Origin of the sequence: Pandoraea morbifera, from assembly GCF_902459575.1 — a bacterium.
GTDB lineage: Bacteria > Pseudomonadota > Gammaproteobacteria > Burkholderiales > Burkholderiaceae > Pandoraea > Pandoraea morbifera.
Genome location: NZ_CABPSD010000001.1, coordinates 343,491 through 401,161, shown reverse-complemented (window position 1 = coordinate 401,161; position 57,671 = coordinate 343,491). Strand labels below are relative to the sequence as shown.

52 protein-coding genes and 1 pseudogene (1 of these 53 only partly in view) are annotated in these 57,671 nt (G+C 64.9%); 39 read left to right on the top strand and 14 right to left on the bottom strand.

The window, feature by feature from the left end:
* The first annotated feature begins 106 nt into the window (after positions 1 to 106).
* Positions 107 to 850: an acetoacetyl-CoA reductase gene (gene phbB, locus PMO31116_RS01740; protein WP_150565181.1), complete on the top strand. Its 744-nt coding sequence runs from the start codon at positions 107 to 109 to the stop codon at positions 848 to 850.
* Between the two features lie 43 nt (positions 851 to 893).
* Entirely contained in the window at positions 894 to 1,484 is a 591-nt protein-coding gene (locus tag PMO31116_RS01735) for a phasin family protein (protein ID WP_150565180.1), read from the top strand.
* Here PMO31116_RS01735 and PMO31116_RS01730 read toward each other — a convergent pair.
* Positions 1,466 to 3,220, bottom strand: coding sequence for a PHA/PHB synthase family protein (locus tag PMO31116_RS01730; protein WP_281350087.1), 1,755 nt, complete (start codon positions 3,218 to 3,220; stop codon positions 1,466 to 1,468). The genes PMO31116_RS01735 and PMO31116_RS01730 overlap by 19 nt on opposite strands.
* A 426-nt stretch (positions 3,221 to 3,646) precedes the next feature.
* Positions 3,647 to 4,345 carry a phosphatase PAP2 family protein gene (locus tag PMO31116_RS01725; RefSeq protein ID WP_174970730.1) on the bottom strand — a complete coding sequence of 233 codons (699 nt, stop codon included), beginning with the start codon at positions 4,343 to 4,345 and terminating at the stop codon, positions 3,647 to 3,649.
* Between the two features lie 368 nt (positions 4,346 to 4,713).
* On the opposite strand from PMO31116_RS01725, the gene PMO31116_RS01720 reads away from it, so the two are divergent.
* The 8 genes from PMO31116_RS01720 to PMO31116_RS24220 all read left to right on the top strand — a co-directional run bounded on the left by PMO31116_RS01720 (position 4,714) and on the right by PMO31116_RS24220 (position 12,764).
* A complete protein-coding gene (locus PMO31116_RS01720; protein WP_150565177.1) occupies positions 4,714 to 5,724 on the top strand; it encodes a M23 family metallopeptidase in 1,011 nt (336 codons plus the stop codon).
* A 233-nt stretch (positions 5,725 to 5,957) separates the two neighbouring features.
* Complete coding sequence (locus PMO31116_RS01715) at positions 5,958 to 6,857, top strand: metallophosphoesterase family protein (protein ID WP_246185127.1); 900 nt, start codon at positions 5,958 to 5,960, stop codon at positions 6,855 to 6,857.
* Positions 6,858 to 6,881: 24 nt separating this feature from the next.
* Positions 6,882 to 7,253: a cupredoxin domain-containing protein gene (locus tag PMO31116_RS01710; protein WP_150565175.1), complete on the top strand. Its 372-nt coding sequence runs from the start codon at positions 6,882 to 6,884 to the stop codon at positions 7,251 to 7,253.
* Between the two features lie 105 nt (positions 7,254 to 7,358).
* Complete coding sequence (locus PMO31116_RS01705) at positions 7,359 to 8,051, top strand: RNA polymerase sigma factor (RefSeq protein ID WP_150565174.1); 693 nt, start codon at positions 7,359 to 7,361, stop codon at positions 8,049 to 8,051.
* Positions 8,038 to 8,994: an anti-sigma factor family protein gene (locus PMO31116_RS23575; protein WP_174970727.1), complete on the top strand. Its 957-nt coding sequence runs from the start codon at positions 8,038 to 8,040 to the stop codon at positions 8,992 to 8,994. Before PMO31116_RS01705 ends, PMO31116_RS23575 begins: the two co-directional genes overlap by 14 nt.
* 38 nt (positions 8,995 to 9,032) lie before the next feature.
* A complete protein-coding gene (tam, locus tag PMO31116_RS01695; RefSeq protein ID WP_150565173.1) occupies positions 9,033 to 9,866 on the top strand; it encodes a trans-aconitate 2-methyltransferase in 834 nt (277 codons plus the stop codon).
* An 82-nt stretch (positions 9,867 to 9,948) separates the two neighbouring features.
* On the top strand, positions 9,949 to 10,821 hold the full coding sequence (locus tag PMO31116_RS01690; protein WP_150565172.1) for a helix-turn-helix transcriptional regulator: 873 nt from the start codon (positions 9,949 to 9,951) through the stop codon (positions 10,819 to 10,821).
* A 305-nt stretch (positions 10,822 to 11,126) separates the two neighbouring features.
* Entirely contained in the window at positions 11,127 to 12,764 is a 1,638-nt protein-coding gene (locus PMO31116_RS24220) for a methyl-accepting chemotaxis protein (RefSeq protein ID WP_150565171.1), read from the top strand.
* 16 nt (positions 12,765 to 12,780) lie between these two features.
* Here PMO31116_RS24220 and dapA read toward each other — a convergent pair whose 3' ends face one another.
* Both dapA and PMO31116_RS01675 read right to left on the bottom strand, forming a co-directional pair.
* Positions 12,781 to 13,743: a 4-hydroxy-tetrahydrodipicolinate synthase gene (gene dapA, locus PMO31116_RS01680; protein WP_150565170.1), complete on the bottom strand. Its 963-nt coding sequence runs from the start codon at positions 13,741 to 13,743 to the stop codon at positions 12,781 to 12,783.
* Positions 13,744 to 14,125: 382 nt separating this feature from the next.
* Entirely contained in the window at positions 14,126 to 14,596 is a 471-nt protein-coding gene (locus PMO31116_RS01675; RefSeq protein ID WP_150565169.1) for a VOC family protein, read from the bottom strand.
* 636 nt (positions 14,597 to 15,232) lie between these two features.
* Here PMO31116_RS01675 and PMO31116_RS01670 point away from each other — a divergent pair.
* Positions 15,233 to 16,597 carry a sensor domain-containing diguanylate cyclase gene (locus tag PMO31116_RS01670; protein WP_174970724.1) on the top strand — a complete coding sequence of 455 codons (1,365 nt, stop codon included), beginning with the start codon at positions 15,233 to 15,235 and terminating at the stop codon, positions 16,595 to 16,597.
* Between the two features lie 46 nt (positions 16,598 to 16,643).
* On the opposite strand, the gene PMO31116_RS01665 is transcribed toward PMO31116_RS01670, so the two are convergent.
* Together PMO31116_RS01665 and PMO31116_RS01660 are read right to left on the bottom strand one after the other, a co-directional pair.
* The gene (locus PMO31116_RS01665; protein ID WP_246185099.1) at positions 16,644 to 17,483 is read right to left on the bottom strand and encodes an FRG domain-containing protein; all 840 of its coding nucleotides are present in this window, start codon (positions 17,481 to 17,483) and stop codon (positions 16,644 to 16,646) included.
* A 126-nt stretch (positions 17,484 to 17,609) separates the two neighbouring features.
* A complete protein-coding gene (locus PMO31116_RS01660; protein ID WP_246185098.1) occupies positions 17,610 to 18,527 on the bottom strand; it encodes a helix-turn-helix transcriptional regulator in 918 nt (305 codons plus the stop codon).
* A 219-nt stretch (positions 18,528 to 18,746) separates the two neighbouring features.
* Between PMO31116_RS01660 and PMO31116_RS01655 the strand changes: the two genes are divergently transcribed.
* From PMO31116_RS01655 to PMO31116_RS01635, 5 genes are all read left to right on the top strand, one after another.
* Positions 18,747 to 19,505, top strand: a complete 759-nt coding sequence (locus PMO31116_RS01655) for a crotonase/enoyl-CoA hydratase family protein (protein ID WP_150565167.1) — start codon at positions 18,747 to 18,749, stop codon at positions 19,503 to 19,505.
* Positions 19,506 to 19,531: 26 nt separating this feature from the next.
* On the top strand, positions 19,532 to 20,458 hold the full coding sequence (locus PMO31116_RS01650) for a 3-hydroxyacyl-CoA dehydrogenase NAD-binding domain-containing protein (protein WP_150565166.1): 927 nt from the start codon (positions 19,532 to 19,534) through the stop codon (positions 20,456 to 20,458).
* 82 nt (positions 20,459 to 20,540) lie between these two features.
* The gene (locus tag PMO31116_RS01645) at positions 20,541 to 21,461 is read left to right on the top strand and encodes a beta-keto acid cleavage family enzyme (RefSeq protein ID WP_150565165.1); all 921 of its coding nucleotides are present in this window, start codon (positions 20,541 to 20,543) and stop codon (positions 21,459 to 21,461) included.
* Positions 21,462 to 21,523: 62 nt separating this feature from the next.
* Positions 21,524 to 22,696, top strand: coding sequence for an ABC transporter substrate-binding protein (locus PMO31116_RS01640; RefSeq protein WP_150565164.1), 1,173 nt, complete (start codon positions 21,524 to 21,526; stop codon positions 22,694 to 22,696).
* Positions 22,681 to 24,552, top strand: a complete 1,872-nt coding sequence (locus tag PMO31116_RS01635) for a feruloyl-CoA synthase (protein ID WP_150565163.1) — start codon at positions 22,681 to 22,683, stop codon at positions 24,550 to 24,552. The genes PMO31116_RS01640 and PMO31116_RS01635 overlap by 16 nt, the downstream gene beginning before the upstream one ends.
* A 109-nt stretch (positions 24,553 to 24,661) precedes the next feature.
* Here PMO31116_RS01635 and PMO31116_RS01630 read toward each other — a convergent pair whose 3' ends face one another.
* Entirely contained in the window at positions 24,662 to 25,924 is a 1,263-nt protein-coding gene (locus tag PMO31116_RS01630; protein ID WP_150565162.1) for an MFS transporter, read from the bottom strand.
* Between the two features lie 213 nt (positions 25,925 to 26,137).
* Between PMO31116_RS01630 and PMO31116_RS01625 the strand changes: the two genes are divergently transcribed.
* From PMO31116_RS01625 to PMO31116_RS01575, 11 genes and pseudogenes are all read left to right on the top strand, one after another.
* On the top strand, positions 26,138 to 26,815 hold the full coding sequence (locus PMO31116_RS01625) for a cupin domain-containing protein (RefSeq protein ID WP_150565161.1): 678 nt from the start codon (positions 26,138 to 26,140) through the stop codon (positions 26,813 to 26,815).
* A gap of 33 nt (positions 26,816 to 26,848) precedes the next feature.
* On the top strand, positions 26,849 to 27,715 hold the full coding sequence (locus tag PMO31116_RS01620) for an IclR family transcriptional regulator (protein WP_150565160.1): 867 nt from the start codon (positions 26,849 to 26,851) through the stop codon (positions 27,713 to 27,715).
* Positions 27,716 to 27,766: 51 nt separating this feature from the next.
* Positions 27,767 to 28,070: pseudogene (locus tag PMO31116_RS23970) on the top strand (LysR substrate-binding domain-containing protein); the annotation flags it as partial.
* Between the two features lie 98 nt (positions 28,071 to 28,168).
* Positions 28,169 to 28,906, top strand: coding sequence for an alpha/beta hydrolase (locus PMO31116_RS01610; RefSeq protein WP_150565159.1), 738 nt, complete (start codon positions 28,169 to 28,171; stop codon positions 28,904 to 28,906).
* 62 nt (positions 28,907 to 28,968) lie between these two features.
* Positions 28,969 to 30,594, top strand: a complete 1,626-nt coding sequence (locus PMO31116_RS01605) for an AAA family ATPase (RefSeq protein WP_150565158.1) — start codon at positions 28,969 to 28,971, stop codon at positions 30,592 to 30,594.
* A 224-nt stretch (positions 30,595 to 30,818) separates the two neighbouring features.
* Entirely contained in the window at positions 30,819 to 31,940 is a 1,122-nt protein-coding gene (locus PMO31116_RS01600) for a PAS domain-containing sensor histidine kinase (RefSeq protein ID WP_150565157.1), read from the top strand.
* Positions 31,931 to 32,575, top strand: a complete 645-nt coding sequence (locus tag PMO31116_RS01595; protein WP_150565156.1) for a response regulator — start codon at positions 31,931 to 31,933, stop codon at positions 32,573 to 32,575. The genes PMO31116_RS01600 and PMO31116_RS01595 overlap by 10 nt, the downstream gene beginning before the upstream one ends.
* A 258-nt stretch (positions 32,576 to 32,833) precedes the next feature.
* On the top strand, positions 32,834 to 34,105 hold the full coding sequence (locus PMO31116_RS01590) for an amidohydrolase family protein (RefSeq protein WP_150565155.1): 1,272 nt from the start codon (positions 32,834 to 32,836) through the stop codon (positions 34,103 to 34,105).
* A 28-nt stretch (positions 34,106 to 34,133) separates the two neighbouring features.
* Positions 34,134 to 34,670, top strand: a complete 537-nt coding sequence (locus PMO31116_RS01585) for a DUF1097 domain-containing protein (RefSeq protein WP_150565154.1) — start codon at positions 34,134 to 34,136, stop codon at positions 34,668 to 34,670.
* 237 nt (positions 34,671 to 34,907) lie between these two features.
* Entirely contained in the window at positions 34,908 to 36,467 is a 1,560-nt protein-coding gene (gene ggt, locus PMO31116_RS01580) for a gamma-glutamyltransferase (protein ID WP_425494756.1), read from the top strand.
* Positions 36,468 to 36,592: 125 nt separating this feature from the next.
* Positions 36,593 to 37,483: a LysR substrate-binding domain-containing protein gene (locus tag PMO31116_RS01575; protein ID WP_150565153.1), complete on the top strand. Its 891-nt coding sequence runs from the start codon at positions 36,593 to 36,595 to the stop codon at positions 37,481 to 37,483.
* A gap of 51 nt (positions 37,484 to 37,534) precedes the next feature.
* Here the strand turns inward: PMO31116_RS01575 and PMO31116_RS01570 are convergent, their stop codons facing one another.
* The 5 genes from PMO31116_RS01570 to PMO31116_RS01550 form a co-directional block, all read right to left on the bottom strand.
* Positions 37,535 to 38,374, bottom strand: coding sequence for a bifunctional allantoicase/(S)-ureidoglycine aminohydrolase (locus PMO31116_RS01570; RefSeq protein ID WP_150565152.1), 840 nt, complete (start codon positions 38,372 to 38,374; stop codon positions 37,535 to 37,537).
* A gap of 161 nt (positions 38,375 to 38,535) precedes the next feature.
* Positions 38,536 to 39,762: an amidohydrolase family protein gene (locus PMO31116_RS01565; RefSeq protein ID WP_150565151.1), complete on the bottom strand. Its 1,227-nt coding sequence runs from the start codon at positions 39,760 to 39,762 to the stop codon at positions 38,536 to 38,538.
* 233 nt (positions 39,763 to 39,995) lie between these two features.
* Positions 39,996 to 40,508 carry an AidA/PixA family protein gene (locus tag PMO31116_RS01560; RefSeq protein WP_150565150.1) on the bottom strand — a complete coding sequence of 171 codons (513 nt, stop codon included), beginning with the start codon at positions 40,506 to 40,508 and terminating at the stop codon, positions 39,996 to 39,998.
* A gap of 79 nt (positions 40,509 to 40,587) precedes the next feature.
* Positions 40,588 to 41,091 (bottom strand): inclusion body family protein, encoded by a 504-nt coding sequence (locus PMO31116_RS01555; protein ID WP_023595879.1) that lies wholly within the window; start codon positions 41,089 to 41,091, stop codon positions 40,588 to 40,590.
* A 321-nt stretch (positions 41,092 to 41,412) separates the two neighbouring features.
* On the bottom strand, positions 41,413 to 42,066 hold the full coding sequence (locus tag PMO31116_RS01550) for a GntR family transcriptional regulator (RefSeq protein WP_150565149.1): 654 nt from the start codon (positions 42,064 to 42,066) through the stop codon (positions 41,413 to 41,415).
* Positions 42,067 to 42,319: 253 nt separating this feature from the next.
* Between PMO31116_RS01550 and PMO31116_RS01545 the strand changes: the two genes are divergently transcribed.
* From PMO31116_RS01545 to PMO31116_RS01535, 3 genes are all read left to right on the top strand, one after another.
* Positions 42,320 to 42,787 (top strand): VOC family protein, encoded by a 468-nt coding sequence (locus PMO31116_RS01545; RefSeq protein WP_150565148.1) that lies wholly within the window; start codon positions 42,320 to 42,322, stop codon positions 42,785 to 42,787.
* 261 nt (positions 42,788 to 43,048) lie between these two features.
* Positions 43,049 to 44,098 carry a porin gene (locus PMO31116_RS01540; protein WP_150565147.1) on the top strand — a complete coding sequence of 350 codons (1,050 nt, stop codon included), beginning with the start codon at positions 43,049 to 43,051 and terminating at the stop codon, positions 44,096 to 44,098.
* A gap of 81 nt (positions 44,099 to 44,179) precedes the next feature.
* A complete protein-coding gene (locus tag PMO31116_RS01535) occupies positions 44,180 to 45,976 on the top strand; it encodes an LVIVD repeat-containing protein (protein ID WP_150565146.1) in 1,797 nt (598 codons plus the stop codon).
* 121 nt (positions 45,977 to 46,097) lie between these two features.
* On the opposite strand, the gene PMO31116_RS01530 is transcribed toward PMO31116_RS01535, so the two are convergent.
* Complete coding sequence (locus PMO31116_RS01530) at positions 46,098 to 47,066, bottom strand: 2-hydroxyacid dehydrogenase (protein ID WP_174970718.1); 969 nt, start codon at positions 47,064 to 47,066, stop codon at positions 46,098 to 46,100.
* Positions 47,067 to 47,225: 159 nt separating this feature from the next.
* Between PMO31116_RS01530 and PMO31116_RS01525 the strand changes: the two genes are divergently transcribed.
* The 9 genes from PMO31116_RS01525 (at position 47,226) to PMO31116_RS01485 (ending at position 56,187) form a co-directional block, all read left to right on the top strand.
* Positions 47,226 to 48,176 (top strand): fumarylacetoacetate hydrolase family protein, encoded by a 951-nt coding sequence (locus tag PMO31116_RS01525; protein WP_150565145.1) that lies wholly within the window; start codon positions 47,226 to 47,228, stop codon positions 48,174 to 48,176.
* Positions 48,177 to 48,213: 37 nt separating this feature from the next.
* Positions 48,214 to 49,239: an ABC transporter substrate-binding protein gene (locus PMO31116_RS01520; RefSeq protein ID WP_150565144.1), complete on the top strand. Its 1,026-nt coding sequence runs from the start codon at positions 48,214 to 48,216 to the stop codon at positions 49,237 to 49,239.
* A gap of 32 nt (positions 49,240 to 49,271) precedes the next feature.
* Positions 49,272 to 49,829: a VOC family protein gene (locus PMO31116_RS01515; RefSeq protein WP_150565143.1), complete on the top strand. Its 558-nt coding sequence runs from the start codon at positions 49,272 to 49,274 to the stop codon at positions 49,827 to 49,829.
* Between the two features lie 28 nt (positions 49,830 to 49,857).
* On the top strand, positions 49,858 to 50,601 hold the full coding sequence (locus tag PMO31116_RS01510; RefSeq protein ID WP_150565142.1) for an ABC transporter permease: 744 nt from the start codon (positions 49,858 to 49,860) through the stop codon (positions 50,599 to 50,601).
* Complete coding sequence (locus PMO31116_RS01505; protein WP_246185096.1) at positions 50,598 to 51,482, top strand: ABC transporter ATP-binding protein; 885 nt, start codon at positions 50,598 to 50,600, stop codon at positions 51,480 to 51,482. Before PMO31116_RS01510 ends, PMO31116_RS01505 begins: the two co-directional genes overlap by 4 nt.
* Positions 51,483 to 51,514: 32 nt before the next feature.
* On the top strand, positions 51,515 to 52,402 hold the full coding sequence (locus tag PMO31116_RS01500; RefSeq protein ID WP_246185095.1) for an alpha/beta hydrolase: 888 nt from the start codon (positions 51,515 to 51,517) through the stop codon (positions 52,400 to 52,402).
* Positions 52,403 to 52,497: 95 nt separating this feature from the next.
* Entirely contained in the window at positions 52,498 to 53,403 is a 906-nt protein-coding gene (locus PMO31116_RS01495; RefSeq protein ID WP_150565140.1) for a dihydrodipicolinate synthase family protein, read from the top strand.
* A 6-nt stretch (positions 53,404 to 53,409) separates the two neighbouring features.
* Complete coding sequence (locus tag PMO31116_RS01490; RefSeq protein WP_150565139.1) at positions 53,410 to 54,747, top strand: porin; 1,338 nt, start codon at positions 53,410 to 53,412, stop codon at positions 54,745 to 54,747.
* A 30-nt stretch (positions 54,748 to 54,777) separates the two neighbouring features.
* The gene (locus PMO31116_RS01485) at positions 54,778 to 56,187 is read left to right on the top strand and encodes an amino acid permease (protein ID WP_150565138.1); all 1,410 of its coding nucleotides are present in this window, start codon (positions 54,778 to 54,780) and stop codon (positions 56,185 to 56,187) included.
* 13 nt (positions 56,188 to 56,200) lie between these two features.
* On the opposite strand, the gene PMO31116_RS01480 is transcribed toward PMO31116_RS01485, so the two are convergent.
* Positions 56,201 to 57,671 carry the 3' portion of an MFS transporter gene (locus PMO31116_RS01480; RefSeq protein WP_150565137.1) on the bottom strand. 20 nt of this gene lie beyond the right edge of the window, so 1,471 of the gene's 1,491 nt are visible here — the last part of the coding sequence; the start codon falls outside the window, past its right edge; the stop codon is at positions 56,201 to 56,203.

Below are 57,671 nucleotides of genomic sequence, written 5' to 3'. Positions count from 1 at the left end.
GAAGGGCATGCCAGGGTGCCGAATGCGGCGGCAAGCCGAAGGTTCGCGACTATGCTGGAGGTATCTGAAGTTCAACGATCCACTTCAAGACGAGAGACGGGTAGCCATGACAACACGAATCGCTTTGGTAACAGGTGGCATGGGTGGCTTGGGCGAGGCCATCAGCGTGCGTCTTGCCGATGCCGGATACCGCGTCGCGGTGACTTGCTCCCCCACGAATCATGATTGCGAGGGTTGGGTCTCGCGCATGCGCGAGACCGGGCGTGAATTCGCTGCCTATCGTGTCGATGTTGCCGACTTCGCGTCATGCGAGACGTGTGCGAAGGCAGTCGAATCCGACACGGGTCCGGTGGACATTCTCATCAACAATGCGGGAATCACGCGCGATGCCACGATGCGCAAGATGTCGGCCGAGGACTGGCAGTCGGTATTGCGTACGAATCTGGATAGCGTTTTCAACATGACTCGCCCGCTCTTCGGCGGCATGGTGGCGCGTGGTTGGGGACGTATCGTCAACATCGCGTCGGTCAACGGCAGCCGCGGCGCCTTCGGGCAGGCGAACTACGCGGCGTCGAAGGCGGGCATGCACGGATTCACCAAATCGCTTGCCCTGGAAGTCGCCAAATCGGGGGTCACCGTCAACACCCTTTCGCCGGGGTACCTCGCGACGAAGATGGTCACGGCGGTGCCGAAGGAAGTGCTCGAATCGCGCATTCTTCCGCAAATTCCGGTCGGTCGCCTCGGACGGCCCGACGAGGTGGCGGCGCTCGTCGCTTTCCTCGTGTCGGACGACGCCGGCTTCATCACCGGAAGCAATCTCGCCATCAACGGCGGCATGCACATGGAATAACGGGTCATGTGGCATGACTCACTACTGACTTAGGAGATTCAAGATGTCTAAGGAAACGAATCCTGCGCTGGCAATGGTAAAACTTGGCACGGCGAGTGCGCTGGGCGCCTACGGCATCGTGCTGGAGGCCGCGCAGCGCATGCACCAGTTGCAGTCCGCGCGGGACACGGAGTTGCTCAAGACCCACGCCGAGGCGGCCCGGTCGCTCGGCGGGGCAAAGGACTTCAATGCGTTGTTTACCGCGCAGTTGCAGTTGCTCAATGGCCAACTCGCGCAACAAAACGAGTTCTGGCGCGAGTGGCTCGCGGTGGTGGCGAACAATCAGATGCTGTGGGCGGAGCATTGCCGCAAGACGGGCGAGGAGCTCCAGCATGGGATGGCGGGCGCCATGGCGGTGCCGGACATGATGAGCGCGGGCTCGAGCGCCGGCGATGCGGCCCGGGCGGCCGAAGCACCGTTGCAGAAGTGGTTCCAGGCGTTCAACGACGCCACGCAAGGCACCATGGACGCCTGGCGCCGCATGTCGAGCGAAGCCGTGCAGGCAACGGAAGCGGCCGTGTCGCAGTCGTCGCCGCTCAATGGCCGTGTGGCGCCCAAGCGCGGCGGCACGCAGGCTCACCGCTCCAGCACGTAATCGCCGGGTGCGTCGCCCATCGGACTTTTCGGTGGGCAGGGCGCGGCGACCGACTCGCCGCCGCCTCGTGCGAGCAGCCACGCCTGCCATGCTGGCCACCACGAGCTCGGCATGGCGGGCGTGGCGTCGAACCATGCGTCCGGATCGCGATAGTTCGATCCCGCCGTGCGCGTCGCCACCCGATAGTGGCTGCTCGGGTGCCCCGGCGGGCACACCACGCCCACATTGTGGCCACCCGAGACCAGCGCGAATGTGAGATCTCCGTGGTAGAGGAGATGCATCTTGTAGACCGATCGCCATGGCGAGATGTGGTCGCGCTCGGTGGCCACCACGAACATCGGCGTGCGAATGTCCGCGAGTGCGACCGGCTGCGTGCCCAGTTTCAGTGTGCCGCCGGCGAGCGCGTTGTTCAGATACAGCGCTCTCAGGCACTGACTGTGCAGACGCGCGGGAATGCGTGTCGTATCGGCATTCCACACGGTGAAGTCGGTCGTTTGCGCCGGCTTGCCGAGCAAATAGTCGCGCATGAGTCTTGACCAGATCAGATCGCGCGAATTGAGCAATTGGAAGGTTCCGGCAAGTTGTTCGCCGCTGATGAACCCCTGTCGCCACATCATCGCCTCCAGATAGGCAACCTGACTGGCGTCGATGAACAAGCCCAGTTCGCCGGGTTCGCTGAAGTCGGTCTGGGCGGCGAGCAGTGTCACGCTGGCGAGGGCCCTGGCATCGAGATCGCCGCGCCCGCGTCGCCGGGCGAGGGCAGCCGCGGCAATGGCGAGAAGCGTGCCGCCGAGGCAGTATCCGCAAGCGTGCACCTGCGCCTCTCCCGTCAGGCGCCGAACTTCGCGCAGGGCGGTGAGCAGGCCCGTGTCGAGGTAGTCCTCGAGGCCCAGGTCACGCGCCTGCGGGCCCGGATTGTGCCAGGAGATCATGAAGACGGTGTGCCCCTGTTCGACGAGAAAGCGCACCAGCGAATGCTGCGCCTCCAGGTCGAGGATGTAGTACTTGAGCAGCCACGAGGGCACGATCAGTACCGGTTCGCGCCATGTCCGCGGTTGTATCGGGGCGTATTGGAGCAGCTCGAAGCAGGCATTGCGATAGACGACCTTGCCGGGCGTGGCGGCAATCTCGTGCCCGACGCGAAACGCCTCGCAGGCCTTCGGTCCGGCGCCTGGCGCGTGGCCGGCCGCCATGTCCTGGAGGTCCGACCACCAGCGTCGCGCGCCGTCGACAAGGTTTTGCCCGTGCGACGCGCGAATCGCGGCGAGGACTTCAGGGTTCAGGAACCACTGGTTGCTCGGCGCGAAAACGTCGATCCATTGGCGTGCCATGAAGCGCACGACGTCGCGATGGTGCGGATCTACCCCCGGAATATCGCCAGTCATCTCGTCGACGAAGTGTTGCGCTCGCAGAAAGCGTTCTCGCCACCAGGAGAACGGTGGCGTATCCCACGCTGGATCGCGAAAGCGCCGGTCGGTCTGTGGCGGACCACCTGTCACTTTTTCCTCGGCGGCGGCGGACTTGTCCAGGCGGGTGAACGCCCTGAAGACGTCGAGCTGATGGCCGGGCGCGGTCATTGCGTGCATCGCCCAATCGGCCCATGCGAGTGTGACGGCCGCCGGAGAGACGTTGCCGGTAAATCGCGCCGTGGTGGCCATTGCCGCGCGGTCGAGATGATCGGCAAACGTCGATGCTGCCGAAGTCGTTGTCCCCCCTGGCTCATGAGGGTCCGTCAGTTGGGCGTCGTGCTTGCGGGCAGGGTCGGCGCCGACAGGCGTGGCGCGCCGTGTATGCGGTCCCGTGAGTGGCGTTCCGCGCGAGCGCGATGCCGCCCTGGACGTCGGTGGCGGTTCGGGTTGCCGAATTTCAGCGGGCGCCGACGGTGACGTTTTGCTGCGCTCTGGCATGGCGGACTCCGTTTCGATCTGTCGCAGGCGTGCAGGCGCCTGCCGGCTGCGACAACGAGAAGCGGCGGATGCCGCGAGCACCCGGTCGCCGCGTCAATGGAGTATCAGGCGTTGACTGCGGGCTGGCGGTCCGCCTCGCGGATCGCCGTCGTACCGGTTCGCGGGTTTCGAGACGTGCAACCCATGCGACGAATATATCGCAGGCCCCGTGAGACTTCCGTGATCTGCGACAAGTTGCGCGGGTGCAGCGAGCGCCTATCGGGCGGTGCCCGACGGCGAGCCAGGGGAGGTCGCTGGCATCCCGGCGGCCGGAGATGTCGGGACCGGGTGCGGCAGCGGCTTGCGCGCGTGCCAACTGATGCGGCGAAAAGGCTGCTCGCGACCGGACAGCGTGAGCGCGATATGCGTGATCCAGCGCTGCGTGGGTACCCGTTCGCCGTGCAGCCACATGACCAGCACGAACAGGCTGGCGGCCATGGGCAGCGTCTTCAGGTTGGGGGCGTCGTCGTGTCGGGTGAGCCAGGCGAAGGCCGCACCCACGGTGAAGCCCACGGCGCATCCCGCCACGGACTCCGAAATGGAATGCGCCGAGAGGGCCACACGCGACACGCCGACGGCCACACTTCCCGCCATGGCCGCGAGCGTGCCGAGGGCTCGCCAGGGCCACGCGACGCGACGCAGCAGCAGCCACGCAATGACCGGGTAGACCGTGGCGGCAAGCATCGTGTGCCCGCTCACCCCCGTGAAGTCGAGCTCGCGCGAGCCCAGGCCCCAGCCGAGAAACATGATCTTGGAAATGGCGACAACCAGGGCGGCGGCGCCGAAAAGCACGCCCCATGCCAGCGCCATGCGCCAGGCGCGAGCGAAGAGCAGCCAGAGCGTGAGAGCGGCGGCGGCGGGGACCGTCACGGCGGCACCGCCGAAATTGGTAATGGAAATCCAGGCGCTTGACATGACTACCCAAAAATCGGCCCGGCGGGGGCAGCCGGGCAAACGCATTATCTTACGCGCACGCGCGTTCGAGGGGACACGTCGCGGCATCGCACGGCGCGCAGCTCACAGCGTCCGACATCGGACGAGGTGTTTTGTTCGACGGCGCGAGGGGCGTCAATTCGTCGCGTCTGCTGCGAGGGCGGGCATCGTCAGCGACCGCCCGCACCGCCTGAACGAACCCCGTCGTCCCATCCGGGTGTTGGCCGCACTGGGTAGTTTCCCAAAATTGGGGGGGTCGGCCGCCGTTGGCTCGTCGATTGGGGGTTTTCCCGTCAATTATCGCCTCAACACCCCGTAGACTGCGTCGCTTCCGATTTGGGTTTCAAGCGATGTCTTTCACCTCTCCGACGCCGGGGCGGCATGTGCGGATGCCGGACGGCGACGCATGCCGACAGGGCGATCCGCGCGGACGACGCAGTTTCGCCGCGGGCATCGGCACGCGCCGGCGATGCCTGGGTGCGGTGCCGTCGGCGATGTTTGCGATGCTGGTCATGTTTGCGCCGACGCCGGCAGACGCCGGCGCGGGCGAGCGCACGGATGCACTGTATTTGCACCCGCGCCTCACCGCCGCCCACATGCAACCGCTTTCCCGGCTCGCCGATCGACCGACGCCGAATGCACGCCCGCTGCCGTGTGCTCAAGTGGCGTTTCGTCAGTCCGTTTGCGGCAGCAACGCGTTGCCCGGGGCGGTGGCGGTCCGTCTTGCCACGCACGACGAGCGGTCGGCGGGCGTCATTGGGCGATCGGGGGTATTGGCGCCGCTCACGCCCGCCAGGGGCGGGCAGCGCCTTGTCATCCCGGTGAGCGACGGGCGCGTCACATCCGAATTCGGTTTGCGACGGCACCCGTTGCGCCGGGTGGCCCATCGTCATACCGGCGTCGATCTGGCCGCGCCGACCGGCACGCCGGTACGCGCGGCGGCCGACGGCGTCGTGAAGACGCTCGGATTCGAGCGGCGCGGATATGGTCGCTACATCGTGATTGAACATCGGCATGGCAGCGAGACGATCTACGCGCATTTGTCCGTCAAGGCGCGCAGCCTGAGCGTTGGCGACCGCGTCGTGGCGGGTGACGTGATCGGCGCCGTCGGCAAGTCGGGGGCCGCCACCGGCGCGCACTTGCATTTCGAGCTTCGCCAGAGGGGGCTTCCAGTCGATCCGGGCGAGCTGCTGCGCCGCGCCGTGCATAACGCCGACGGCGGCAACGCGCACGCGGCTGGTAGCCCGGACCCGCATGGCTGTCGCAGCGTGGTGCACGTGATGTCGGCCTGGCATCCTTATCGCATTCGTCTGGCGGGCGCGAATGCGATGCGCGTACGGCGGCAGATCGTCGGGGAATAAAAGGACGGCCTCCGCGGTATTACGGATAAAGGCGTTGCAGAACCCCCGTCGCTCCGACGGCCCGGTCGACGCCCGAACCGCATACCGCACGGAGGTGCGTCATGAGCCGAACCACGCCGAACCGGGACATCAATGACGATATCGAAGTCCCGTCCCACAGTCCCCACATCCCGCATGGCGCAACCCGGAGCGTTGACGCCGGGCAGCCGACTTCCCCCTCGCGACGCCGGGCGATGGCCTGCCTGGCTTGGGCGGGTGCCGGCATTCTCTGGACACTCGACGGCGGCGTGCCGCGCGGCGAATCGATCGTATCGATCGGCGCGCCGGCGGCGGCGGCGACCGGCCGCACGCTTTCGTTCGTGCAGATCAGTGACAGCCACATCGGCTTTCACAGCGCGCCGAATCCGGACCCCGCGGGTACGCTGCAAATGGCCATCGAGCGCATACGCGACGCCTCGCCCCGCCCCGCATTCATGCTGCATACGGGTGACGTGAGTCATCTTTCGCGTGCCGAGGAGTTTGACACGGCACAGCAGATCGTCAGCGGCGCGGGGCTCGAGACGCACTACGTCCCCGGCGAGCATGACGTCATCGGCGACGACGGGCGCGGGTTCTTCTCGCGCTTCGTGCCGGGATCGCAGGGGCACGGCTGGTACAGCTTCGATCACAGCGGCGTGCATTTCGTCGCGCTAGTCAACGTGCTCAACCTCAAGTCGGGCGGCATGGGTTATCTGGGCGATGCGCAGATTGCCTGGCTCGCCGAGGACCTCAAGGGGCGCTCGCACAGCACGCCGCTCGTCGTCTTCACGCATATGCCGCTCTGGTCGCTGTATCCCGCTTGGGGCTGGGGGACCGATGACGGCGAGCGGGCGCTGGCCATGCTGCGTCCTTTCGGCTCGGTTACGGTCCTCAACGGACACATCCATCAGGTGCTGCAGAAGGTGGAAGGCCATGTGCGGTTGCAGACCGCGATGTCGACCGCGTTTCCCCAACCCGCGCCGGGCAGTGGGCCGGGTCCGGGCCCACTGAAGGTCGATGCGGATCGATTGCGGCAGACGCTTGGAATCCGGCGCGTCGAGTTTACGTCGCTCGACGGCGGGCCGCGGCTCGCCGACACCACCTTGGCCTCGTGACCGCGGCACTCAGGGAGCCTCCTCATGAATACGCGATTTCTCAATGCACGCTCGGCATCGTGGCGTGCCCGGCATCTCGGTGTTGCGCTGACGGCGGCGAGCCTCCTGGCGCTCGGGGCGTCGATGCCGGCTCGCGCGGCCGATGCCGAAACGGTCCGGATCGACAACTTCACCTTCTCGCCGGCGACGCTGACCGTGCACGCCGGACAGCGCGTGACCTGGATCAATGGCGATGACGAGCCGCACACGGTCACCAGCGCCAGCGATCCGCGCGCTTTCGCATCGGGGGCACTCGACACCGACGGCACGTTCGCCTTCACGTTCGACAAGCCGGGCACGTACCCCTACTTCTGTGCGATCCATCCCCACATGACGGGGGTGATCGTCGTGAAATGAGGGCGTGGCGTGGCGAATGTGATTCAATGCAAGCAATGACGCGGCGTCGGTGACGTCAGACCGACCCATTCCGGGCACTGCGCTGCCCGTTCTCGGGAGACTCGGGTGAGCGATGCTGATAAGCCTGGCGCACCAGCGCCAGGGCGGTTCGAAGCGCTGGCCTTGCCGCATCTGGATGCGGCTTACAACCTCGCGCGCTGGCTGTCCGGCAGCGCTGGCGACGCCGACGATATCGTGCAGGAAGCGTATCTTCGGGCGTTGCGGTTCTTCGACGGCTTTCGGGGCGAGAACGCACGTGCGTGGCTGCTCGCCATCGTGCGGAATACGTGGCTCACCGAGTGGCGACGCCGCTCCGAGGCGGCCGATGGCACACCCTATGACGAAGTCGCTCACGGCATGCAGGGCGATACCCGCTTGCCGGGATGGGACGACACCTCGCCCGGCGATCCGGAGCGATTGGCCGTGCGCCGGGATGAGTGCGACCTGGTGCGCGAAGCGCTCGCGTCGCTTCCCGTCGTATTTCGCGAGGTCCTGGTGTTGAGAGAGATGGAAGACTTGAGTTACCGGGAGATCGAGACGATCGTCGGCGTGCCTGCGGGCACGGTGATGTCGCGTCTGGCCCGCGGCCGGCGGATGCTGGCCGACGCGGTGCGCGCGGCGCAGGACGCGCGCCACGCGCGTGCGCCTTTGGCTTCGACGACGCCGGGCTCGCCGGTGTCGCCGTCGGCACAGGTCACACGCCTCGCGCGTTTGCCGCTCGATGGCACCCACGGGGGAGGACGCGATGAACAAACCTGATGATCCGGACATGACGAAGGCGGCAGAAGTGCCGCGCGGCTTGCCCGACGACGGCGCACGCACGGGGCGTGTCGCCCCGGCCGCCGGCGAAAGCGATGCAGCGGGCGACGGCGATGCGACCACGCTGGGCAGGCTGCTGCGCGACGGCTCGTTGCGTCACGAGGCGCCCGCCTCACTTCGCGGACGTCTGCATGACGATCTGGCGAACGCCGAGCGCCATGCCTCTGCGCTGACCGGCGCTTTGGCGTCGCACGCGTCCGACATGGGCGCCGGCAGGGCGCCCGGTGAACGGCTCGATACCGATGGCGCGACGCCCGGCAGGGCATCCGGGCAGAAGGCGGCGCCGTCACGCGCCGCGCCCGGCGCGCCCGTCCGGCAGGCGGAAGCAGCGTGGGGCCCGAGCCTGGCCCCGTGGCTGTTCGGTGGCGCGGGCGGTGCGATCCTGGGGGGGCTGGCCGTGGCGATGGCGCTGCTCGTGGCGCGTCCGCCGACACCGCCCGAACCCGCGCCGGACGTGGCGGCGACCCAGGGCCTGCAACCGCAGGAGATCGTGTCGAGCCACGTGCGCGCGCTGCTCTCGCAGCATCCCATCGATGTGATCTCGACGGATCGGCACACCGTCAAGCCGTGGTTCAACGGTCGCATCGATTACGCACCGCCCGTGGTCGACTTGTCGGCAAATGGCTTTCCGCTCGAAGGGGGGCGTCTCGACTATGTCGGCGGTCGCACGGTGGCCGTGCTCGTCTATCGTACGGACAAACACCCGATCGACGTGTACGTTTTCCCCGCGCGCGACAAGGCGGCTGCCGCGCCGATGATGACCGGCGCGGACGGTTATGCGATCGCTCGCTGGCGGCGCGGCGGCATGACCTACTGGGCGATCACCGACGCCGAACCCGCTCATCTGCGCGTCTTCGTGGAGGCGTTGCAGGCGGCGACCTGATATCGTTGGGGCATTGTTCGTGCCCCCTGGAGTGAGTCATGCCGCAAGTGCCGTCGCCGAGCCCCTCGAATGCCGAGAATGTCCCGAATGCGCCCGTCAATCCGGCATGGCAGGCGGCGCAGTACGTGAAGTTCGAAGACGAGCGCACGCGCCCCGTGCGCGATCTCGTGGCGGCGATCCCGGCACCGCCGGAGCGGGCGCTCGCCCGAGTGGTCGATATCGGATGCGGCCCCGGCAATTCCACGGAAGTCCTCGCGGCCCGATATCCAGGCGCGGAGGTGCTCGGTCTGGACAGCTCGAGCGACATGATCGACGCGGCGCGCTTGCGTCTGCCGCAATTTCGCTTCGAGGTTGCCGACATCGCCACCTGGCAGGCCGGGCCGTTCGACGTCGTGCTGGCCAACGCCGTGCTGCAATGGCTGCCGGATCACGCGACGCTGTATCCGCGCCTCATTGCCTGTCTGGCACCTGGCGGCTCGCTGGCGGTGCAGACGCCTGACAATCTCGACGAACCGGCGCATCGACTGATGCGGGAGGTGGCGGCCGACGCGCGGTGGGCCGACCGGCTCAGGGGCGTGGAGCGCACGGCGCGTCATGGCGCAGCGTTCTATTACCCGTTGCTGCGCACCCTGTGTTCGCGCGTCGACATCTGGCGCACCACCTACCATCACCCCCTTGAGGGCGGCGCTCCGGCAGTGGTGGAGTGGTTCAAGGGCAGTGCGTTGCGACCGTTCCTTGCGCGACTCGACGAGGGCGAGCGCGAGGCATTTCTCTCCCGTTACACCGACGAGATCGCCAAGGCCTATCCCGCGCTCCCCGACGGGACGGTGCTGCTGCCGTTTCCCCGGCTGTTCGTGGTCGCCACGCGCTGAGCGTGTCAGCGTGTCGGCCTGTCGGCGTGTCGGCGCCCCGAGCGCCGGGCTGTGGCAGCTCTCCCGGTGTAAAGTAATGGCCATGAGCGCCGTTCGTCCTCCTCACCAGCCGTTCCGCAATGCCCCTTTGTACTGGCGCTCGTCGCTGGTGCCCGGGGCCGACATGGTTACGGCGGAATACAACGACCATACGTTCGCGCCGCACTGGCACGATGCGTATACGTTCGCCTGCATTGTCGAGGGCGCGGAGCGCTACGCCTATCGAGGTGGGGAGCACGTGGCGGACGCCGGCTCGGTGGCCATCATCCATCCCGGCGAAGTCCACACCGGATCTCGGGAGACCGACTTCGGCTGGCGTTACCGAGTGTTCTACCTGCCGGTGGACTTCGTGCAGGGCGTACAGCGTCAGTTGACGCATCCGTTGCCCGGGCTGGCGGCCGGCGCCGATGCGCTGCCCTGGTTCGGCGATTACGTGGTGCGCGACAGGCAGGTCATGCAGCGGTTGCTCACGGCTCATCGCCTGCTGCAGACGGGGGCGGATCCCCTGCTTGCCCAGAGCGTGCTGATCGATGCGGTGTCGATGATGCTGGTCCGCCACGCTCAGGCGCGTATCCCCGAGACGCCCACGCATCGCGACGCCGTGCGCGTGGAGACGATGAAAGCGCGGTTGTCGGCGGATCTTACCGAGCCGATGTCGCTCACGTCGCTCGCCGAAGCCGTCGACCTTTCCCCATTTCACGCCGCGCGTCTGTTCTCCCGAGAGACGGGCCTCGCGCCGCATGCGTGGCGCAATCAACTGCGGCTGGCGCGCGCGTTGCCCGCCCTGCGCGCCGGGGTCTCCGCCACCGACGTCGCCCTGGCGCAGGGCTTCAACGACCTCTCGCACTTCACCCGCTATTTCCGACGCGCGTTCGGCGTGTCGCCCGGGAAATGGAGCGCCGGACGGGGCACCTGATCGCTCAGGTTCGCAGGGCGAACGTTGCCTGCCCCGATCCCGTGCGCGTATCGGCACTCCCTTCATGCCGAAGCTGCATTTGCCGATTGCGTCTTGCCGGCAGGCGTTTTCACCTGTGAAACATGTGGCTGGCCGGACGTTTCAGGGTATTCCATAGGTTTGCCTGAAACCGCTCAAGTTTTCCTGCGAAGCACACGTTAATCCTCGTCAAAGGTACCGGGGAAGGTATCGAACGAGATCCGCCGCGCGAGTCTGGCGGTGGGTCTTTCTCGACACGCAGGACGAATCGCTGGACGCGCAAGGCAATGTTCAAGAATCTGAGTATCAGCAAGCGGCTTATCGCCGCCTTTTCCCTCAACGTGGTCATGCTGCTCGTCGTGGCGGTGGTCGCGGTCACGAAGATGTCGACGATGGATGCAAACACGCAGCTCATCGTCTCCGACCTGAACCACAAGATTCTGGAATTTCACAACCTGAAGGATCGGGCGGCGCACGTTGCGGTCATTTTGCGAGACATCGTGATGTCGGCCGATCCTTCGCAGATCGACGCCCGCCTGGCCAAGATCGACGAGCTGCGCGAAGCCAACAACAAAGGCATCGCCGGCATGGCCACCATGTTCTACACGGAGAAGGGCAAGGCACTGTATCGCTCCCTGACCGAGGCCAACGTGGTGTACAGCAAAGAGCTCGATACGATCAAGACGCTGGTGCACAGCGGTGACTTCGCCCAGGCAAAGGCCGAGCTGATGGGGCCGATGCAAAAGGCGCAGGTCGCCTACTTCTCGCCGCTCGACGACCTGATGGGCGTGGGCAAGGCCGTGAGCGCCAAGGAAGCTGCCGACGCCAACGCCGCCTATACCTCCGCGCGGCTGTGGCTGATGCTGACACTGCTGGCGTCCGTGGTGCTGTCGATCATTGCGGGGCTGGCGATCGTGCGCTCGGTCACGCGCCCGGTGCGGGCCGCCGCCGAGGGGGCCACGGCACTCGCGCGCGGCGACCTTACGTATCGTGTTCGCGTGGACAGTACCGACGAGATCGGCCGGATGGCGACCTCGCTCGACACGGCGATCGACCAGCTCAGCCGTCTGGTGCGCAATATCCAGAGCGCTTCGGGCGCCATCGACAACGCCGCGCGCGAGATCGCGCAGGGCAATACCGACTTGTCGCAACGCACCGAGGAGCAGGCGGCTTCGCTCGAGCAGACGGCCGCGTCGATGGAAGAGCTGACCTCGACCGTGCGCCAGAACGTGGAGCACGCAATGCAGGCGCGGCGCCTGTCGCAAGAGGCATCGGGCGTTGCCGATGCCGGCGCGCAGAGCGTCCGGGACGTGATCGAGACCATGCAGGCGATGGCCAGCGCCTCGGCTCGCATGAGCGACATGATCAGCGCCATCGAGGGCATCGCGTTCCAGACCAACATCCTCGCGCTCAATGCGGCGGTCGAAGCGGCGCGCGCGGGCGAGCAGGGCCGCGGCTTCGCTGTCGTGGCCGGCGAAGTCCGTACGCTGGCCCAGCGCTCGGCGGGCACCGCCAAGGACATTCGCGAGTTGATCGCGGCGTCCATCCAGCAGGTCCAGGACGGCACCTCACGCGTGGAAGTGGCCGGGCAGACGATGGATCGGATCGTCGTGTCGGTGCGCCGCGTGAACGAACTGATTGCTGAAATCGCCGCCGCCAGCGACGAGCAGGCTCGCGGCATCGAGCAGGTCAACCAGGCTGTCGCGCAGATGGACCAGGTCACGCAGCAAAACGCGGCACTCGTCGAGGAAGCTGCCGCCGCAGCCGAGCATATGCGCCAACAGGCCGCCGATCTCGTGAGCGAGACGTCGAAGTTCCATGTCGACGCCGATGCCGGGCTGCCCCGAGTTGCCACGTTGCCGCAGCCCCGTCGCGAGACCTCGGCAGGTGCCGGCGCGCTCATCGCGCAACGCGCCGCCGCCTGAGGTCGCAAGCGTGGTGTCAGGCAGCGTTTGCCGGGGTCGTCGTTTGCGCGCCGAATGCGGCGTCGATCGCGGCCACGGCATCCACCAGCTGTTGCGCGAGCGCCGGTGAAGCACTCGTCATCGGCGCTCGCAGCACATCCTCCAGCCATCCTTCGCGCGCCAGCCACGCCTTGAGCGGGGCGGGATTGGCTTCGGCGAAGAGCAGCCGTACCACTGGCATGAGCGCGTGAAACAGCACGCGTGCCACATCGAGCTGTTGTGCCCGCACGGCGCGGTAGAGCGCCGCGAAGTGAGCCGGCCGGCAATGCGCCGACGCAATGATCGCGCCGTGGCCGCCCATGGCGAGCGTCGAGAGCAACTGGTGGTCTTCGCCGGCCAGCACCGACAGACGCCCATCGGCAATGAGCGCCTGTGTGGTGTGCGCATTGCCGCCGCAATCCTTGATCCCCTGAATGTTGTCATGGCCGGCAAGCGTGAGCAGCGTGTCGAGCGTGAGCGTTGCGCCGGTACGGTAGGGAATGTCGTAAAGCACCAGCGGCGCGCGGGACCGGTCGGCCAGGGCGCGGAACCAGTCGAGCAGGCCTGCCTGCGACGGCCGGATGTAGTAGGGAGCGGGGCTTAGCACGCCGGCGAGCGGCAGGCCGTTGAAAGCGTCGAGGCGCGCCAGCGTGTGGCCAAGATGGTTGCCGGCGAGCCCGGCGATCACCGGCAGCGGGCCGGCCTCGCGCAGCACGGTGTCGAATACGGCGAGCTGCTCGCCATCGTCGAGCGCGGCGGCCTCGCCTGTGGTCCCGCAGATGACGAGACCGGCGATACCGGAGTGGCGATAGTGCGCCACGAGCCGACGCAGGGCGGCGTGATCGACGGTGGTATCGGCGCCATCACGCCGCAATGGCGTGACAAGCGGCAACCAGATGCCGCGAAATGTCGACGACGTGGCAGAAGCCGTGGACGCGAGGTGAGGCTGTGCGACTTGCATGAATGTCTCCCTGGACGCAACGCGCGGCTGAGCGAGCCGCGAACGTGTGTTGACCTGTACGGAAACCGTGCAGCAGGGCGACGAGGAAGTTCAGATACGCGGGGATTGCGGGGCAGACGCGCGCAAGGCGCTGGGCGGGACTGCCGGGTCCACGAGGCTGTTCCGTCGCTCAACTGACGGAACAGCACGCCCCGGTCAGTTGAGCGACTGTTTTTTGCTTTTGACGAACGCACCCGGCTGACCCATCGGGACAGCGTGCAAGGCTTGCGGGAAGCAGAGGGGCGAATTCGTCATGCCGCGACTCTATCCGTTTTGCGCGGGTCACGTCAAGCGCGTCGACCCGTTGCACGCCGCCGTGTGTCCCATGCGGCGGGACACCAAGTCAAACGGCCACGGCACGCTCCAGCGCGGCAATGTCGATCTTGCGCATCGTCATCATGGCCTCCATGGCGCGTCGTGCCAGGGACGTGTCGGAATGGGTCACGAGATCGAGCAGCCGCTGCGGCGTGATTTGCCATGAGAATCCCCAACGATCCTTGCACCAGCCGCACGCCGATTCGGTACCGCCGTTGCCGACGATGGCATTCCAGTAGCGGTCGGTATCTTCCTGGGTTTGCGTGAGCACCATGAAGCTCACGGCTTCGTTCGGCGTGAACTCCGGACCGCCATTCAGGCCGACGAAGTGCTGGCCGAGCACCGTGAATTCCACCGTCAGCTCCTCGCCCTTGCCGATGCCAGGGATCGGGGATCGGTGAGCGGCGTCGACGTGGCTGTCGGGAAACGTGGCGGCGTAGAATTCGGCCGCCTCGCGCGCGTCGCCATTGAACCAAACACACGTGACGAGCTTCGTCATGTCAGTCTCCTGTGATGTGCCGCTCGCACCATTGGCCGGGCGGCAATGTCGATCTTTCCACCTCCCATCCTAGTCGACTCGCGCAGGATCCGGTAGGACCCCATGCCATCGACGTCGAAAACGGGATTGCCGGTCCTCGCGACCTTGGCGTCGGGGGGCTGCGCTGGGACGACGCCAGTGCCGGATCGTGAATCGTCATCCTGAATGTCAGGTATTGGAATTTCGCCGGGACGTCGCAAATTGACGGTGATGCGCGGTGACGAAAGTCGTGAATGTTTTTAATTCGCAATCCAATGGATTTATGGAAAACATGTGAATCATTTTTTAATTGAATGCGCATGTTTCTACTTGCGGGTACCTGTCTCATGCCCCGTGGTACGGTCGCCACGGGGCGAATCTTTGTGATTGCCAATTTGAATTGCTCAAGTGACAATCGGCGTCATCACCCGGTTTCGATTTCGAGATTCGGGGGGATCCGAGTGTAAAACAACCGATTTCTTGAGCAACACGGGCCGGGGCGGATACGCAACATATTGCGGTAATGTGCAAATATTGGAATCGTCGGGAGTTCGGCGAACGCTTCGTGTCCGTTCGAAATGAATGGAATTCGTAACAAAAGACGTTCTGGCAAGCTGCATGGAGCTGCTGCTGGACGCCGTATTTCTCGTCGATCGCACGGGCACACTTGTTTATGTGAGCCCGGCGAGTGCTGCCATCTTCGGTTACACGCCTGAGGAGTTGATGGGGCGTTCGATGCTCGAATTCGTCGCGAAGGATGATCGGGAGCGCACCATCGAGGAATCGAAACGCGTGATGTCAGGCGTTCCCCGAATCGGATTCGAGAATCGCTACGTGCACAAGGACGGCCACTATGTGCACATCATGTGGTCCGCCCGTTGGTCCGAAGCCCATGGACTGCGCATCGGCGTGGCGCGCGATATTTCCGCCAGGAAGCAGGCCGAGGCAATGCAGCGGGCGACGTATTCGATCTCCGAAGCCGCCCACGACGCGGCCGATATCCGCTCCCTGTGCCGGGCCGTGCATGACACCCTTTGCACGCTGTTTCCGGTCGAGGCGATGGTCGTGGGGACTTGTGACGCCGCTATCGGGTCGTGGGAAAAGGCGTATCAATTCCGCGAAAGTGCCGACGTTGCCTTGCTCGACTGGTCTCAGGCCCGCGCGCTCTCGGTGCGGGCGACGCACGGCCAGCAGCCCCTGTGGCGAATCATCGACGCCAGTCCCGCGGCAGCCGCAGACGCGTCGAACCTGTCGGTGTGCGCCACCGAGTTCTCACCTGATGGGAGTGACCTGGGTAAACATCCCGCCCTGGTGGTGCTGCCCATGCTCACGGCGCGGCGCGCGGTGGGCTCGCTCATGATTTACGGTCCGGCGGGCGCCTTGCAGGTCGACGCCGCGCAACGTTTGCTGGCTTTTGTCTGCGATCAGACGGCGCTGGCGATTGAGCGTAAGCAGCTCATCGACGACCTCTATCATGCCGCGAGATTCGATGAATTGACTGGACTGCCGAATCGCCGCACGTTTGGGGAATTCGTCGGGGAGGCGGTGAGACGCGCGCAACGCACCAACGGAAAGCTCGCGCTGCTGTTCGCCGATATCGACGGCTTCAAGGACGTCAACGACAGCCACGGCCATGCCGTGGGAGACCTGCTGCTGCGCGAAATCGGCGCGCGCATGAAGGCAGCCGTGGGCGAGGGTGGGTTCGTGGCGCGCTACTCGGGCGACGAATTCGTCGCGATTCTCCAGGACACCGAGATCGTCGAGCGCATCGACTTCGCGGTGACGCGCTTGCGCGCCGAGATCGAACAGGCCGTCGATGTCGGCGATGCCGCGGTGAGCGTGAGAGTCAGCGTGGGGGTGGCGGTGTTCCCGGACGACGGCGAATCGATGAGCGAACTCATCCGCATTGCCGATCAGCGCATGTACGCGAACAAGTCGGAGCGCAAGTCGGGCGGCCCGAGCTTTCTTGAGCGGTTGGTGTGAAGCGTTATTGCACGGCGCGGCTGACCGTACGATTTCGTGGTGATCGTCAGCCGAGTGTCTGCGTGGGCCACACCATTTCGATTTCGACGGCAATCGAGCGCGCCAGGCCGTCGAGGTCAGGGAACAGCGACGCATTCGTGACGTTCATCCGATAAAGCCATTTCATCGCGTCGGCGCGCAATGCCGATGGCAGTACGATCTTGCGCAGCAGCGGCTCGTCGCTTTCGTAACCGTCGAGAATTCGATGCAGCGGGCGGTCTATCACGCCCGGCAACACGAACGTCCCCGACTGGGCGATCAGGCGTCCGTCCATTTCCTCCGGCTCGCCGAACCAGACCACCTCGTTGTCGTTGCCGAGGAAGTATTTCTCCATGTTGCCTTTCACGCGCGGGTCGATCGTGTCCCGCGTGAGCCATGGCGCGTGACGCGGCCGCGCACGATCCGCATACAGCGCAGGTGTATTGAGCGCGAAGATTGCCGCGTCGGTCGTGGCGCGCTCCAGTGCGAAGAACGCGGCGACGAACGGGGATTTGGTGAAGTCGAGCAAGCGGGTCGGTGCGCCGTGGTGCTGCATCAGGCCGAGGCAGCGCAGATCGTCGTGCAGCAGCTCGGGCCAGGGCACGTGGTTGTGGGCCTTGCGGCGGAAGATGCGAATGGCGCGCGCTTCGCGGCTGCGCCACTGCTCCTTGTCCGACACATAGGCGTGGAGGTAGCGGGATAGCGAGCTTTGCAGGTGCCAGCGCTGGTCCTGCTGCCCGCGAAACGCCCATCCTTCAAAGCGCGAAGAGAGTTCCGTGAAATCCTTCCAGCTCTCGACGACGGTGGTGTCCATAGTGGGCGAAATCCTTGAGTCGGCCTGCAGCGATGCGCTGGGCGAAGCGTTCATGCCGGTTTTGTGAGCACGCCAACGCAGCGCCAGCGATGCGTGGCGTCGGCCACTATAGTACGGCGACCGTGACAGCTCAAGCATGCTGGCGTCGGCATCGTCGGGCGAATGACCGATGACGCCGACTTACGCTGCTCGGACCGGGGCGAGGTGGCGCGTGAGGGCTTCGAGGGCTGCGTCGGGCGTGATGTCGGAAGTGTCCAGCGTGATGTCGGCCAGCCGGTAAAGCGATTCGCGCGCGTCGAGCATGCGGTGGATGTGATCGAGGGCTTCGTTTCGCAAGGCCTCGGTGGCAATGCGTGCATCGTTCTGCCGCATGACACGCTGGAAGTGAACGTCGGGCCTGGCGCACAGCCACACCGTGCGGAAGGCGCGGAGCACGCGCTCGTACGTCGGCGCTTCCGACACGATGCCGCCGCCCGTGGCAAGCACCACGTGGTCATGTTCGGCAATGATCCGCTCGATGCACTGGCGTTCGATGCGCCGCATCGCCGCCTGACCGTAGAGCGTGATCACTTCGCCGATGGCAATGCCGGCCTCGCGCTCGACTTCCTTGTCCAGTTCGACGAAGGGCGCGCCAATGGCCTTCGCAAGCATTGGGCCCAACGTCGACTTGCCCGCGCCGCGAAGTCCGATAAGGGCGATGCGTCGCCCCGCACGGCGCCCGTCCGCGGGTTGTGGCACGACGATCTCGCGCCGCAGCCGCGAGAGCACTTCCGGCGGTTGCTGGCGCAAATATTCGACCAGGATGAGCAGATCGCCATCGTAGGCGGTGCGCTCGGCCACCAGCGTCTCCACGCCAACATTCAATGCTTCCGCCAGCTTGTGCAGTACGGCGAGCGACACGTTGCCGGTACCCGCTTCCACACGCGCGAGATACGGCAGCGAAACGCCGGACTGAGCGGCAAGTTGCTTACGCGTCATGCCGCGCTGCGCCCGCAGCGTGCGAATTCGCATGGCAAGCGACGCCAGGCGCGACGTCACGCCCGCACCGACGTCGTCGAGCTTGGTAGGCAGGTGCGCATCGGCAGGCAGTTTCGGCATGGGGCGGCAGGGATTCGAAGGTGTCGCGCGTAAATATACTATGGGATAGCTCGCTCGCGACAATCGTCCGGCGTTCGACGACCACGGTTCGTGATGAGTGTGCAGTAAATTTCATTTAATGGCGGATTATCCCTGTTAACCCTGAACTGCATTGCACAAATGGTGCAACGTAGAAAATATCTTATAAGATACTTTCCACGTTTCGGAGCCAATGCAGACATGACTTATTCCCACTTGCGAGTTCACGTCGAAGGCGCGATCGCTTTCGTGACGCTGGCGCGCGCCGAGAAGCGCAACGCCCTGTGCGACGCCGCCATCGATTCCCTTGAGGCCGCGTTCCGCGATTTCGACGACAGTGTGCGTGCCGTGGTGTTGAGCGGCGCGGGAGAGCACTTCTGCGCGGGGCTCGACCTCTCGGAGAACAGCACGCGCGACCCGATCGACGTACTGCGTGTCTCGCAGCGCTGGCACAAGGTATTCCACGAGATCCAGTTCGGGGGACGCCCGGTGATCGCCGTGTTGCATGGCGCCGTCATCGGCGGGGGCCTGGAGCTGGCGCTCTGTGCCCATGTGCGCGTTATAGAGCGAAGCGCGTTCTTCCAGTTGCCCGAAGGCAAGCGCGGCATCTTCGTCGGTGGCGGCGCGTCGGTGCGCGTGGCGCGGATTCTCGGGCCGGATCGCATGACGGAGATGATGCTCACCGGCCGCCGTTACGATGCGGCCGACGGCGAACGACTTGGCTTGGGGCATTACCTGACCGAAGCGGGCGAGGGGCTCGCCCTCGCCACGCAACTCGCACGCGACACGGCGCAGAACAGCCCGTTGTCGAACTGGGCGACGATTCACGCGCTTTCGCGCATCCATGACATGTCGATGGCCGACGGCTTGTTCACCGAGTCGGTGACCAGTGCGCTGATGCTCGCCACACCCGAAGCGCGAGAGCGCATGGAACGATTTCTCGGCCGCGCGTCGCGTTAATCGTGCGGCCCACCACGGAGACAAACGTGAAATACGACAACATCGAGCAGGTCGCGGTGATCGGCACTGGCGTGATTGGTGCGAGTTGGGCGGCGTACTTTCTGGCGCGCGGACTGCGCGTGAGCGCATGGGATCCGGCGCCTGGCGCACGAGAGCGCCTGCGCGAATCGGTGGATGCCCATTGGCCGACGCTCATTCGCATCGGTCTGTCGCCCGACGCGAACCGCGACGCGCTGACGTTTCACGACACGCTCGAGGGCGCGCTGTCGGGCGCCGGATTCGTGCAGGAAAGCGGTCCCGAACGTGAGGACCTCAAGCAGGAACTGTTTCGCAAGATGGACGCGGCGTTGCCTCCTGACGTGGTGATCGCATCGAGTTCGTCGGGGTTGCTGATGAGCCGGGTGCAATCCGTGTGCGCGCACCCGGGCCGCGTGGTGCTCGGGCATCCGTTCAACCCACCGCATCTGATTCCGCTCGTCGAGGTGATCGGCGGCGAGCAATCGTCAGCGGCGGCGATCGACACCGCGATGCAGTTCTATCGCGCAATCGGCAAGCGACCCATTCACGTGAAGAAAGAGGTCAAGGGGCATATCGCTAACCGGCTGCAGGCGGCGCTGTGGCGCGAAGCGATGCATCTGGTCGATACCGGCGTGGCGTCGGTCGGGGACATCGACGACGCCATTGCCTACGGCCCGGGCTTGCGCTGGGCAGCGCTCGGCCCGTTCCTGAATCTGCACCTCTCGGGCGGCGCCGGCGGAATCGCGCATCTGCTCGACCATCTGGGCTCGCCCATCGAGTCATGGTGGGCTGATCTGGGCGCGCCGAAACTGACCGATGCGCTCAAGGCGCGTATCACCGCAGGGGTGGAGGCCGAACTGGCGGGGCGCGGCAACGCGCGGCTCGAAGCCCAGCGAGACGCGATCATTCTCGGCATTCTCGCAAGCAAACCGTAGCGCCCGTCGGCGCGACGCCACGTCAATGTCGTCGGCCCGTCGGCCGATGAAGCGATTGAGCGAACGATTCAAGGAGACACGCATGAGCAAGCCGAAAGTCATTGTCACGATTGCCCCCACGGGGGGCATGGCCCACAAGTCGCAGAATCCGCACTTGCCCACGCAGCCCGACGAGATCGCACGCGACGTTTACGACTGCTACAACGCGGGTGCGAGCGTAGTGGCGATCCACGCGCGACGTCCGGGCGACGACGGTGCCACGTGCGATCCGGCGATCTACCGCGACATCAACCGCCGCATCCGCGACAAGTGCGACATCGTCATCAACAACTCGACCGGAGGGGGCGTGCATGGCGACATGATCGGACAGGCCGCCAACGGCTATTGGGAAATTCTGTGGGACGAGCGCATCAAGGGCATGGAGGCCGGCGCCGAGATGTGCACGCTCGATGCCACGACCATCATCGCGAGCTTCGGCGGCAAGGAGCTGCTCATGCACACCTCGCCCGAGCGCTGCAAGCAATTGGCCGTGGAGATGAAAAAGCGCGGCATCAAGCCCGAGTGGGAAGTGTTCAGCCCAACGCACATCGTGCAGGACCTGGCCACGCTTACCGCGGCAGGCTTCGACGAGGAGCCCTTTTTCGTGAACCTCGTGCTGGGCGTGCATCGCGGCTTTCAGAACGCCATGCCGTACACCCCGCGCATATTGCAGCAAATGGTCGACATGCTGCCCAAGGGGAGCATCTTCTGCGTATCGGGCATCGGTCCGGCGCAGTTGCCCTCGGCGATGAACTCCCTGCTGCTCGGCGGTCACGTGCGCACGGGCCTGGAAGACAACCTCTATTACGAACAAGGCGTGCTGGCGACCAACCAGCAGTTGACCGAGCGCATTGTGCGCATGGTGCGCGATATGGGCTACGAGCCCGCAACGCCGGCCGAAGCCCGTGAAATCATGGGCTTGCCGCGTAACCGGGAAGTGATGCCGGAGTTCGCCATGCGGTGAGTTTCAGCGGTGCGTAGTTGACTGTCCGGCCCCGATAACGAAAAGACAAGGAGACATGTCACATGGCGGCAAACCGATTCACACGCGGTATCGCATTCTCGCTGTCCACGCTCTCGCTTTGCGTGGCTGCATTGTGCGCTTCCACGCAGGCGGGCGCGCAACCGGCGGCCGTCACCATCGGCGTAACGCTCTCGAGCACCGGTCCCGGCGCGTCGCTGGGCATCCCGGAGAAGCAGGCCATCGGCATGCTCGCGCCCACGCTCGGCGGTCTGCCGGTGCGCTACATCGTGCTTGACGATGCCACCGATCCGACGACGGCGACAAAGAACGCGCGGCGTCTGGCCACGGAGGACAAGGTCGATGCGATCATCGGGTCGTCGACGACCCCCGCTTGTTTGGCCGTGGCGGCGGTAGCCGCCGACACGCGCACGCCGCAATTGGGGCTGTGTCCGTTCGTGCCGAGCGCGGCACAGATGCGCTACGTCTTCTCGCTGCCGCAGTCGGTGGCGGTGATGGCCGACGCGGTGCTCGACGACATGAAGGCCCACAAGGTGAAGACGCTTGGCTTCATCGGCTTCAGCGATTCGTATGGCGAAGCGTGGCTCAAGGACATTCAGGCGCGCGCGGGCGCAAGGCAGATCCAGGTTGCTCCGATCGAGCGCTACGCGCGTAACGATCAATCGGTCACTGCGCAGGCGCTCAAGATCATGTCCGCCAATGTCGACGCCGTGATCATCGCGGCGAGCGGCACGCCGGGGGCGTTGCCCATGAGCACATTGCGCGAGCGTGGTTACAAGGGGCGCATCTACCAGACGCACGGTGTCGCCAACAACGATTTCCTGCGCGTGGCCGGCAAGAGCGCCGAGGGGGTGATCCTGCCGGTGGGCAACATTCTGGTGGCCGAACAGTTGAGTCCCAACCACCCCGGCAAGGCCGTAGCCGCCGATTTCGCGAAGCGCTACGAGGCGCTGTACGGCGTCGGGTCGCGAAATCTGTTCGCCGGTTATGCCTACGATGCCTATCTGGTGCTCGATCGCGCGGTGGCGGTGGCCGCGAAGCAGGCGCAGCCGGGCACGCAGGCATTTCGCGACGCTCTGGTCTCGGCCATCGAGCAAACCCGTGGCCTTGCGGCAACGCACGGCATGATCAATGTCAACGCGCAGGACCATTCGGCTTATGGCGAAGATGGTCGTGTGCTCGTCACAGTCAAGGGCGGAAAGTGGACCATCGACTGAATCCCGCCTTCGCAGCGGCCGGCACGCCACGCCTCGCCCGGCCGGATATCGAGCGCGAGGCGCGCGCCGACGGCAGTTTCATCATACGGTCGCGTACCCCGCTGGGCGCGTACGCGCGAAGTCCTGCCGATTGGTTGGTGCAGTGGGCCGAGCGCACGCCCGACGCCGTGTTCGTGGCGGAGCGCGCGCAACCGGGTGAGCGTGGCCCGGGGTTGTGGCGGTGTGTGACGTATGGCGACGCGCTGCGCCGCGCTCGCGGCGTGGCGCAGGCATTGCTGGATCTCGGCATTGCCCGCGATCGCCCGGTCGTGATCCTGTCCGACAACAGTGTCAATCATGCATTGCTCGTGCTCGGCGCGATGATGGCCGGGCGTCACGCCGCCATCGTGTCGTCGGCGTATTCGCGAGTCGCGAAGGACATGAGCAAGCTGCACGGCATTCTCGCGCGTCTCGACCCGTCGATGATCTATGTGGAAGACGGCGATGCCTATGGGCGTGCGCTCGATGGCGCGCCGATCCGCTGCCCGATCGTCGCGACCCGCAATGGACGCGCGCAGTGGCTATGCTTCGATGCGCTGGCGGGGACTGCGGCGTCGGCGGCCGTCGACACCGCTTTCGCGCAGGTGCGGGCGGAGGACACGGCCAAGCTGCTGCTGACTTCGGGCTCGACCGGCAAGCCGAAGATCGTCGTCAATTCGCACCGCATGCTTGCCGCGAACCAGCAGATGATCGCGCAGTGCTGGCAGTTCGTTGATGAGGCCGCGCCGGTGGTGGTCGACTGGTTGCCGTGGAGCCACACGTTCGGCGCGAATCACAATTTCCATATGGTCCTGCGCAACGGCGGCGCGTTCTATGTGGATGACGGCCGTCCGGTGCCGGAGCTGATCGAGCGCTCGGTCGAGGCGCTGCGCGACGTATCGCCGACGTTGCACTTCAACGTGCCGAAGGGGTTCGAGGCGCTCGCGCCGTTCCTGGAAGACGACGACGCGTTCGCCGCCAGATTCTTCGCCCGACTGCAAGTATTGTTTTACGCGGCGGCGAGTTTGCCGCCCGCGCTCTGGCAGCGTTTCGAACGGCTCGCGTCGCGCCATTGTGAGACATTGCCGTTCTTCACGTCGGCATGGGGCGCGACGGAAACCTCGCCGCTCATCACCAGTGTGCATTTTCCGATTCCGGGTGCCGGCAACATCGGCGTGCCGGCGCCGGGCAACGAGCTGAAGTTCGTGCCCAACGGCGACAAGCTGGAAATGCGCGTGCGAGGCCCGGCGGTATTCGACCGCTATGCGGGCGATCCCGCCGCGACGGCGCAGGCGTTCGACGACGAAGGGTTTTATCGTACCGGCGACGCCGGTCGCCTGTCGGATCCCAGGGATCCGGGGGCCGGCGTGATTTTCGACGGCCGCGTCTCGGAAGACTTCAAGCTGACCAGCGGGACATGGGTCTCCGTCGGCGCGTTGCGCTTGCGAGCGGTCACGGCGCTCGCACCCTACGCGTCGGATGTGGTGATCGCCGGGCACGACCGCGACGAGATCGGTTTGCTGATCTTCCCGAGTCCGGCCATGCGCGCAAAGGCGGCGGAACTGGCTGCCAATGCCGCGCATGCCGGCAAGGCGATGGCGATGCATGGCGAGGTGCGTGCCGCGATTGCGTCCGCGCTGGACCAACTGGCTCAGGACGCGGGCAGTTCGCAGCGCGCGGCGCGTGCGGCGATACTGGCGTCGCCGCCCTCGCTGGAGTTGGGAGAGATCACCGACAAGGGCTACGTCAATCAGCGCGCGGTGCTCAATTTGCGTGCGGACGATGTCGCGAGACTGTATTCGACGTGCGAGTCGGTGATTCGCCTGCCGCAGGTCTGACGCGTTCGGCCGCCCACAGGCGACCGACAGGCACGCGTGGGGATGCGAGCGCGCCGGTGACACAACGTGTACCGGCGCGCCAAGCCTTCATTGCCCGGGACGACGTCGCTCAGGCGAGCGCGTCACCGTGGCTTTCCGGCAGGAAGAAGTACACGATGACGGCAGCGAGCAGGAAGAATCCGGCCGTCGCTCCCAGGGCGGCGCTCACGTTTTCGCCGCGCGAGAGCAGGCCGACCGCGGCCGGCGCGAGTGCGCTGGCCGCACGCCCGGTGTTGTAGATGAAGCCTTGGGCGGTGGCGCGCACCTGCGTCGGAAACATCTCGGCGAAGGTCGGGGCGAAGCCGCTGTAGAACCCCGTGCCGAAAAACGCCACGACCGGGCCGAACGCCAGCAGGAGCAGGGGCTCGCGAATCGCCACGTAGAGCGGCACGGTGACCGCCGACACGATGAAGAAGAGCAGGAACGACTTGCGGCAGCCGATGCGATCGGCGATGTAGCCGAAACACACGAAGCCGGCTGCCGCACCGATCTGCATGATGACGATCCAGGTGGTGGAGCGCAGCAGGTCGAAGCCCGGTCCGCCCTGCTCGACGGGCGTGGCGAGATATGCCGGAATCCACGTGAACAATCCCCAATAGCCGCACATCGCCGCCGCCGTGAAGGCCAGACCGACAAGCGTGCTGCGGGCGTACGGACCGAAGAGCATGCCCAAGGTCTGTCCCAGCGTGAGACGCACGCGTTGCTCGCGCCAAATGGCCGGCTCCTCGACGTGGCGACGGACCCAGAACGCCAGCACCGTCGGCAGCAGGCCGAACGCGAAGACCCAGCGCCAGCCGAAGTACGGCAGGATGACGGCGGCAACGATCGCGGCGGCCGCGTAACCGACGGCAAACGCGCTCTGCACCCACGCCATGACTTTCGCGCGATGCTCGGCGGGCCACGTCTCCGTGATGAGCGCGGCGCCGGCCGACCACTCGCCGCCGATCCCAAGTCCGAGCAGGAAGCGGAAGACCAGCAGTTGTGTTACCGAGTCGGCGAAGCCGCACAACGCCGTGCCGATGGAGTAGCACAGGATCGACAGAATCATCGAACGGGTACGGCCGATGCGATCGGCGAGGAATCCGAAGAACAATCCCCCGAAGGCCGTGGCCAGCAGCGTGAGCGAGGCGATCATGCCCGCCACCCCCTTGTCAAAGTGCAGATCGGCGCTGATGTAGCGAATCACCATCGCGAACAGCATCAGATCCATGATGTCGAGCATCCAGCCGATATACGCCGAACCAAATGCCCGCCATTGCGCGGGGCTCGCGCCGCGATACCACGGCCGGCGTGCCCCGCCCGCCGCTTTCAGGGCGGTCGTGCCAGTGTCCATTCTTGTCTCCTTCATGAACGTCATCGTTATACCATTCGTCATGTATCGTTTATCGATACGCGTGGGAATGATTTCGTTTGAATGTTAGCAGGACATTTCAGAATATGGCGTCGTGGTAAACCATAAATGGTGCTTGCTGTATCGATGAACGATACTACGTATCCGCATTGTCTCGATGGTCGGGGCAAGCAATGGGTTACAGGAGATCGAGAAGTGAAGCCGTTTCAATTGCGTTTGTACGAAGACGTCATTGCGCCGAACCATGCGCCTGTCTATCTGCCGGCGGCGAGGCGTGCGATTTTTGTTGTGCGTGGCGACGTCGCCATCGAGTTCGAGGCGGGGGCGCAGCATCATCCGGCGCACACGGCCTGGCTGGGCGAAGACGATGTGGCACTGAACGTGGGCGGCGAAGGCGCGACGCTGTGGCGCTGGGAGCTGATGTCGGGCGATGCGCCGACGCCGGGCGAGATCGCTTCCGCGCCGGGGGCGTCGTCGACGCTCAAGCTGGCTGCACCGATCGAGCTGGACCCGCGGCAGCGCTGGCTGATGCGGTGCGACAAGGTACAATTCCCCCCCGGCGGCGTGGCGCATACGCACGTGCATCAAGGGCCCGGTGTGCGCTGCACGCTCGAGGGCGAGATCACGATCGAAACGCTCGGCGCGTCGCATACCCACGGGCCCGGCGAGGCGTGGCTCGAGTTGGGGCATGCGCCTGTGCTCGCGCCCACGACCGAGGCGCGGGACACGACGTTCATCCGCTGCTTCATTCTGCCGCGGGCCTGCCGGAATCGCAGTTCGATCCGTTACGTCAACGCCGAAGACGCGAACAAAAACAAGCCGCAGCGCTACCATGTGTTCGGCGAGCGTTTCATCACGCTCGACGCACAGTAGTCACCGTGCGGCGACAGTGACAAAGGACACGCAGTGAAGCCATCGAAGGACACCCCGAACGACGCGATACCCAGCGCGCAGGCTGCCGCCACGACGCTGCCGAATTCGTCCAGCCATGGCGAGGTGGGCGGCGATGAACTCAATACGTCGTCGACTTCCGTGATTTCGCTGCGCATTCTGGAGTTGCTGGCCGAGCGCAATGCCGAATGCGGGGTGACGCATCTGGCCGAAGCGCTTGGTGTGCCCAAGGCGCGCGTGCATCGTCATCTGACGGCGCTGCGTCAGGAAGGGTACGTGGTGCAGAACCCGCGCACCAGCCGCTACCGCATCGGCTGGCGCCTGTTCCTGCTGGGCCAGAAGCTCGTCAAGCAGTTCGATGTGGTGGGGCTGGCGCGCCCGGTCATGGAGGAGTTGCGCGATGCCGTGGGGCAGACCATCGTCATCAGCTCGTTCACCGAGAAGGATGTGGTCGTGCTCGACGTCATGCGTGGGCGCAGTCCGTTGGAGATCCTGCTGCACCCGGGCACGCAGTTCAAGTTGCACAGCGTGGCACAGGGCAAGATCGCCCTGGCATTCGGTCCGCCCGATCGACGTGACGCCGTCCTGTCAGGCCCCCTCGAAGCCTGCACGCCGCATACGATCACCGATCCGATGCGGCTCTCGCACGAACTCGCGCTGGTGCGCGAACGCGGCTGGGCCGACGCACCGGAGGAAGTGTTCCTCGGTGTGAACGCGTTGGCCGCGCCCATCGTGCAGGACGATGGGTCGCTCTTCGGCACCCTCGCCATCGTCGGCTCGATTCATTACTTGCCGGCGCATCCCAATCCGCAAACGGTGGCCGCGCTGACCGACGCCGCGCGGCGCATCTCGCGCCTGCTGGGGGGCGCTCGCGGCAATTGACCCTCGCGTCTGCCGTCGCCGCGTCGGCATAAGGGCGCGCATCAGACGGCAGCCATTCGCATGGCGCCGCCGCAGAGTAGGCGCTGGTCGCACGCCGCGTGGGAAGCATCGACATCGGTTTGCATGCCCGCGACGACTATCTCGCGCGTTACGGCCAGCCTGCGTCGCTGCCGATCTGGCGCACCACGCGGTCATCGGTTTCGATCGGATGACGCCGTTTGTGCGGGAGGCCACTCGGCGCTTTCCCAACGGGACGCGAGCGCGTTTCGCGTTTCGTGCCGACAGTGATCTGGCGCAACTCGCGATGCTTCGCGCCGGGGACGGGATCGGCGCTTGCCAGGTGCCGCTCGCGCGGCTCGCATGTCACGCGTGTCGATTCTGCACCGCAATGGGGAAGATTCGTGATATACAATATATCAAAAATATCGACAATCACGAGACAATCACCGCGCCATGTTCGACGCTTCCTTGTTTGGCCGCATGTCCGCAGACGTCCTGGTGCCGGCTTCCCGCGCGGCGGAGGCGGGGCAGGCGGAGTCCGGCACGCCTTCGAGTTCCCCGTCGGCCCTTGCCGCATTACCTCCCGGGCGGCACCCGCTCGGCCTCAGTGAGACGCGCGACGCCGTACTGTATGTGCCGCCGGATCTGCCGACGGACCAACCGGTCGCACTTTTCGTCATGTTTCATGGTGCGGGCGGGTTCCCCGAGAAGGTGTTGCCGCACATCGAACCGCATGCCCGGCAACACAAGTTTCTCGTGCTTGCTCCGCATTCGACCTTTCCGACGTGGGACATCGTGATCGGCGGCAACGGCCCCGATCTCGAGCGTCTCGAGCAGGCGCTGCGCATCGTGGCGCAGCGGTATCGCATCGATGCTGGCCGAGTGGCGTTCGCGGGCTTCTCCGACGGCGCGAGCTACGCGCTGTCGATCGGCGTGACGAATGGCGATATCGCGAGTCATGTCATTGCCTTCTCGGGCGGCTTCATGTCCATTTTCATGCAGGAAGGACAGCCGCGCATCTTCGTCGCGCACGGCCTGATCGACGAACAATTGCCGATTGCGACCAGCGGTCGCGCAAACGCGCAAAAGCTCAAGGCGGCAGGCTACGACGTGGAGTACGTCGAATTCGATGGGTTGCACATCATCGAACCGGGCGTCGTGGCACGCGCCATCGATTTCTTCCTCGCCTGACACGCGCGCTGCCACAACGCGCAGCACGCACGGGCAACACCGCCTTACGGGGAGTGCCGTTCATGGATTTCGAAATTCCCGAGTCACTGATTCATCCCTTGCTGCAACTGATCGGCGCCGATTCCGCGCTGGGCAAACAACTGACCGCCTATGGTGTGTGCCGGGGCAACATGATGGTGTCGAGCGAGTGGTTCGACGCCAAGTCGCTCAACACGCTCTACCTGCTGTGCAAGACGCAGAACGAACGCGCGTTGATGTTCCAGATGCTTGCGCTCGATAATGCCTACAACGCGCCGCAGGCACGCGTCATCCCCAGCCTGGACAAGCTGGTGCCAGGCCTCGTCGCCTACCTCGCGCGTGACGTCATCGACGGCTGGCTGTACCAGCGCCATCGCGACGGCGCGTTGTTGCCATGGCTCGTGCGGCGCCTGCGCTACGTGGAGCCGGAGCAGGGCGCGCCGTATGTCGTCATCGACATGCTGGCGAACACGATGCAGTCGGCCAACTCGAACCTGACGGAGCAGCGCTTGCGCCGTTCCGGCATGACGACCTCGCTCGTTTTCACGCGCGACGACATCGCCAATCGCACGATTCCCGAATTGCTGGCCGAGTTCGGTTTCTACAAGGAGTGTGCCGAGTTCAAGCACGAGTACGAGCAGCACGCGCAACGCTTCCTGAAAGTGCAGCGCGCGTTCGGCGCGCAATTCGTCATTCGTCGCGCGGCGTTCTCCGTCGATCCGAAGGGGGTGACGGAACTGATTCGCGTGGTGGACGGTACGGCGGCCAGGTGCGTGAACGACGAAGAGCGGCTCGAGCGCAACTTTGAGATGGCGTGCGATGCGGACTTCTGGCGCAACGCCGAAATCGACCGGGCATTCGAGACGATACCGCTGCATTGCTATGTGCACGTGTTTCATCTCGACTGGCATCGCAATCTCTGGGTACACGTGCAGAACATGACCGAGTACGAGTACCAGCCGGGGCTGCGCGACAAGCTCGTGCTGCCGTCGCACCATCATGACCTGATCGACATCCTCACGTCGAACATGAACGTGATGATGCCGGACTTCGTGCCCGGGAAATCGGGCGGCGCCACGATTCTGTGTCAGGGAGCGCCCGGATTGGGCAAGACCCTGACGGCCGAGATCTACTCGGAGGTCGTGGGCAAGCCGCTGTATCGCGTGCACTCGGGGCAGTTGGGAACCACCGCCGCGTCGGTAGGAGCCACGCTCATGACCATCCTGCGCCGCGCCATGCGCTGGAACGCGATCCTGCTGCTCGACGAGGCCGACGTGTACATCCGGCGCCGCGACAACGATTTGGAGCACAACGCCATCGTGGCCGAATTCCTGCGCTCGCTGGAGTACTTCCACGGCTTGCTCTTCATGACGACGAACCGCAGCGGCGATGTCGACGACGCCATTCTGTCGCGCTGCATCGCGACGATCCACTACGATACGCCTTGCCCCGAACACGCGCGCCGGCTTTGGCGCATGCAGGCCGAGCAGGTGGGGGCGTATCTCGACGACAGCCTGATCGAGACGTTGGCGAGTCGTTATCCGAAGGCCAGCGGGCGCGACATCAAGGAGCTCATGAAGCTCGCCAGCCGCTACTGCAAGGTCAAGAACATTCCCTACACGGAAGAGGTGTTCCGGCTGTGCGGCCTGTTTCGCGGCTACGACGCGTGACATGTCCCGGCGGCGAGCACTGCGCGCTCATCAGGGAAAATCATGACACCTCGCAGCATGGTCATATGCGGGAAAACTAGAGGCGCGCGAGGGCGCAGGTCTGGCTATATTGGAGCCGGACCGGCGCCGGCCTGACAGCGTGCCGTGGGTGCAAGCGCGCCCGGGCGCGTGCGCTCATGAGGTTGCTGCGCCGCGCCATTTCATCGGCACGGCAAGGAGATGCAGTGGAGACGCATGGTGAACTGCACCGGGCAATTCTGAACAATATCCCGGACCAGGCCTGGCTCAAGGACACCGAATCGCGGTACATCCTTGTCAACGACGCCTTCATGGCCGCCTGCGGCCGCACGGAAGCCGAGATCATCGGTCGCACACCGGACAAGGTCTGGACTTCCGAATGGGGGCGCGTATATCTGGCGACCGACAGGGCGGTGGTGGCCAGTGGCGTGCGACGCCGCTACGAGGAAAGCCGGCCCGGGCCGGACGGTGCTCCGCACTGGTTCGATACGGTCAAGATGCCCGTGCGTGACGCGCACGGTCGCATCGTCGGCACTGTCGGCATTTCGCGCGACATCACCGATCGCAAGCGCTCGGAAATGGCGCTGCTCGATTCCCGCGCACAGCTGCGCCAACTCTCCGCCTACCTGCAGACGGTGCGCGAGGCGGAGCGCACACGGTTGTCTCGCGAACTGCATGACGAACTCGGTCAATGGCTCGGCGGCCTGCGCCTCGGGCTAAGCTACCTCGAGACCGAGCCCGACGCGTCGGCGCATGATCGGGCGGCGCACATCCAGATGCTCAAGGGCCTGGTCGACGAGACGATCGATGCGGTGCACCGCATCGCCGCCGACCTGCGACCGGCCGTACTTGACGAACTCGGTCTGCACGCCGCGCTCGAATGGCTCACCGAGACGTTCTCGCAGCGTCACGGCCTGCCCTGCGAGCTGGTCATGCCCGAGACGGTGACGGCGTGCCTGGACAGCGAGTGCAGCACGGCCATTTTCCGGATCGTGCAGGAGTCGCTCACCAACGCGAGTCGTCACGGACAAGCGTCGCATGTGCGCGTGGTGTTCGATCTGCGCGACGGCCACTGCCATGTGAGCATTGCCGACGACGGCCGCGGCATGGATACCTCGCAGGCGAGCCATGGTCAGCGCCTCGGCCTGATGGGCATGCGCGAGCGCGCAATGATGCTCGGCGGTGCGTTCGACATCGAAAGCGCGCCCGGACAGGGCACGTGCGTGAGCGTCCGTATCCCGGCCCGCCCGGCCGCCGGAGTGACGAATCGTCCCGACGCGTCGAATGCCGCGACAATCACCAACGGAGTGGGGTGGTCATGCGAGTGATGATTGCCGATGACCACGCGATCATTCGCGATGGCCTGAAGAAGATCATTTCCACGGCGCCCGACATGCGCGTGGCGTCCGAGGCCGTTGATGGCAATGACGTCCTGAATCGACTGCGCCTGAGCGCCGTCGACGTGTTGCTGCTCGACATGTCGATGCCCGGCAAGAGCGGCATCGCACTGATCGCCCAGATCAAGGCCAGCTATCCGGCACTGCCGATTCTCGTGCTGAGCATGTATCGGGAATCGCAGTACGCGGTGCAGGCGATTCGTGCCGGCGCGGCCGGCTACCTCACCAAGAACGCCGAGTCGGAGCAGTTGATGAGCGCCATCCGGCGTGTGGCGCGCGGGGGCACCGTCGTCTCGCCGCTGGTCGCCGAAAAGCTCGTCCGACAACTGCAGCAGCCTGCCGAAGCGCTGCCGCACACACGGCTCACCGCACGCGAATTCCAGATTTTCCAGATGCTGGTCGAAGGCAATGGCATCAACGACATCGCCCGATGCCTGTCCCTCTCCGCCAAGACAGTCAGCACCCACAAGGCGAACATCCTGACCAAGCTGGACATCCCATCGACCGCGGGACTGGTGCACTACGCCATCGAGCACGGCCTGATCGTCGCCGGCACCGACGCCTGATGCCGCGGCGCGCACGACGCGCCCGGCCATCCTCCTTCCCGCACTTTCGCATGCTGCAGCGCGTCTAGGGAAATTCCTAGACGAAAACCAGCAAATCCCGATGCCCCTTCCGCGGGCGCGCTTCTAATCTTGCTTCAAGCCCCGATGCGAAACAGGCGCGATCAGCGCCGGCTGCGCGGCCGGGGCACGCTTGCATTGCCACCCGGCCGGCGTTCGCCAGCATATCCGTTCAATTCTGTGAAGTAAGGAGACCGCACCATGCATGTGGACCTGCTGATCAACAACGTGTGCGTGCGCGACGACGCGCCGCTCGTGGACATCGCGATCGAGGGCGGACGCATCGCCGCGATGGAGCCGGGCATCGACGCCAGCGCCGACGAGCAGATCGACGCACAGGGCCGTGCCGCCATTCCCGGGCTCATCGAGGCACATCTGCATCTCGACAAGGCCTTGCTGCACCGCCGCCTGCCCGCGCGTTTCGGCACGCTCGACGAAGCGATTCGCGTGACCGGCATTCTCAAGAGCAAGCAGGAGCGCGAAGACGTTCTCGATCGCTCGCGCCAGGTGCTCGACATGGCGATCAGGAACGGTACCACCGCCGTGCGCGCTCACCCGGACGTCGACCTGATCCAGGGGCTGATCGGCGTGGAAACACTGCTCGCGCTCAAGGACGAGTACGACAGCCTGCTCGATTTGCAGATCGTGGCGTTTCCGCAAGAAGGCATTCTCAAGTCGAAAGGCACCTACGAGCTGATGATCGATGCCTTGCGCATGGGGGCGGACGTGGTCGGCGGATGCCCTTACAACGAATTGAACTGGGACGACACCCGTCGCCACATCGACATCGTGTTCGAGCTCGCGCAGCGCTTCGACGCACCGATCGACATGCATGCGGATTTCGCCGACGACACCAGCGATCAACGCTTCGCGGCGATTTCCTACATTGCCCGGAGAACCATCGACACCGGTTATCAGGGGCGCGTTTCGCTCGGGCACGTGACGAGCCTCGGCGCACTCGACAACGATGCGCTCGCGCCGGTGATCGAACAGATCCGGCTGGCCGGCATCAGCATCGTGACGCTGCCGGCGACCGATCTGTATCTGGGCGGACGCAAGGACAGGCAGAACCCGCGGCGCGGCCTGACGCCGGTCAAGGCGTTACACAGCGCCGGTGTAAACGTGGCGTACTCGTCGAACAATGTGCGCAACGCGTTCACGCCCTTCGGCAAGGCCGACATGCTGCAGATCGGCAACCTGCTCGCGCACGTGGCCCAGTTCGGAGTGCCGGAGCATCAGCAGGCGATTCTCGACATGGGCACGTACAACGCGGCGCGTGCCATCGGGCTGTCGCAAGACTACGGCATTGCGGTGGGCAAGCAAGCCGATCTCATCATTCTCGATACGTTCAGGGTGGCCGATGCGCTGCTCGATATCCCGCCACGCCTGTGGGTGATCAAACGCGGCCGCATCACGGTCGTGACGCGGCACAGCTGCGAGATTCACCGGCATTCATGTTGTTGTGCGCAGTGAAGTTCCTACATAACTCAAGGAGACAATCATGAAGAAGCTGCCTGCGGAAGTCGTCGCCTCATTGCTTGCAGTCACCACCATCCCCATCGCGATGTTGCCCTTGCACCTGCCGCCATGGGCGATCTTCATCAGTTGGGCTGCCACCTTTGCAATGGGAGGGCCGACGCCGGTCAACCTCAAGCGCATCTGGGCGACGCTGCCCGTCGGCGCATGCTTCGCGTTTCTCATCGTGCTGGGGTTCAGGCAGGCGGCCACGCAGTTCAGCGGCAACGCCCTGGTGCTCGCCGAGATGGCGATCCTGTTTGTCGGCAACGGATCGATGATGGCGCTCGCGCGCATTTTCCCTCAGCTCAACTTCATTCCCGGCATGTTCTTCGGGTTCGCCACGTACTTCGCCACACTGTTCGGCGGCTTCGGCCCGGTGGCGCAAGACCCATATGCCGCGCTCGGCGCAGCCGTGGCGATGAACGCGCTGGGCCCGGTGTATGCCTGGATCAAGGAGCGGTACTCGGCACCGGAAGTTACGCATCCACGCCTCTGGAAGGGCTGGAAGGCGGAAGTCTGATTGAGGGGAGACGGCATGACGTTCACACAAATTGTCACGGCTCTGACGGGCGCCACCGGCGACGCCGCCAGTCCGATGCGGCGCAACTTTCTGATGGGCACGGCGGCGCTGGCCGGTAGCGCGGTACTGCCGGTTGCCGCTGCCGAGGCGGCCGAAGCGGTGGGCACCGCCCCGGCGACCCTGCGCGCCGAAGTCGACGTGCCGGCCGGTCCGCGTCTGGCGCAGTCCACGCGCGGCATGGTCACCAGCCCGCACGAACTGGCAAGCGAAGCCGGGCTCGAGGTGCTGCGCGCGGGCGGCAACGCCATCGAGGCGGCGATCGCCATCGGCGCGGTGCTGAGCGTTACCTACCCGCACTTCACCGGCCTGGGGGGCGATGCGTTCATGGTGATCAGCGATAGCGACGGCAATGTGCGTACGCTCTCGGGTATTGGGCAGGCGCCGGCGGCGTTGCCGGTGGGGTTGTCGTCAGGCACCCCGATTCCGGTGCGGGGGCCGGGCGCCACCCTCACAACGGCGGCCACCGTCGCGGTTTGGGACAAGGCATTCGCGCTCAGTCGCGATCAATGGGGGGGACGGCAGGCATGGTCGTCGCTGTTCGCGCGCGCCACGGAGTATGCCGCGAACGGCTTTCCCGTCACACCTTCGCAGCACTTCTGGCAGACGTTTCGTGCCAACGACATCGCCGGATGGGAAGGCTTTTCCTCCGTCTTCATGCCGAACGGGCGGGTGCCTCAGGCGGGCGAGCGATTCCATCAACCGGCGCTCGCGCGCAGTCTGGACAGCATTGCCACGCATGGCGGACGGGAATTCTACGAAGGCGACCTCGCCGGGCGCATCGCCGCGGGGCTCAAGAAAGTCGGTTCGCCATTGCGAGCGAGCGATCTGGCGAACGCCGTGGCGCGCGAGGAAGTGCCGTTGCGCGTTGCCTATCGCGATGGCGAACTGCTCGGGCTGCGGCCGCCCACTCAGGGGGTGACCACCCTCGAAATCATGGGCATTCTCGACCGGTTCGATCTGAAGTCGATGCCGGAGGGCAGTGCCGACTATTATCACGTGCTGGTCGAGGCGGTGAAGCTTGCCTTCATCGATCGAAACCGCTACGTGGCCGATCCGGACTTCGGCGACGTGCCGGTCGACCGGCTGCTCTCGAGTCCGACGCTTGACGCGCATGCCCGCAGCATCCACATGAATCGCGCCATGCCGTGGCCGCACGTGTACCGCACCGGCGACACGGTGTACATCGGTGCAGCCGACGGCCAGGGCAATTGCGTGAGCATGCTGCAAACGGTGTACTTCGACTGGGGAAGCGGTGTGGTGCTTGGCGACACCGGCGTGCTGTGGCACAACCGGGGTGCCGCGTTCAGTGTCGATCCGAAGAGCCCCAACGCCCTGCAACCCGGCAAGCGGCCATTTCACACGCTCAATCCGGGCATGTACCTGAAGCAAGGCCGCCCGCAACTGTTGTATGGCACGCAAGGGGCCGATGGGCAACCGCAGACGCTCGCCGCCGTGCTGACGCGCCTGATCGATTACGGGATGGACCCGCTCACCGCACTGCGTCGCCCGCGGTTCCTGCTCGGCAGAACGTTCTCCGACAGCCGCGACAGCCTCAAGCTCGAACAGGACGCGGGCGACGAGGTCTTCGCCGCGCTGGCGGCGCGGGGCCACGAGATCAGCCCATTACCACCCCAAAGTCAGTTGGCGGGGCATCCCGGGGCGATTCGTCTCGGTCCGCACGGACAGATGACGGGGGCGCACGACCCGCGCAGCGACGGGCGGGCCCTGGGCCTTTGACGCGTGGCGTACCCCTGCACGGCTTCGCCGTGTCGTGTGCCTGGCCACGCAGCAATCGCCAGTTGTCGGACGAGCGCCGTGCGTGATACAAGAGATGCCATCCATTGCAATGGTAAATAGATCACATGGCTGGCAGTGCAAAATCGAATCGCCCGATTTTCGATCTGGATCTGTTGCGCTCGATCATGATGGTGGTCGACTGCGGCAGTTTCACCACGGCGGCGGCGCGCCTGCATTCGACACAGTCCACCGTGAGTCAGAAGGTGCGACGCCTCGAGGACATGGTCGGGCACAAGCTGCTCGAACGCGGCAACCGCGAGGTGCATGTCACCGATGCGGGGGAAATGTTGCTCGGCTTTGCCAGGCAGATGCTCGCGCTCAACGACCAGATGTTCGAAGCGCTCTCTGGCGCGGTCGTGGCCGTGACGGTGCGTCTGGGCGTGCCGGAGGACTTCGCGACGGGTGCGACCACGCAGGTGCTCGCTCGCTTCAATCGTCAATATCCGCAAGTCAAGCTCGAGGTCACGAGCGGTCTGAGCCGGGACTTGTTGGGCAGCTACGATCGCGGTGAACTCGATCTGGTGCTGGTCAAGCAGCGCCGCAACAGTCGGGAAGCGGTGGCCAGCCGGCCGGAGAAGCTCGCATGGATCGACAGTGCGAAGCATCCGTCGTTCGCTCTCGATCCGGTGCCGCTCGTCACGTTTCCGACACGCGGTCTCTACCGCGATGACATGATCCATGCGCTCGAGTCGATGGGGCGCAACTGGCGCATCAGTTTCACGAGTTCGAGCCTGAGCGGTATCCAGGGAGCGGTGGCCGACGGAATGGGGATCAGCCTCGTGCCTCCGCGGGCGGTTTTGCCTGGGCACGTGGTGCTGGGCCGCGCGCAAGGGTTGCCGGTGATCGATGCGTTCGAGCTTGCGATTTTCCACCGCCCGAGCGCCGACCCCATGGTGGGTGCGCTGGCGAAGGTGCTGGCGGGAATGCTGGACACGAGAGCGCGCGCGCCGAAGTGAGCGACGCGCGCGTGTCGGGCGATGCGGGCCCGGCTGTGCCGGTTTGCCCGATTACTTCGATTGGGCGCCCAGCGTCAGGTTCATGTGACGGTTGACGTCCTTGTACAGCAGGTAGCGGAACGGGCCCGGGCCGCCCGCATAGCAGGCCTGCGGGCAGAAGGCGCGCAACCACATGAAGTCACCGGCTTCGACTTCCACCCAGTCCTGGTTCAGGCGGTAGACGGCCTTGCCTTCGAGCACATACAGTCCGTGCTCCATCACGTGCGTCTCCGCAAACGGAATCACGCCACCCGGTTGGAACGTCACGATATTGACGTGCATGTCGTGGCGCATGTCCTGAATGTCGACGAAGCGCGTGGTGACCCAGCGACCGTCCGTGCCCGGCATCGGGATCGGCTCGACGTCCTGCTCGTGCTTCACGAACGGCTCGGGATATGGCAGACCGTCCACAGCCTGATAGTGCTTGCGAATCCAGTGGAAACGAGCGGTGCCCTGGCTGAGGTTGCGCAGTTGCCACTCGGTGGCCGGCGGAACGAACGCATAGCCGCCCGGGGCAAGCGTGTTTGCCTTGCCCTGGATGGTGACGGTGATCTCGCCCTCGACGACGAACAACACGCCTTCGGCCTTGTCGTCCTGCTCGGGCTTGTCGCTGCCGCCACCGGGGCCGACTTCCATGATGTACTGCGCGAACGTTTCGGCAAAGCCGGAAAGCGGCCGTGCCAATACCCACAACCGGGTGTTGTCCCAGAACGGGAGATGACTGGTGACGATATCGCGCATCACCCCCTTCGGAATGACGGCATAGGCTTCGGTGAACATGGCGCGGTCGGTGAGCAGTTCCGTCTGGCCGGGATGCCCGCCGTGAGGCGCGTAATACGTAGTCTTCGACATGGTTGATGGCTCCTGATGCATTCTGTTTTTCTCCCCAACGCTCGTCGCGGGGCCCGTAGGCGACGATCCGCACCATGGGGGCGCGCGGATCGCTTCACCTTGGCGCGACGAACGAGAATGGCGTCGCGGCCTCGCGCAGGCCGCGACATCGCGCATGACAGTCAGGTCGGGGTGGACCCTGCTGTGTCCCGCAACAGGGCCGGATCGAGCGCGAGTGGCGTCGGACCGCCCCAGTAACGTCCGTGACGAATCACCGCGCGCGCGGCCGGTGCGGCGGCCACGGCCGCAGCGGCGTTCGGTGCGTCGAACATGAGGAAACTTGCCTCATTGCCGGCGCGCAGACCGTAATCCGTTTTGCCGATGACCACGGCGGCCGATTCGGTCGCCATGTCCAGTGCCACGTGCAGGGCGTCGTCGGTGTAGAAGCCGGAGCGGTAGCCGATGAGCATGGCGCGCTGGAGCATGTCGCCGTTGCCGTACGGCCACCAACTGTCCTGAATGTTGTCGTTGCCCGTGAAGACGCGCACGCCCGCTTCGCGAAGGCGCAGGATCGGCGGGAATGCACGATCGCCGGGGGCGTTGGTCATGATCGACACGCCGGCGTCGGCAAGCGCCCGGGCTACGGTGTCGAGCGCTCCCGCACCGATGTCGCCCAGTGCGTAGGCATGGCTCACCGAGACGCGCCCGTGCAATCCGGCGGCCCGCGTGCGAGCGGCGATGCGATGTAATTGCGCCAGGCCGATGTCGCCGGGTTCGTGCAGGTGGATATCGATCTTCGTGCCGTGCCGCTCGGCGATGCCGAAGATCACGTCCAGCTGACCGTGCGCATCACCGTCGAGCGTGGTCGGATCGATGCCGCCCACGACCTGGACGCCCTCGCGCACGGCGGCTTCGAGCACCGCTGCGGTGCCGGGGCAACGGATCACGCCGGCCTGGGGGAACGCCACGAGTTCGATGTCGAGCAACTCGCGCCATTTGTCGCGCATGGCCATGACCGCTTGCAAATGCGTGAGGCCCGTGCTGGCATCCACGTCCACGTGACAGCGCATGGCAAGCGTGCCGAACGATACACACTGACGCATGAGCGCGTCGGCGCGATCTTCCATGGGGGCGGCGTCGGCAATTTCCTGCTTCTCGGCGGCCAGCCGCTCGCGCAGTGTCGAAACGGGGCGGTGCGGTCGCCAGCGATCGCCCACGAAGCTTTTGTCCAGGTGGATGTGGCCGTCGACGAAGCCGGGCAGCACCAGCTTGCCTTGAAGATCGATGACCTGAGCGTGGGCGGTGTCGGGCGTTTGCGGACCAACGTAGGTAAAGCGACCGTCGCGCGTAGCGAGGGACAGGGGGCTGCCGTCGGCACCGACGGCACCAGCGAAAACGCGGTAAGTCATGGAACGGCCTCTGTTGCATGCCCCTGGCCTCGCTGGCGTTGTGTGACGTGGCGCCAGTGCCGCGAGGTCTCGTGGGAGGTGAAACGCTGAAACGGCGGGGAAAGACTCACAAGATAGCGAAGCGATCCCGCATCGACAAATTAAATATCAAAATACAACGTATTCGATTTTCAAATGCTGCGCAATCGCAATCGCAATCGCAATCGCGGGCGTGATGGCGCATCCTCGATCGCCTACTGCACCTCGATTCGTAGGGACCGCTGCAGTTGCCTGAGTACGTTGGCGTCCCGGTCGGTGATGGTGAGTTCCACGCTCAATTCGGTCGATCCTGCACGTTCGACCTCCGCCTGCCAATAGACGTCGGGCGCGGCCCGTAGGGCGGGGTGTTCGGGGTCACCCATCGATGGCGCATGGCGAGGCGAGTCGGCGTGCATGTGCAGATGCCACTCGCCGAACACCGTCGTGTCGGTCGGCGACAGGTCGAGCAGTACCGCGTGTTCCCCCTGCATGGCCAGCGGTGTCCAGCGCAGGCGCACGCGATTGCCGGGCGTCGCGTCGATACGCCAGGGTGCCATCCGCGCCGCGTCGGGTTCGACTTGCCCCGGGGCAAGCGTGAACCATTCGCCAGGCTCGGCGTGGCGCTGGGCAGGTGCCGCGTGCGCGTGACGCGCAAGCAGCGTCACGGTGTCGATGACTAGCAGTACGTCGGTTACGGTGCGGGCATCGGGCGTCTGTGCGTCGGACATGGAGGCTCCTCGCCGTTACGCTCGGGCGCCGCGACGCGGCGGGCAGCCTCGCCCGCCGAGCATCGCGATTTGGCCCGGCTCAGTGGTTGCGGATGGTGATGAACGGGTCCCATTGATAGCAGCCGCACAGATTGCCACTGCGGTCGAGCACCATGAACTGGAAGTGATACGTCACGCGGCCGGTCTTCAGGGTTTCGCACGACCAGAAGTAGTTCGAGCACTTCTGCTTCTTCGGCTTGGTCGGGTCGGGCGGATTCGGCACGGGGATGGTGACTTCCGCCTCTCGAGGCGAGGGCGGCGAGATCAGGTCGTTGCCCTGATTGCCGATGAACTTGTAAAAGATGCACGACTGCTCGAAGCCGAGCGACAAGGAACATTCGCGCCAGCGGATGACGTCGCCGACCGTCGCCGCGACGTCGAGCTCGCCGCCTGCCTGGCCGCTCACCACATTGCCTTGCGTCACGATCATGAAAACATGCTTGAAGTCGATGATCGGAGGATTGGCCATGCTGCAATTCTTGCCGTACCGGTCGACGATCGTCTTGGTGTCGATGCTGACCAGCACATCGGTGATTTCTGACATGTGTGTCTCCACGAGAGCCTGGGTGGAACGCCGTCGGTGACGGCCCGCGAGCGCTGCGCGTGGGCGCGGCGCGCGAAATGCACTGAAGCATTTCACCGATGGAGGCTAGTTGGCGTCGCGGTGAGGTTCAACCACGCGAAGCTGGCGCGGTATGAGTGACATCGGCGCTACGTGGCGCGCCAGTGCTGGCGAGACAGGCTCGGTGCGCAATGCACCAATCGTGGAATTGGAACGTGATGACCCAAACAGCCCATGCGCGGCAGGCGGCATGGGCTGTCGGCCTTTCGACGCCGTGTGCCCAGCGGGCGGGCGCCCATGGCGTCACGTCGGCTTGCGACTGTGTTGCAGACGCTCAAGCACGTGAATGCTCAGACGTGCGGTGTGGCTACGCATGGCGTTGTATGCGCCTTCGGCATCGGACGCGAGTACAGCTTCGACCACTCGCTCGTGCTCGTCGAAGGATACGGTGAAGCGCTCCTCGACGTCGGACTGTGCCGCGCGAAACGGCGCCAGGCGTTCCCGGTGGCTGTCGATCAGCGCCATGAGCGTCTTGTTCTGCGTGCCGGCGCTGAGCAACTGATGGAATTCCCGGTTGAGCGCGAGATAACCCGCTTCGTCCCCCGCGTCCATGCACTGCTTGCTCTGGAGGTGAATCATCTCGAGCTGCTTCTTTTGCATCGCGCTCATGCGCTGGGCACTGAGGCGGCAGCACAGCGCGTCGAGTTCGCACATGGCTTCGAGCATGTCGGACAGGTCGTCGACGCTGATGCTGGCCACGACGCCACCCTTGTGCGGTGTGAGTTCGATCAGGCCTCGCGCGTTCAACTCCCGCAGCGCTTCGCGAATCGGGGTGCGTGACGCTTTGAAGCGCTCGGCCAGGGCGACTTCCTCGAGCTTCTGTCCCGGCGGCAGGCGCCCGTCGATGATCTCTCCCGTCAAAACGCGGCAGATTCGTGCGGCAATGGTTTCGGCCATGCGTGTCTATCTCGCTCCGTGGATGTGTTTTTCTGATCGGATTGTATACATCGGGATTATACGGGTGTTTTTTTCGACGCTCATTCTCCAGCGCGAGACAGCGCGGACGTGCCATGGAAACCGATCATCATGCGTCATCTCATTGCATTCAAAAATACGTTTTTGAATGCAAATGACTGAGATAGTATACATAAAGCCTCTGCCGGGCGTTCCGGCACGAGCTGACATCTCACTTTGAAGGAGACATCTCACCATGGCCCAACTACGTCACATCGCGCTTTCCGTGCCGGATCCCTGGAAGGCGGCGGAGTTCTACATGCAGGCGTTCGATTTCAAGAAAGTCGGCGAGACGGATTCGTCGCTCGCGCGCGGCGTATATCTGTCCGACGGCGTCATCAACCTGGCGCTGCTCAATTACAAGAACGACGAGGCCGCTGGCGATCGCGGACGCGAGTACGTGGGGCTGCACCACATCGGCATCTGGGTCGACGACGTCGACACCGCACGCGCGAGGATCGAGGCTGCCGGCGGCCGCTACTACATGGGCGAGGTGCCCGTGAAGAGCAATATCTTCTACGAAGTGAAGTTCTTCGATCCGAACGGCGTCATTTTCGACGTGACTGCCCTCGGCTGGGGTGGCGCATCGCGAGATGGCTCGGGCAGGGACGAGTCGCCGAAGCTGCGCCACGAGGGCCTCCACGCCGATCGCAACGGACTATGACACCACGGCGGGGCCGGTCCCCGCCATCGTCCTGATCATGCTCGAGCGGTGACCTTGTCGTCGGCCAGGAAAGGCCATCAGGGGTAACCCGCTATAACAAAATCGCCCGTTTGTATAAGCAAATAGCGGTAGAAATCCAATTTCTTTGCTATGTATAATAATTTTAAAGATTGTATACATACAACGGACGGACGGCAGACATCCCCGGCAAGTCGATGAAGGGGGGCGCCGCGACAACAACGAGAAATTTCAGGAGACGGCATGAAGAAGCGAGTGTTGTGTGCATTGCTGCTGGGCGCAATGCAGGGCGGTGCGTACGCGCAATCGACCGGGGGCGTCACGCTTTCGGGATTTGTAGACCTGAATCTGGAGCAGCTGTGGGGTTCGGGGGCGAATGGCGGCAAGGTCACACGTGTTTCGAGCGGCGGCCTAAACAACTCCCGCTTCAACCTGAGCGGTTACGAGGAGCTCGGCGGCGGCAACCGTGCGTTCTTCACCTACGAACCGATGTTCTCCGCTAACACTGGCACCCAGTCGGTGCAGGCGCGCCAGTCGTTCGTGGGGATCAAGGGACCGTGGGGCGAATTCTCGCTGGGCCGCCAGTTCACCCCGTCTTACTGGATCGCGGGCTATGCCGATCCCAGTTGGGCGGCCGACTTCAGTATGGTCAACAACATGGAGTTCTTCTACGCGTCGTATCGCGTCGATAACGCCATTCAGTACAACACGCCGCGCTGGCATGGCCTGATGGGACGCTTCATGGCAACCACCGGCGTGGGCGACGGCACGCGCTCGGGCCGCTTCTACTCGGCAGGGCTCGAATATCGCAACGGCGGCATCTTTCTCGGCGCCGTGAGCGAGCTGCAATACACACGCGACATCTTTTCATCGAGCCAGATCCGCTCATCGCGCGACAACTACTTCGCCGCGACGTACCGGTTCGGTAGCGTCGAGCCAACGTTGATCTATCACACCTACAACGGCTACTACGCCTACCCACCGTACGTTGCGTTCAACGTGCGCGGCTGGGATATCCAGGCCGGCGTGCGCTACGCGTTGACGGATCGACATCGCTTCTACGCGAGCTTCGTCCATCGTCAGGACGACGACAACAAGGCCCTCTCGAACGCCAATGGCTTCGTGGTGGGTTACATGTACGGCCTGTCCAAGCGCACGACGCTCTACGCCACGTATGCCCGCGTGCAGCACAGCAACGATACGACGGTGCATTACCCGGTGACCTTCCAGGTCGGACCGACCGGCACGCAGAACCCGTCCGGGGTGCAGTTCGGCATCCGGCACGCGTTCTGACGGAGCTTCGCACGCATGCCATCACGTTGTCGGTGCGCGCCTTGCGCCGACGGGACGATTTTTGAAACGAAGGAGGAAGACATGTTTCGCAAGCAGACACTCGGCGTGTCGTTGACCGCTACCGCAGTGCTCGCGGCGCTCACGATGACGCTCGCCGCGCACGCCTCTGCGCCCGACAGCGCACCGGCCCCGGCCGCCGCCACTCCGGCGCAACCCTCGGGCACACCCGGCACGCCGAACGTCAAGGACCCTTACCTGGCCGGCTGGTTGCGCCTCACGCCGGATCGCGAACCCAAGCCGCTCAAGGCGGGGGTCGACTACGGCATGGATCCGGCCACGGGCAAGTTCATCTGGCCAAAGGCCACGCCCGAGGTTCACACCGGGCAACGTTTCCCGGGTGAGCTCGCGAACTGGGACAACAAAAGCTACACGAAGAACGTCAAGGTGCTGGCCTTCTATCCGGGGGTGGGCTCGCCGTTCCATGCATGGAACAACATCGCCGACTTCAATGGCAAGCGCTATTTGTACATTCACGATCGCGACTATCTGCGCATCATGGATGTGACCGACCCGGCAAACGGCAAGGTCGTGTTCTCCAAGGGCGGCGTGTGGGGCCCGAAGGGATCGAGCGAGAAGTTCGATCCGAACAATGTGCACGACTATCTGGGCGGCGCCACCATCGTGTGGAACAAGAAGCTCGGCAAGCCGATTCTCGTCGCGTCGTTCGAGATCGGGCGTTACGGCCTCATGCGTGACAAGTCGAAAGAGCCGGAAAAGGTTGCCGCGCAGCGCAACTACAACTCGCTCAAGGGTTTCCGGGTGTTCGAGATGAACGGGCCGCTGCCGTCGGACTGGAAGCTCATCGCCACGCGCACGACCGATTACCGGCACCCGAACGCGCCCATCGGCCAGCAACAGGGCTCGGGCTCGCTCGATTCGCCGGAGTTCTACGGCGGCAAGTACATGATCCTCTCGGCCGCGCCGGACGATAGCTACGCGCTCACCGAATATCCGAACTACCTTTACTCGCCGGGCTATCAGGTCTGGGACATGTCGGACCCGGCCAACCCGAAGTTCGTTTCGCAGATTTCGGTGCCGGGCCAGATCCTTGGCAACGCCGAGCACGAGCAGGCCTATTTGCAGAATCCGCGCGCAGGCAATCGCACGTCCTGGATGGGCTCGCGCATGCCGATCTTCCTGCCCAAGCCGCTGGAGCAGGGCGGCAAGGTGGGCTTCGGCGCGATGGGCGGATTGGGGCTGTGGTCGTTCGACCTGTCCGATCCGGCCCACCCGAAGGTGCTGGGTAACGTGAATACGGCGCCGAGTTTCGCGGGCACCGAGTACGACAACGCGGATGTGAGCCAGTACGAGCGCACCGGTTACGTGCTCACCAGCGGCTATCCGATGAACCGCGACTGCTATGAGCCGTACAAGGACATCTTCGTGGTCGACGCACGTAATCCGGCCCACATGAAGGTCGCGGCGAAGCTACCCGAGCCGGAAGTGCCCGAAGGCGCGCCGTTCACGAGTTTCTGCCAGCGCGGTGGCAATTTCGGTCCAAAGCGGTCTAACTCGATCGGTCAACCGGGAACGTGGCGCCAGGGCATCGTGCCATATTCGTTCTACAACGCGGGCGTGCAGATCTTCGACGTGAAGGACCCTGCCAAGCCGAGCATTGCGGGATATTTCGTACCGGGTCTGGCGGATGAGTCGGAACTGCCCGTCTACACGCTCGGCAAGGGGGTGTTCGCGATGTACACCGAGTACGACCGCAACATCATGTGGGCCTTCACCGAGAACGGCGCCTACGCACTGTCGAGCCCGCTGCTTGGCGAGCCGGTGATGAAAGCGCCGGCCAAGCCCTGGCCGGCGCGTTGAGCTTCGCGATTGCGCGGCACGACTTGTCGTGCCGTCGCCGCAGACGACTTCACAGGGCCTCCAAAGCGTGAAGTGTTGAAGCGGGCAACCTCCGATGGTCTCCCGGTTGCCCGCTTCCTTTTTACGCGCCGGCGTGGCGGCGCTCGATCGTGTTTGCCGCCGCAGGCAGTGGCGTGCCCGCGAGGTGCGCATGCAGGTTCGCGAGCAGCTGGTCGATCTGCGCCTGCAGCGCGGCGGGAGAGCGACCGGAGATGTGCGGTGTGAGCACCACGTTCTCCAGCATGCGCAATGCGGACGGCACGTCGGGCTCGGTCTCGAAGACGTCGAGAGCTGCACCGGCGATCACGCCGTCGCACAGCGCTTCGATCAGGGCTGCGGTATCGACGACGCTGCCGCGCGCCACGTTCACGAGAAAGCCGTCGCGACCGAGCCTTGCGAGCACGTCGGCATCGACAAGGTGATGCGTGGCAGGTCCACCGGGGCAGGCAAGCACCAGGAAGTCGCTGGCATCGGCGAGTGCGCCAACGCTCTCGAAGTGATCCCAGCGGCACTCGGTGCGCGGCGTGCGAGTGTGATAGCCGATGGACATGCCGAAGGCCTGCGCGCGCACGGCGATCGCGTGTCCGATGTTGCCAAGGCCCACGACGCCCAGCCGTGCGCCGTTGAGGGTGGGACGCGGGGCGCGGTGCCGGCCCCAGCCTCCGGCTTTCACGGCGCGATCGAGGGTGATGAGTCCGCGCGCGCTTGCAAGCATCAAGGCCAGCGCGTGATCCGCAACCGTCTCGCCATTGGTGTTGGGGGCATGAGCGACGGCGATGCCGCGCGCGGTGGCCGCGGCCAGGTCGACGTTCTCGAAGCCCGCGCCGAAGGCGCACACGAGTTCGAGCCGAGGCAGCGCATCCATTTGCGCGGCGCTCAGTCCGGTCGTGCCGTTGGTCAGTAGCAAGCGCACGTTCGGCGCGAACACGATGTCTTCGATCCGCGTTCGATGCACATCGACGTCGTGAAGACGAAAGCCTGCGGCCAGCAATTGTTCGCGCGCGGTGGCCTCAAGCGCAATGAAGTTCAGAAGCAGCGGTGCATCGGTCATGGCGGTGTCAATCGTCCCGATCGTTAGGATGAAAAAATTAAATACAAAATAGTTGCTATGTATACATATGCTATGTATTGTATCTGCATATGGCAATCAAAAAGACAGCCGATGGGGGAAAACGCGATCGGCTCCCACTAGGAAGACAAGGAGGAAGGTGTGACCTGGTTTGGCATCGCAACTTATGAATCACTGGCGCCGGGGGCGGGTGCCGCCCGCCGCACGGCGCTGGTGCAGCACGGGCGTTTGTACGATCTGGCGGCGGTGCTGCACGAATCGCATGCGGATGACGTGCTCGCTGTGGCGCAGGACCTGACGTCGGTGATTTCGGACTGGTACGTGCATGGCCAAGCACTGGACGCGGCGGTGCGCCGTGCGCTGGACGCCGGCGTGCCTGCGAAGATCGGCGCGCTCGCCACTGGCGACTATCGCCTGTGCGTGCCGTACCAGCCCGGGCGCATTTTCGCGACCGCGTCGAACTACTACGAGCACGCGGCCGAGATGGGCACCAAGCTCGCGCCGCGCAGCGAGAGCTCGCCGTACATGTTCATGAAAGCCGAGACGAGTGTGACGGCCACGGACACGGAAGTCGTGCTGCCGCCGCACGCCGAGCGAGTCGACTGGGAAGTGGAGCTCGCTGTGGTGATCGGCCGTCCCGGCCGCCACATCCCGGTGGAACAGGCGCACGAGTGGATTGCCGGTTACACGGTCATCAACGACGTGAGCGCACGAGATCTGAACCGCCGTACCGACTATCCGTTCACGCACGACTGGTTTCGCGGCAAGAGTTTCGATACCTTCGCTCCTCTGGGGCCCTGGTTTGTGCCGCGCGACGTCATTCGCGATCCCCAGAATCTGCGCATGACGCTGTCGGTCAACGGCGAAACGATGCAGAACGACACGACGGCGGGAATGATCTTCGATATCGCGGAGCAGATCGCCTACCTGTCCGGCATTCTCACGCTCAAACCCGGCGATCTGATCGCCACGGGCACGCCGACCGGCGTGGGCATGGGTCGCGGCGTGTATCTCAAGGCGGGTGACGTGATGGTCGCGGGGATCGAGGGCATTGGTGTCATCGAGAACCGCGTCGTGGCACAGCACAAATAACAACGGCCGTTCTCGCGGCGGTCTGGAGGAGGCAGCAATGCAGCAGTGGCAGTGGGCAAGGCGCTGGTGGACGGCGCTCGCATGCGTCGGTGCGTTCGGCGTAGCCGGTTCGGGAGCGCTGTGGGCGACGCCGGTCGCCGCGCAGGACAAGGTGAAGTTCAACCTTTCGTGGTTGCCGCAAGGCAGTACCGGCGGCGTGCTCGTCGCGATCAACAAGGGCTACTACCGCGACGTGGGCCTGGAGGTGTCGGCTGTCGTCGGGCATGGGGGGCAGCGCACCGTCAACGAGATCGATCAGGGGCTGTTCGAGTTCGGCTATGGCGATCCGATCAGCGTGATGCTCAACCGCGCGCAGGGTGGCAAGACGAAGATGGTCGGCTCGATCAACGCGGTGTGGCCCGGTGCGATCTGCTACCTCGTCAAGCCGGGCAGGACGCTTGCGAAGCCTGCCGATCTCAAGGGCTTGTCGATGGGCGGCGGCGGCGCGTCGCCACTGCAGAACATCGTGCCGGCCTGGCTCGAGGCCAACGGCCTGCCGCCCACGTCCATCAAGCTGCTGCGACTCGATCCGTCGACGATCAATCCCTCATTCCTGCAGGGCCGGGTGGATCTGACCGAGTGCTGGGAGGGCGCGAACCTGCCGGTGCTCAAGTCGCTCGCGGCCCGACAGGGTCGGGAGATCGGTTCGCTGCGCTATCGCGACTTCGGGCTCGACATGGTTGGCAACGGCATTGTGACGACCGAGAAGATGATCGAGCAGAAGCCCGATGTCGTGCGCCGCTTCGTGCAGGCGACCTATCGCGGCTATGCCTGGATGCGCGAGCACCCGGACGCGTCGGCCGCCGTGATCGCCTCGCAGTACCCGATGCTCGACAAACAGGTGATGACCGAGCAGATCCGGCAGATGGCCGCGCTGCAGAGCGATCGCGAGACACAGGGTCACAAGCCGGGGTGGTTGCCGGTGCCGCGCATGGAATCGACGGCGAAGTTCGTGCGCGAGGCGTTCCATCTGTCCCCGACGCTCAAGGCGACCGACCTTTATACCAATCAGTTCGTCGAATGAGCTCGCGCGTCGAAGCCATGCAAGGAGTGGAGATGACAAGCCCCAAACCCAAACTCAATCCCCGGCGTCTCGGCCATCTGGTGCTGGTCGTGCGCGATATCCGGAAATCGACGCAGTTCTACACCGAGGTGCTCGGACTGACCGTCTCCGACTGGATCGGCGACCAGATGGTGTTCCTGCGCGCCGCGAGCGATCACCATGACCTCGCGCTCTCGCAGATTCCCAAGGACTCGCCGGATATCGACGATCTGCCGCGCTACAGCCGCCCGGGCATGGAGCACTTCTCCTATCTCGTCGACAGCGTCGAGGAGATGGAGCAGGCCGTGGAAGTGCTGCGCGCGCACGACGTGGAGATCGTGCGCGGCATCGGACGGCACGGTCCGGGTGCGAATTACTTCCTCGTGTTCAAGGATCCGGACGGCAACAATGTGGAGCTGTACTGCGAGATGACCCAGATCGACGCCGAGCATCCGTACGAGCCCCGTGTGTGGGAGCGCAACATCGAGAGCTTCGACCGGTTCCGCTTCGAGCGCTTCGTCGTGCCGCCACCGCCTGGCATGGTCAAGGAGAAGTCGGGCGGCAAGGCCTAGCCGCCCGAACTTCCGGAGGAGACATCGAATGAAACGCATCGCACAGACGATCGTATTTTGGGGCGTGCTGCTCGCCCTGTGGGAGTTGGCCGTGACGTACTTCAAGGTGCAGTCGTACCTCATGCCCCCGCCGTCGGCCATCTTTCGTGCGGCCTGGGAAGTCCACCCGCAGATGCTCGCCGACACCTGGGTGACGACGGTGGAAGTGCTGACGGGCTTTATCGCGGCCGTGGCCGGCGGACTCGTGATCGGCGTGGTCATCAGCTACAGCGCGCTCGCACGGCGCACGTTGTATCCCCTGGTTACGGCGTTGCAAAGCATGCCGAAAATCGCGCTCGCACCGCTCATGATCGTGTGGTTCGGTTATGGCTTTGCGTCGAAGCTGGCGTCGACCTTCCTGTTCGCTTTCTTTCCGGTCGTGGTCGCCACGATGGGGGGGCTCGCGTCGGTCGCGCGCAACCTCGACGAGCACTTCCGCGCGTTGGGCGCGAGCCCGTGGGACACGTTCTGGCGGCTGTATCTGCCGGCAGCGCTGCCCGCGTTCGCCGACGGTCTGAAGATCGCCATGCCGCTCGCGGTCATCGGGGCGATCGTCGGCGAGTTCATCGGCTCGGAAGAGGGCCTGGGGCACCTGATCGTGTTTGCGTCGGCGGCGGCGCGCACCGACGTCATGTTCGCGGCGATTCTGATGGTGACGCTGCTGGCCGTGGTGCTTTATTGGACGATCGAGCGTCTGGCAAGGTTTGTCTGGTGGCGGGGGATCAATGTATGAGCAATGCGACGGGTACGGTTGCGCAATTGCATGCCGCGCGCGCGGCGGATCCGGCGGAGCATGACGCACCGCAGGAGCGGAGCGCCGGTGCGGCGTCGGCTGCGCACGGCGCAAATACCGTGATCGAAGTCCGCCACGTCGAGAAGACCTATGCGGCGAAGCAGCGCAAGGGCGCGCCGGTGCGGATCCTCGACGACATATCGATCTCGATCGCCGATCGTGAGTTCGTGTCGATCCTCGGCGCGAGCGGTTGCGGCAAGAGCACGTTGTTGCGCATCGTGGCCGGACTGGTGCCGCACGATGGCGGCGAGGTCCGCGTGGCGGGCCGGCGCGTATCGCGTCCGGTGCCCGACATCGGCGTGGTATTCCAGACCAGCAACATGCTGCCCTGGCTGACGGTACGGCAGAACCTGATGCTTGGCACGCGCTTGCGCAAGATCCCGAGGGAGACGAGCGAGCCGCGGGTACAGGCGTTGCTGGAGATGCTGGGGCTCTCGCAGTTCGCCGAGCATCATCCGCATGAACTGTCGGGCGGCATGCGTCAGCGCGCGTCGATCGGACAGATCCTGGCGCTGGAACCGAAGGTGCTGCTCATGGACGAGCCGTTCGGCGCGCTCGATGCACTCACGCGAGACAACCTGAACGTCGAGCTGCTGCGCATCTGGCAGGAACATCGGCAGACGGTGCTGCTCGTCACGCACAGTATCGAGGAAGCGGTCTTCCTGTCGGACCGGGTGATCGTCATGTCGGCCCGTCCCGGCAAGGTGCAGCAGGAGGTCGTGATCGATCTTCCGCGTCCGCGCTCGCCGCAGACGATCAAGCAGCATCCGCGCTACGCCGGTTACATCGCGCAGCTCTCGCAATTGATGGGGGTTTATTGATGGCGGCGCAGTGGCAACTGGCGAGGGCGCGAATGCGCGAAATCGGGCCCGTCTGGGCACAGGACATCGCGGCCGGGCGCCGTGCGGTGATCGACGCCTATACGCCGCTGCTCGCGCAGGCGCCGACGCGCGGATACGTCGTCGAGCGGGACCTGGCCTACGGTCCGCATGTCCGCCACCGGCTCGACATTTACCGCCCGGAGGTGTCGTCCGACTCGCCCGCGCCGGTCGTCGTGTTCGTCCACGGCGGCGGCTTCGTGCGCGGAGACATGAACGCCAACGCGCAGATCTACGGTAATGTGCCACGCTACTTTGCCCGTCATGGCTGCATCGCCGTCAACGTGGAGTATCGGCTCGCGCCGGACGCCGCGTTTCCCGGCGGCGCACAGGACGTGGCCGCCGCCGTTCGGTGGGTGCGCGAACATGTGAGCCCATATGCGGGGCAGGGCGGCGCCGACCTGTCACGCATGCTGTTGATCGGGCATTCGGCCGGTGGATCGCACGTGGCCAGCTATCTTTGCGACCCTCGCGTTAGGCCGGCGATGCCGGAAGTGGCGGGCGCGGTGCTCATCAGTGCACGCTTGCGCGCCGACGTGTTGCCTGACAATCCGAACGCGCCCGGTGTGATTGCGTATTACGGTGAGGATCCGCAGCGCCACGACGCGGACGCACCGTTGGCGCATGCCGATGCCATGCCGGTGCCGGCAATGGTTGTCATTGCGGAGTTCGAGAATCCGCATCTCGACACATACGCATTCGAGTTCTGCCACCGCCTGGCGCTGCGCGATGGACGCGCACCCCGCTTCGTGCAGGTACGCGATCACAACCACACGTCAGTCGTGGCGCACCTCGATACGGGCGACGACTCGCTCGGCCGAGAAATTCTGCAATTCCTGCACGAAATCGATCCGTCGCCCTGATGCGGGTCGCGGCTGTCTGACGCGCCGAGCTGCGTAGTTGTTGCGGCCGGGTCCGGGCGGCACCGTTCATCTCCCTCTCTCTTCCAGGAACTGTCATGGTCGATCACGAATTGACCGGGGCGTTTGCGCCCGTCGTCACCCCGTTTCACGCGGATTGGACGCCGGATGCCCCCCGTTTTGTCGCGCATTGCGAATGGCTGCTCTCGCACGGTGCGGGGCTCGCCCCATTTGGCACCAACAGCGAGGCGAACTCCCTCGACGGCCACGAGCGCATGACGCTGCTCGACCATCTCGTCGGGCATGGTCTCGACGCCGGTCGCATGTTGCCCGGTACCGGCTGCTGCTCGTTGCCCGAGACTGTCAGGCTCACGCGTCATGCCGTGGCGCATGGCTGTGCCGGCGTGCTCATGCTGCCTCCCTTCTTCTACAAGGGCGTGACGGACGATGGCCTGTACGCCTACTACGCTCGGGTGATCGATCAAGTGGCCGATTCGCGCCTGCGCGTGTACCTGTATCACATCCCGGCACTGTCGGGCGTGCCGATCACAATGCCCCTGATCGAACGGCTGATTCGCGATTTTCCTGAAACGGTCGTGGGCATCAAGGACAGCTCCGGCGACTGGAATTACCTGAGCGAAATGCTTGACGCGTTTCCCGGCTTCGGCATTTTCCCGGCATCGGAATCGCTCGTGTCGCGCGCCTCGGCCAAGGGCGCGAGGGGGTGCATTTCCGCCACGGTCAATATCAATCCTCAGGTGATTGCGCGACTGTGCCGCGAGTGGGCAGCGGATGGCGGTGCGGCGCTCCAGGCCAAGGCCGACGCGGTGCGCGGCATCGTGCAGTCGTTCCCCATGATCGCTGCGCTCAAGGCCGTGCTCGCGACGCAGCGCGACGATCCAACCTGGCAACGCGTGCGGGCGCCGCTCTCGATACTCACGCCCGAACAGCACGAACGGCTGCATGCGCAGTTGGCCGCGTGCGGCTTCACGTTGCCGGGCTGAGCGAACATGCGCGGCCCGTTGCAGTTTCGGGAGTTACGTCGTGGTTTGCCGCGCCGGCGTCCGGTGCGCGCCGACACACGGCTGCCGGGCATGCTGATCGGCCTGGCGATGGGCATGGGCGTTTGCCAGACCGGTCAGGCGCAGGTGCAGCTCTATGGCCATCTCACGCCGATGATGGATTGGGTCAGCGTGAGCGAACGACACGCGCCGGCATCGGCCGCGCGTCCGACGCAGGCCCCGGCAGGCGCGGTCAGCGCGCCGACGCTGAGCGGGACGCGCCTGCTGTCGAGCATTTCGTACTTCGGCATGCGGGGCAGGGAGGATCTGGGCGATGGGTACGCCGCGATCTGGCAGATCGAGACCCCAATTGCCTTCGACGGCAAATCGACCGGCAGCATTGCCGGGCGCAATTCGAACGTCGGCGTCAAGGGCCCGTTCGGCACGGCGTTCATGGGCAACTGGGACACACCGTACCAGTGGTCGACGCTCGCGGTCGGTTCTCCGGTGCGCAATCCCTATACCGGCGATCTGAGCACGATCCTGAGCAATCCAGGCTTCAACGTGCCGAACACAACCACGCAGTCGGGGCGTGTCAATGGTGCCGCCGACGCCACGTTCAACCGCCGTCAGGGCAATAGTCTTCAGTACTGGACCCCTGAGTGGGCCGGTTTGCAGTTGCGATTCTCGTACTCGTTGTCGAACGGTTCGGTAGCCACGCGAGCGGGCGATATCACGCCGCAGGTCTTCGGCGCTGGACTGGAATATGTGAACGGCGGGCTGCGCGTTCGCTACGCGTATGAAATGCACAAGGACTATTTCGGGCTGGCGTGGCTCGGCGCCCCGCCGTCGGCGAATCCGTCGAACGTCGGTTCGCGTGCGACGGGCTCGCGCGACGACGCCCACAAGGTCCTGATCGTCTTCACCTACGCGAACACGAAATGGGTCGCGGGCTGGGACCGCCTGACGTATCGCACCAACGACGGCACCGTCGGCAACCTCGATCGCTACCGGCGCGACGCCGTCTACGCGATGGTGCAGCACTGGTTCGGCGGCGGCCGTCACTCAGTGTGGATTGGCGGTGGCTACGCGATGGACGGCGTTTGCTCGCGCACCGGCGGGGTGCCTTGCAGCACCGACGGCCTCGGGGCGACGCAAATGAACCTCGGCTACCGCTACGACTTTTCCAAGCTCACCGACGTGTATCTCGCTTACTACCAGGTCATCAACCGCGCGTGGGGCGGCTATGGCTTTTCACCGCGTCCGAACTTTGGCACCGGCAACGGCAGCGCGCCGCCGGGTGCGCACTACCGGGGCATCGGTATCGGTATCGAACACAGTTTTTAACGACCACTCATCGAATCACAGGAGACGAACTTGAGTACGACACAACCGGGCTTCGACAGCATTGTCGAGCGAGAGAAGGGGCTGCATCGCGGCCTGAGCAGCGGGCAGTTGTCGATGATCGCCATCGGTGGCGCCATTGGCACCGGCCTGTTTCTGGGAAGTGCGTTCGCCATCGGCTTTGCCGGACCCAGCGTGCTTCTGAGCTATGCCATCGGCGGTGTCATCGCCTTGCTGCTCATGGGGTGCCTGGCCGAAATGACGGTGGCGCATCCGACGTCGGGCTCGTTCGGCGCGTACGCCGAGCACTATATCGGACCGTTGGCGGGGTTTCTGGTGCGCTATGCCTACTGGTCGTCCATCGTCTTCGCGGTGGGCACCGAAGTCACGGCCATCGCCGTGTACATGAAGTACTGGTTTCCGGGCGTGCCGGGCTGGTACTGGATCGTCGGCTTCTCGGCCGGGCTCATCGCGATCAACGCGGCGAGCGTCAAGGTCTTCGGCGCGGTCGAATATGCGTTCTCGATGCTCAAGATCGCGGCCATCGTGTTGTTCCTCATGCTTGGCGCCTATATCGTGTGGCACGCGCCGCAGGGCAGCGGCATTGGACTGGCGAACTACACCGCGAACGGCGGATTCTTCCCAAAGGGCGCCTGGGGCATGTGGGTGGCCGTGATCGTGTCGATTTTCAGCTATCTGAGCATCGAGATGATCGCGGTGGCTGCGGGCGAGGCGCAGGACCCGCAGCGGGCGATCACGCGCGCCTTTCGCGCCACGATGTTCCGACTGGTGTTCTTCTACCTGCTCACGCTGGCCCTGACGCTTGCGATCGTGCCCTGGAACGCCGCCGGCGAGGACGGCAGCCCCTTCGTCAAGGTGATGGCGGCCACGCACATTCCGGGTGCAGCCGGGGTCATCAATCTGGTGATCCTGGTGGCCGCGCTCTCGGCCATGAACAGCCAGCTCTACATCACCACACGCATGATGTTCAGCCTGTCGCGCGCGGGCTATGCGCCCCGTCGTTTCGGCGAAGTGAGCCGCAACGGCGTTCCTGTCGCGGCGCTCATGCTCTCGACCATCGGTATCGCGCTGGCCGTGGCGCTCAACGTGATGGCGCCGCAGGCGTCGTTCACGCTCATGATGTCGGTATCGATGTTCGGTGCGATGTTCACGTGGCTGATGATCTTCGTCACCCATCTGTATTTCCGACGCGCGCACGACGCAAAGTCCCTGACTTTTCGCATGTGGGGATATCCGTATGCGAGTCTCGCAGGCGCGCTGCTCATGCTTGCCACCCTGGTCACCACCTATTTCACCGGTGCGTTTCGCATGACGTTGCTCTACGGTGTGCCGTTCGTGGTGGCGCTCTCGGTCGTGTACGCGGTGTGGTATCGGCAGCGTGCCGCTGTCGCGACCGCCGGGGCGCACGGTTCGAGTCGCTGAGTCGGTGAGTCCATCAATGGTCGTCGGGCGGCGATGCCGAGAGTGGCGCGGCGACGGCTTCAAGCGGTCGCCGTTGCGCTGCAACGCCCCATCGCGCGGCGACGATCGCCGCGCAAAGCATGAGCGTCGCGCCGATCAGATAGCCGATGAACACGTCGGCGCGGCGCTGCGTGTCGATGAGCCAGCCGAAGAGGGCGGGCCCGGCGACGCCGCCAAGCAGAGTGCCGACGGCATAGAACACCGCGATGGCGAGCGCCCGGATCTCGAGCGGAAAGGTCTCGCTGACGGTGAGGTACGCGGAGCTCGCGGCCGCCGAGGCAAAAAAGAAGATGACCGACCACGCCAGCGTTTGCGTGAGCGTGCTCAGCAGACCTTGCGCGAAGCCCCAGCCGCACAGCGCCAGCAGCACGCCGGCGATGGCGTACGTAAGGCTGATCATCACGCGCCGCCCCACCGCGTCGAAGAAGTGGCCGAGCACGATCGGGCCAAGGACGTTGCCGGCCGCGAACGGCAGGAGGTACCAGCCGACGCGCGCCGCGCTCACCCCATAGAAGTCGGTGAGCACCAGCGCATAGGTGAAGAAGATGGCGTTGTAACAAAAGGCCTGCGCGGTCATGAGGGTCAGGCCAACCAGCGAGCGTTGCCGATAGGTGTGAATCAACGTGTGCCAGACCTCGCGAAGCGGCGTGGCCTGCCGCACGCGAAGTCGCAGTCGTGGGCCGTCGGGTAGTGCGAGCGCGTGCCCACGCTCGCGAAGCGATCTTTCGATACCGCCGACGATCGATTCGGCGTCGGACGCGCGTCCGCGAAGGATGAGCCAGCGTGGGCTTTCGGGCACCCACATACGCATTAACAGAATGCCGAGTCCCAATGCGGCGCCGATGAAAAAACACGCGCGCCATCCCCAGTCCGGTGGCAACGTGCCGGGCGCGAGCAGCACGATCGAACCCGCGGCGCCCAGGGCCGCACCCACCCAGAATGTGCCGTTGATGATCAGGTCGGTCCAGCCGCGTACGCGCGCCGGCGTGAATTCCTGGATCGTCGAGTTGATGGCGGTGTACTCGCCGCCGATGCCTGCGCCTGTCAGGAAACGGAATACGACAAAGCTTGCGAAGCTCCATGAAAAACCGGTGGCGGCGGTGGCGACGACATACAGCAGCAAAGTGATGAAGAAGAGCTTGCGGCGTCCGAGCCGGTCGGTGAGCCAACCGAACCCGAGCGCACCGAGCACCGCACCGGCGATGTAGGCGCTGCCCGCGAGGCCGACTTGCGCGTTGGTAAGGGCAAGCGAGGGACTGGTTCTGAGGGCACCGGCCACTGCGCCGGCCAGCGTGACTTCAAGGCCGTCGAGCAGCCAGGTGATGCCCAGGGCGATGACGATCAGCGTATGGAATCGTCCCCATGGCAGGCGGTCGAGGCGAGCGGGCAGGTCGGTGTCGACGACGTTCGCCGCTGCGGGACGAAGGGTTCGGTGGGCGTCGGTC

Bases quoted from the DNA above. Each gene is read 5' to 3' on its own strand.
- PMO31116_RS01550 (WP_150565149.1), bottom strand. From the start codon at position 42,066: ATGGCCGAAACCATTGCCGCACGAATCTGCCGCGTTTTGACGGGAGAG.
- PMO31116_RS01655 (WP_150565167.1), top strand. From the start codon at position 18,747: ATGACTTATTCCCACTTGCGAGTTCACGTCGAAGGCGCGATCGCTTTC.
- PMO31116_RS01630 (WP_150565162.1), bottom strand. From the start codon at position 25,924: ATGGACACTGGCACGACCGCCCTGAAAGCGGCGGGCGGGGCACGCCGG.
- PMO31116_RS01735 (WP_150565180.1), top strand. From the start codon at position 894: ATGTCTAAGGAAACGAATCCTGCGCTGGCAATGGTAAAACTTGGCACG.
- PMO31116_RS01565 (WP_150565151.1), bottom strand. From the start codon at position 39,762: ATGACTTACCGCGTTTTCGCTGGTGCCGTCGGTGCCGACGGCAGCCCC.
- PMO31116_RS01555 (WP_023595879.1), bottom strand. From the start codon at position 41,091: ATGTCAGAAATCACCGATGTGCTGGTCAGCATCGACACCAAGACGATC.
- PMO31116_RS01590 (WP_150565155.1), top strand. From the start codon at position 32,834: ATGCATGTGGACCTGCTGATCAACAACGTGTGCGTGCGCGACGACGCG.
- PMO31116_RS01560 (WP_150565150.1), bottom strand. From the start codon at position 40,508: ATGTCCGACGCACAGACGCCCGATGCCCGCACCGTAACCGACGTACTG.
- PMO31116_RS01645 (WP_150565165.1), top strand. From the start codon at position 20,541: ATGAGCAAGCCGAAAGTCATTGTCACGATTGCCCCCACGGGGGGCATG.
- PMO31116_RS01725 (WP_174970730.1), bottom strand. From the start codon at position 4,345: ATGTCAAGCGCCTGGATTTCCATTACCAATTTCGGCGGTGCCGCCGTG.
- phbB (WP_150565181.1), top strand. From the start codon at position 107: ATGACAACACGAATCGCTTTGGTAACAGGTGGCATGGGTGGCTTGGGC.
- PMO31116_RS01495 (WP_150565140.1), top strand. From the start codon at position 52,498: ATGGTCGATCACGAATTGACCGGGGCGTTTGCGCCCGTCGTCACCCCG.
- PMO31116_RS01605 (WP_150565158.1), top strand. From the start codon at position 28,969: ATGGATTTCGAAATTCCCGAGTCACTGATTCATCCCTTGCTGCAACTG.
- PMO31116_RS01710 (WP_150565175.1), top strand. From the start codon at position 6,882: ATGAATACGCGATTTCTCAATGCACGCTCGGCATCGTGGCGTGCCCGG.
- PMO31116_RS01490 (WP_150565139.1), top strand. From the start codon at position 53,410: ATGCGCGGCCCGTTGCAGTTTCGGGAGTTACGTCGTGGTTTGCCGCGC.
- PMO31116_RS01690 (WP_150565172.1), top strand. From the start codon at position 9,949: ATGAGCGCCGTTCGTCCTCCTCACCAGCCGTTCCGCAATGCCCCTTTG.
- PMO31116_RS01720 (WP_150565177.1), top strand. From the start codon at position 4,714: ATGTCTTTCACCTCTCCGACGCCGGGGCGGCATGTGCGGATGCCGGAC.
- PMO31116_RS01570 (WP_150565152.1), bottom strand. From the start codon at position 38,374: ATGTCGAAGACTACGTATTACGCGCCTCACGGCGGGCATCCCGGCCAG.
- PMO31116_RS01535 (WP_150565146.1), top strand. From the start codon at position 44,180: ATGTTTCGCAAGCAGACACTCGGCGTGTCGTTGACCGCTACCGCAGTG.
- PMO31116_RS01665 (WP_246185099.1), bottom strand. From the start codon at position 17,483: ATGAACGCTTCGCCCAGCGCATCGCTGCAGGCCGACTCAAGGATTTCG.
- PMO31116_RS01530 (WP_174970718.1), bottom strand. From the start codon at position 47,066: ATGACCGATGCACCGCTGCTTCTGAACTTCATTGCGCTTGAGGCCACC.
- PMO31116_RS01575 (WP_150565153.1), top strand. From the start codon at position 36,593: ATGGCTGGCAGTGCAAAATCGAATCGCCCGATTTTCGATCTGGATCTG.
- PMO31116_RS01585 (WP_150565154.1), top strand. From the start codon at position 34,134: ATGAAGAAGCTGCCTGCGGAAGTCGTCGCCTCATTGCTTGCAGTCACC.
- PMO31116_RS23575 (WP_174970727.1), top strand. From the start codon at position 8,038: ATGAACAAACCTGATGATCCGGACATGACGAAGGCGGCAGAAGTGCCG.
- PMO31116_RS01595 (WP_150565156.1), top strand. From the start codon at position 31,931: ATGCGAGTGATGATTGCCGATGACCACGCGATCATTCGCGATGGCCTG.
- ggt (WP_425494756.1), top strand. From the start codon at position 34,908: ATGGTCACCAGCCCGCACGAACTGGCAAGCGAAGCCGGGCTCGAGGTG.
- PMO31116_RS01640 (WP_150565164.1), top strand. From the start codon at position 21,524: ATGGCGGCAAACCGATTCACACGCGGTATCGCATTCTCGCTGTCCACG.
- PMO31116_RS01670 (WP_174970724.1), top strand. From the start codon at position 15,233: ATGGAGCTGCTGCTGGACGCCGTATTTCTCGTCGATCGCACGGGCACA.
- PMO31116_RS01520 (WP_150565144.1), top strand. From the start codon at position 48,214: ATGCAGCAGTGGCAGTGGGCAAGGCGCTGGTGGACGGCGCTCGCATGC.
- dapA (WP_150565170.1), bottom strand. From the start codon at position 13,743: ATGCAAGTCGCACAGCCTCACCTCGCGTCCACGGCTTCTGCCACGTCG.
- PMO31116_RS01660 (WP_246185098.1), bottom strand. From the start codon at position 18,527: ATGCCGAAACTGCCTGCCGATGCGCACCTGCCTACCAAGCTCGACGAC.
- PMO31116_RS01610 (WP_150565159.1), top strand. From the start codon at position 28,169: ATGTTCGACGCTTCCTTGTTTGGCCGCATGTCCGCAGACGTCCTGGTG.
- PMO31116_RS24220 (WP_150565171.1), top strand. From the start codon at position 11,127: ATGTTCAAGAATCTGAGTATCAGCAAGCGGCTTATCGCCGCCTTTTCC.
- PMO31116_RS01500 (WP_246185095.1), top strand. From the start codon at position 51,515: ATGCGCGAAATCGGGCCCGTCTGGGCACAGGACATCGCGGCCGGGCGC.
- PMO31116_RS01510 (WP_150565142.1), top strand. From the start codon at position 49,858: ATGAAACGCATCGCACAGACGATCGTATTTTGGGGCGTGCTGCTCGCC.
- PMO31116_RS01505 (WP_246185096.1), top strand. From the start codon at position 50,598: ATGAGCAATGCGACGGGTACGGTTGCGCAATTGCATGCCGCGCGCGCG.
- tam (WP_150565173.1), top strand. From the start codon at position 9,033: ATGCCGCAAGTGCCGTCGCCGAGCCCCTCGAATGCCGAGAATGTCCCG.
- PMO31116_RS01540 (WP_150565147.1), top strand. From the start codon at position 43,049: ATGAAGAAGCGAGTGTTGTGTGCATTGCTGCTGGGCGCAATGCAGGGC.
- PMO31116_RS01545 (WP_150565148.1), top strand. From the start codon at position 42,320: ATGGCCCAACTACGTCACATCGCGCTTTCCGTGCCGGATCCCTGGAAG.
- PMO31116_RS01715 (WP_246185127.1), top strand. From the start codon at position 5,958: ATGGCCTGCCTGGCTTGGGCGGGTGCCGGCATTCTCTGGACACTCGAC.
- PMO31116_RS01675 (WP_150565169.1), bottom strand. From the start codon at position 14,596: ATGACGAAGCTCGTCACGTGTGTTTGGTTCAATGGCGACGCGCGCGAG.
- PMO31116_RS01515 (WP_150565143.1), top strand. From the start codon at position 49,272: ATGACAAGCCCCAAACCCAAACTCAATCCCCGGCGTCTCGGCCATCTG.